39 protein-coding genes and 2 pseudogenes are annotated in these 46367 nt (G+C 36.9%); 17 read left to right on the top strand and 24 right to left on the bottom strand.

The features are described 5' to 3' along the window. Window positions 1-129, bottom strand: a pseudogene (locus BC008_RS47275) (ATP-binding protein); the annotation flags it as partial. Between the two features lie 374 nt (window positions 130-503). On the opposite strand from BC008_RS47275, the gene BC008_RS47950 reads away from it, so the two are divergent. Further along, window positions 504-1654 (top strand): IS630 family transposase gene (locus BC008_RS47950; protein ID WP_407657110.1). Its coding sequence is split into 2 segments (ribosomal slippage): window positions 504-918 and window positions 918-1654, totalling 1152 coding nucleotides; the frame shifts between segments, so codons are not numbered across the junction. Window positions 1655-1702: 48 nt separating this feature from the next. Beyond that, window positions 1703-1882, top strand: coding sequence for a hypothetical protein (locus BC008_RS50170; RefSeq protein ID WP_027844520.1), 180 nt, complete (start codon window positions 1703-1705; stop codon window positions 1880-1882). Here the strand turns inward: BC008_RS50170 and BC008_RS44805 are convergent. Continuing rightward, entirely contained in the window at window positions 1869-2870 is a 1002-nt protein-coding gene (locus BC008_RS44805) for a glycosyltransferase (RefSeq protein WP_027844519.1), read from the bottom strand. The two genes, BC008_RS50170 and BC008_RS44805, sit on opposite strands and share 14 nt — an antisense overlap. A gap of 534 nt (window positions 2871-3404) precedes the next feature. Here BC008_RS44805 and thrC point away from each other — a divergent pair. Then, entirely contained in the window at window positions 3405-4703 is a 1299-nt protein-coding gene (gene thrC / locus BC008_RS44800) for a threonine synthase (protein WP_027844518.1), read from the top strand. Window positions 4704-4954: 251 nt separating this feature from the next. Further along, complete coding sequence (locus BC008_RS44795) at window positions 4955-5230, top strand: MoaD/ThiS family protein (protein WP_058184864.1); 276 nt, start codon at window positions 4955-4957, stop codon at window positions 5228-5230. 896 nt (window positions 5231-6126) lie between these two features. Here the strand turns inward: BC008_RS44795 and BC008_RS44790 are convergent. Next, complete coding sequence (locus BC008_RS44790; protein WP_058184862.1) at window positions 6127-6660, bottom strand: response regulator; 534 nt, start codon at window positions 6658-6660, stop codon at window positions 6127-6129. Between the two features lie 413 nt (window positions 6661-7073). Then, the gene (locus tag BC008_RS44785; RefSeq protein WP_058184859.1) at window positions 7074-11978 is read right to left on the bottom strand and encodes a chemotaxis protein CheB; all 4905 of its coding nucleotides are present in this window, start codon (window positions 11976-11978) and stop codon (window positions 7074-7076) included. Window positions 11979-12602: 624 nt separating this feature from the next. Between BC008_RS44785 and BC008_RS44780 the strand changes: the two genes are divergently transcribed. The 4 genes from BC008_RS44780 to BC008_RS44765 all read left to right on the top strand — a co-directional run bounded on the left by BC008_RS44780 (window position 12603) and on the right by BC008_RS44765 (window position 16247). Next, on the top strand, window positions 12603-13049 hold the full coding sequence (locus tag BC008_RS44780; protein ID WP_027844517.1) for a response regulator: 447 nt from the start codon (window positions 12603-12605) through the stop codon (window positions 13047-13049). A 48-nt stretch (window positions 13050-13097) separates the two neighbouring features. Next, complete coding sequence (locus BC008_RS44775; RefSeq protein ID WP_027844516.1) at window positions 13098-15113, top strand: sensor histidine kinase; 2016 nt, start codon at window positions 13098-13100, stop codon at window positions 15111-15113. Window positions 15114-15186: 73 nt separating this feature from the next. Then, on the top strand, window positions 15187-15585 hold the full coding sequence (locus tag BC008_RS44770; RefSeq protein WP_027844515.1) for a DUF1499 domain-containing protein: 399 nt from the start codon (window positions 15187-15189) through the stop codon (window positions 15583-15585). A gap of 41 nt (window positions 15586-15626) precedes the next feature. Further along, window positions 15627-16247 (top strand): GNAT family N-acetyltransferase, encoded by a 621-nt coding sequence (locus BC008_RS44765; protein WP_027844514.1) that lies wholly within the window; start codon window positions 15627-15629, stop codon window positions 16245-16247. On the opposite strand, the gene BC008_RS44760 is transcribed toward BC008_RS44765, so the two are convergent. Continuing rightward, window positions 16227-16988: an SDR family oxidoreductase gene (locus BC008_RS44760; protein WP_036266417.1), complete on the bottom strand. Its 762-nt coding sequence runs from the start codon at window positions 16986-16988 to the stop codon at window positions 16227-16229. The two genes, BC008_RS44765 and BC008_RS44760, sit on opposite strands and share 21 nt — an antisense overlap. 154 nt (window positions 16989-17142) lie before the next feature. Beyond that, window positions 17143-17955 (bottom strand): hypothetical protein, encoded by an 813-nt coding sequence (locus BC008_RS44755; RefSeq protein ID WP_027846851.1) that lies wholly within the window; start codon window positions 17953-17955, stop codon window positions 17143-17145. 738 nt (window positions 17956-18693) lie between these two features. Here BC008_RS44755 and murG point away from each other — a divergent pair. Then, window positions 18694-19767 carry an undecaprenyldiphospho-muramoylpentapeptide beta-N-acetylglucosaminyltransferase gene (murG, locus tag BC008_RS44750; protein ID WP_027846852.1) on the top strand — a complete coding sequence of 358 codons (1074 nt, stop codon included), beginning with the start codon at window positions 18694-18696 and terminating at the stop codon, window positions 19765-19767. A 160-nt stretch (window positions 19768-19927) separates the two neighbouring features. Beyond that, complete coding sequence (locus BC008_RS44745; protein WP_058184856.1) at window positions 19928-20200, top strand: DUF6737 family protein; 273 nt, start codon at window positions 19928-19930, stop codon at window positions 20198-20200. Window positions 20201-20331: 131 nt separating this feature from the next. Here BC008_RS44745 and BC008_RS44740 read toward each other — a convergent pair whose 3' ends face one another. The 8 genes from BC008_RS44740 to BC008_RS44705 all read right to left on the bottom strand — a co-directional run bounded on the left by BC008_RS44740 (window position 20332) and on the right by BC008_RS44705 (window position 31595). Beyond that, window positions 20332-21519, bottom strand: a complete 1188-nt coding sequence (locus BC008_RS44740) for a hypothetical protein (protein WP_153009766.1) — start codon at window positions 21517-21519, stop codon at window positions 20332-20334. Between the two features lie 1100 nt (window positions 21520-22619). Beyond that, complete coding sequence (gene urtE / locus BC008_RS44735) at window positions 22620-23318, bottom strand: urea ABC transporter ATP-binding subunit UrtE (RefSeq protein WP_027847013.1); 699 nt, start codon at window positions 23316-23318, stop codon at window positions 22620-22622. 35 nt (window positions 23319-23353) lie between these two features. After that, a complete protein-coding gene (urtD, locus tag BC008_RS44730; RefSeq protein ID WP_027847014.1) occupies window positions 23354-24103 on the bottom strand; it encodes an urea ABC transporter ATP-binding protein UrtD in 750 nt (249 codons plus the stop codon). Between the two features lie 186 nt (window positions 24104-24289). Further along, complete coding sequence (gene urtC / locus BC008_RS44725; RefSeq protein ID WP_027846801.1) at window positions 24290-25390, bottom strand: urea ABC transporter permease subunit UrtC; 1101 nt, start codon at window positions 25388-25390, stop codon at window positions 24290-24292. 218 nt (window positions 25391-25608) lie between these two features. Further along, window positions 25609-26826, bottom strand: a complete 1218-nt coding sequence (gene urtB / locus BC008_RS44720) for an urea ABC transporter permease subunit UrtB (RefSeq protein ID WP_027846800.1) — start codon at window positions 26824-26826, stop codon at window positions 25609-25611. 449 nt (window positions 26827-27275) lie between these two features. Next, window positions 27276-28595: an urea ABC transporter substrate-binding protein gene (urtA, locus tag BC008_RS44715; RefSeq protein WP_027846489.1), complete on the bottom strand. Its 1320-nt coding sequence runs from the start codon at window positions 28593-28595 to the stop codon at window positions 27276-27278. Between the two features lie 486 nt (window positions 28596-29081). Then, a complete protein-coding gene (locus tag BC008_RS44710) occupies window positions 29082-30140 on the bottom strand; it encodes a hemolysin family protein (protein ID WP_027846490.1) in 1059 nt (352 codons plus the stop codon). 861 nt (window positions 30141-31001) lie between these two features. Next, a complete protein-coding gene (locus BC008_RS44705; RefSeq protein WP_027846491.1) occupies window positions 31002-31595 on the bottom strand; it encodes a thioredoxin family protein in 594 nt (197 codons plus the stop codon). 148 nt (window positions 31596-31743) lie between these two features. On the opposite strand from BC008_RS44705, the gene BC008_RS44700 reads away from it, so the two are divergent. After that, window positions 31744-32148 (top strand): NIL domain-containing protein, encoded by a 405-nt coding sequence (locus tag BC008_RS44700; protein ID WP_027846492.1) that lies wholly within the window; start codon window positions 31744-31746, stop codon window positions 32146-32148. A gap of 164 nt (window positions 32149-32312) precedes the next feature. Here BC008_RS44700 and BC008_RS44695 read toward each other — a convergent pair whose 3' ends face one another. The 4 genes from BC008_RS44695 to BC008_RS44685 form a co-directional block, all read right to left on the bottom strand. Continuing rightward, complete coding sequence (locus BC008_RS44695) at window positions 32313-33386, bottom strand: DUF3616 domain-containing protein (RefSeq protein WP_027847077.1); 1074 nt, start codon at window positions 33384-33386, stop codon at window positions 32313-32315. Between the two features lie 173 nt (window positions 33387-33559). After that, on the bottom strand, window positions 33560-33688 hold the full coding sequence (locus BC008_RS52405) for a hypothetical protein (RefSeq protein WP_268768297.1): 129 nt from the start codon (window positions 33686-33688) through the stop codon (window positions 33560-33562). A 74-nt stretch (window positions 33689-33762) separates the two neighbouring features. After that, window positions 33763-34317, bottom strand: a complete 555-nt coding sequence (locus BC008_RS44690; protein WP_027846284.1) for an FKBP-type peptidyl-prolyl cis-trans isomerase — start codon at window positions 34315-34317, stop codon at window positions 33763-33765. A 242-nt stretch (window positions 34318-34559) separates the two neighbouring features. Continuing rightward, the gene (locus BC008_RS44685; protein ID WP_027846283.1) at window positions 34560-34883 is read right to left on the bottom strand and encodes a phasin family protein; all 324 of its coding nucleotides are present in this window, start codon (window positions 34881-34883) and stop codon (window positions 34560-34562) included. A 299-nt stretch (window positions 34884-35182) separates the two neighbouring features. Between BC008_RS44685 and BC008_RS44680 the strand changes: the two genes are divergently transcribed. Continuing rightward, window positions 35183-35491 (top strand): TIGR03792 family protein, encoded by a 309-nt coding sequence (locus BC008_RS44680; protein ID WP_027846282.1) that lies wholly within the window; start codon window positions 35183-35185, stop codon window positions 35489-35491. 58 nt (window positions 35492-35549) lie between these two features. On the opposite strand, the gene BC008_RS44675 is transcribed toward BC008_RS44680, so the two are convergent. The 3 genes from BC008_RS44675 to BC008_RS44665 all read right to left on the bottom strand — a co-directional run bounded on the left by BC008_RS44675 (window position 35550) and on the right by BC008_RS44665 (window position 37549). After that, complete coding sequence (locus BC008_RS44675) at window positions 35550-36035, bottom strand: hypothetical protein (protein ID WP_027846281.1); 486 nt, start codon at window positions 36033-36035, stop codon at window positions 35550-35552. A 338-nt stretch (window positions 36036-36373) separates the two neighbouring features. Continuing rightward, entirely contained in the window at window positions 36374-36586 is a 213-nt protein-coding gene (locus tag BC008_RS44670; protein ID WP_036268273.1) for a hypothetical protein, read from the bottom strand. A 363-nt stretch (window positions 36587-36949) separates the two neighbouring features. Then, entirely contained in the window at window positions 36950-37549 is a 600-nt protein-coding gene (locus BC008_RS44665; RefSeq protein WP_027846279.1) for a superoxide dismutase, read from the bottom strand. 438 nt (window positions 37550-37987) lie between these two features. Here BC008_RS44665 and BC008_RS44660 point away from each other — a divergent pair, with 438 nt between their 5' ends. After that, a complete protein-coding gene (locus BC008_RS44660; protein WP_027846278.1) occupies window positions 37988-39418 on the top strand; it encodes a flavin monoamine oxidase family protein in 1431 nt (476 codons plus the stop codon). 314 nt (window positions 39419-39732) lie between these two features. On the opposite strand, the gene BC008_RS44655 is transcribed toward BC008_RS44660, so the two are convergent. Together BC008_RS44655 and BC008_RS44650 are read right to left on the bottom strand one after the other, a co-directional pair. Further along, entirely contained in the window at window positions 39733-40560 is an 828-nt protein-coding gene (locus BC008_RS44655; RefSeq protein WP_058184854.1) for a tetratricopeptide repeat protein, read from the bottom strand. 609 nt (window positions 40561-41169) lie between these two features. After that, window positions 41170-41418 (bottom strand): annotated as a pseudogene (locus tag BC008_RS44650) (c-type cytochrome); the annotation flags it as partial. Between the two features lie 1113 nt (window positions 41419-42531). Between BC008_RS44650 and BC008_RS44645 the strand changes: the two are divergent. Beyond that, a complete protein-coding gene (locus BC008_RS44645; RefSeq protein WP_027846132.1) occupies window positions 42532-43326 on the top strand; it encodes a carbonic anhydrase in 795 nt (264 codons plus the stop codon). A 142-nt stretch (window positions 43327-43468) separates the two neighbouring features. On the opposite strand, the gene hisS is transcribed toward BC008_RS44645, so the two are convergent. Beyond that, window positions 43469-44857: a histidine--tRNA ligase gene (hisS, locus tag BC008_RS44640; RefSeq protein ID WP_027846131.1), complete on the bottom strand. Its 1389-nt coding sequence runs from the start codon at window positions 44855-44857 to the stop codon at window positions 43469-43471. A gap of 164 nt (window positions 44858-45021) precedes the next feature. Here hisS and BC008_RS49165 point away from each other — a divergent pair, with 164 nt between their 5' ends. The 3 genes from BC008_RS49165 to BC008_RS44625 form a co-directional block, all read left to right on the top strand. Beyond that, window positions 45022-45228, top strand: a complete 207-nt coding sequence (locus BC008_RS49165; protein WP_153009765.1) for a hypothetical protein — start codon at window positions 45022-45024, stop codon at window positions 45226-45228. A 231-nt stretch (window positions 45229-45459) separates the two neighbouring features. After that, complete coding sequence (locus BC008_RS44630; protein ID WP_027846130.1) at window positions 45460-45930, top strand: hypothetical protein; 471 nt, start codon at window positions 45460-45462, stop codon at window positions 45928-45930. 209 nt (window positions 45931-46139) lie between these two features. Beyond that, window positions 46140-46367 (top strand): DUF4277 domain-containing protein (locus tag BC008_RS44625; protein ID WP_153009509.1); only part of this gene is annotated, 228 nt, incomplete at its 3' end.

The raw sequence follows: 46367 nt of genomic DNA, 5'->3' as shown, positions 1-46367 counted from the left end.
TAAACCTAAACCAGTTCCACCATATCTTTTTGTAGTTGAAGCATCCCCTTGAGTAAATGGCTGAAATAACTGCTCCCGCTGTCTTGGCGACATCCCAATTCCAGTGTCTGTCACCACAAAAGTAATCATTTGAGAAGTAAGAAGTAAAAAGTAAAAAGTAAGGAGTAAGGAGTTGTTGATAATTGGTATTATTAATTACTCTTTTTCTCTTTGCTGTTAGGTTTGGACTTACCCCAGTCGCTAATCCCCATATAACGCTATAGACACTAGTAGTCCTTTTCATTAGTTTTGATGGGTTTTATCCTATACTAATTAATTAAGCGATGTGGACTTTTAAGTCCACAAGCGGACTGCGATAGGCGTAGCCACCTGCTTGCAGATCGCCCCACAGGTCTGCGATAAGCCTGCGGGCATGAGCCTAAGACGCGGCAAGCCGAACGCGTCAGCGCGTGCTCAGCGATCGCATGGCTACGCCGAACGGGATAAAGATGGGTGTATTAGCGATGAAGTATAAAGTTTATCTTACAGGAGAACAAAGGCAGCAACTACTTGATATTGTAAGAAAAGGTTCTTCAAGTGCTAGAGCAATTCGTAGAGCACACACTCTATTAATGGCTTCTGAGGGTAAGACTGATAAAACAATATCTTCTACTTTACATATATCAATTCCAACTATTGAAAGAACTCGTAAACAATTCTGCACCGAAAGTTTAGAAACAACACTTAAAGAGCGTCCACGCAGTGGCAAACCACCGAAGTTAACAAGTACAGCAGAGGCATATTTAATCGCAACAACTTGCAGCAATCCGCCAAGTGGTTATGGTCGTTGGACTTTAAAAATGTTAGCGGATAGATTAGTGAGTTTAGAAGTAGTTGATGCTGTGAGTGAGAGTACAGTTTTTCGCACATTAAAAAAAATGAATTAAAGCCTTGGTTGAAGCAACAATGGTGCATTCCTAAAGTTAGCTCGGAATTTGTCTCTAAAATGGAAGATGTCCTTGATTTATACGCTCAACCAATAGATCTGGGACATCCATTGATATGCTTTGATGAAAAATTATGTCCATTAATTGAGGATGTGCATCACTCCATACCACCTGCCCCTAAAACCCAAGATAAGCCAGGTAAAAAAGAAAAAATTGATTATGAATATGAGCGTAATGGAACTTGTAATTTGTTCGCATTTTTTGCTCCATATTTAGGATGGAGACATATTAAAGTTACTCAAAGAAGAACTAAGGTTGACTTTGCTTATTGTATGAAAGAATTAGTTGATATTCATTTCTCTAATTCTGAAGTAATTCGATTGGTAATGGATAATTTAAATACTCATACTATCGCTGCTTTATATGAAGTATTTGAGCCAGTTGAAGCCAGAAGAATTGCGAAAAAATTAGAGATTCACCATACACCTAAACATGGTAGCTGGCTAAATATGGTTGAATCTGAGTTATCTGTACTTGTACGACAATGTTTAAGTCGACGAATTCCAGATGTTGAAACTTTAGAAAAAGAAGTTTCCACCTGGGAGTGCGATAGCGAAGCGCTGCTGCAAGCAGATCGCAATCTTAAAAAGATTTGTATAGATTGGCGTTTTCGTACAGAAGACGCTAGGAATAAGCTTTCTAAGATTTATCCAACCCATCAAAACTAATGAAAAAGACTACTAGAAGCAAGTTCAAATCCTTTTGCTACAGTTGTGATGGCTCATATCAAGGCGAAAGAAACACGCCAAGACAATGAGGTACGAAAATACTGGAAACTTTATCTGACGAAACGCCTATACGAAAGAGCTTATCAAAAAGAAGATATCATTAAACTATTTCGGTTTATTGACTGGGTAAGTAATATAGTTTTCCAAACACCCCCTAAGAACGAGTAAAATACTTTTTCTTAATTTTCTTGTAAGCGCTTTGAGCAAATAATTTAGCAAATCGAATTTTAGTCAGACTTTCAATATCAGGTTTATATTGCTGTTTATGTGTAAAAAAGTCATTTAAGTCATTTAAAATCACCTGTAAACGCTGAATTATACTTTCACGGCGATATTCAGTGAAAAAATGAGCGGGTAGTTCTGGTGGTGTCCAATTACAGACATTTTTTAATATACGTTGTACGTCATACTCCTGGGAATATGCAGCAATCTTATAACTATTAAATCCAGGATCTAAATAATCTGATAAACCACTATTAATACTAGAGAAAACCTGACATCCACAAGCTAAAGCTTCCATCGGTTGCAAACCAAAACCTTCAGTTACTCCCTGTAAAGCCCAATATTCAGCGGAATCATAAAGGTAAACTTTGGCTTGGTTAAATAAACCCGGTAAATCTTCTACATAAGAATTAACTACCTCCACCTTGCATTGCTTTTGCAAAGCAGGAATTAATTTTTCCATTAAATATTCGGAAGATTTGCGCGCTTGTACTAAAACATCGATGTCCCGTGACAAATTTAAATTTTGAAATTCATCGCTTATTTGATTGGGTAAATAGTAAATCAGTGAATTAGGTGAATTTTTACCCCAATATCCCATGGTGTGGCGACTAACAGTAACGATCGGGATGCTTGCAGGTAAACTGAAACCATAGTCTGTACTATGGGCATGGTAAACCACATTATATTGTTTTAACTTCGTTGCAAGTTTCGCAACATCAAATCCCCAACTAACAATAAAGATTACATCATCTAAGTTTGACTGCTTCAGTACATCATCTAAAAACGGCTTGTCCTTTTCTCGTTGACGGTAAGTAACAACATTGGCGCTACATACCTGTTTTACAAGGTTAAAGGTTTTTAACTCCGCCCACAAACCACCACAAGCAAACTTACCATCGGTTCCTGGAAGCAAGAAGTACAACTTTCTCATCGTATCAGTCTCTTCAACTGCAATTAGTAGATTAGCTTATCTAACAATTGTTAGCAGTAGTTTTCAAGGAGCCTAAAATACACCGCTCATTTAAAAACTGTGTACTTGGAATTTACCGTTCTATAGCAATCCTAAATTATTTGTGTTAGCCGCATCAAAGATGTTTGCACGTCTCTTGCTGTTAGCGGTAGCGTGACTTTAGTCATACACGTAGTGCCTCCAAACGCGTAAGCGTACCGTAGGTAAGAATAAATATTGTAGAGACGTTGCATGCAACGTCTCTACAGAAATCTATTTGTTTGATTATTTTTCCAAATTGGTAGAACCTTTTATTTTCGTAATCTTTAGAATTGATAAATCCTTGGCTGCAAACCATTGAAATTTTTCTAAAATTATGTACCTCTTGACACAATTACACCTACTTTACTCATGATTTTATTAATCCCGACAAAAATAGTCGGGATTGTTTGACTGCCATTTTTTCGCCGTGATATCATCATTTCGCAATAGACAAGAACTCAGGGGGATAGCTCTATGCAAGCGACGACCGGTACTCAAGCAGCTACTGCATCCTTTAAAAACCTAAAATGTAAAGAATGTGGTGCAGAATACGAACTGCAAGCCAGTCATGTTTGTGAGTTTTGTTTTGGTCCTTTGGAAGTTACCTATGACTACAGCAATCTACGCAACACGGTAACTCGTCAAACTATCCAAGCTGGACCAAACTCAATTTGGCGCTATCGCAAGTTTTTACCTGTCGCTAGCGAAAACCCAATTGATGTGGGAACCGGAATGACCCCCCTAGTACGTTCTCATCGCTTGGCTCGTCGCCTTGGCTTGAAAAAGCTTTATATTAAAAATGATGCTGTTAACATGCCTACCCTCAGTTTCAAGGATAGGGTAGTTTCAGTAGCACTAACTAGAGCAAAAGAGTTAGGTTTTAGTACAGTTTCTTGTGCTAGTACTGGTAACCTAGCAAATTCCACAGCTGCGATCGCAGCCCATGCAGGTTTAGATTGCTGTGTATTCATTCCTGCCGATTTGGAAGCTGGTAAAATTTTAGGAAGTTTAATTTACAGCCCTACCCTAATGGCGGTTAAAGGTAATTACGATCAGGTTAACCGTCTATGTTCGGAAGTTGCAAATACTCACGGTTGGGGATTTGTAAACATTAATCTACGTCCCTATTACTCAGAAGGTTCTAAAACTTTAGGGTTTGAAGTTGCAGAACAATTAGGTTGGGAATTACCTGACCACATAGTTGCACCTTTAGCTAGTGGTTCTTTGTTTACTAAAATCTACAAAGGATTTAACGAGTTTACTGAAGTTGGTTTAGTGGAGGGTAAGAAAGTCCGCTTCAGTGGAGCGCAAGCTGAAGGATGTTCCCCCATATATAAAGCATTTAAAGAAGATAGAGATTTCATTGAACCAGTAAAGCCAAACACAATTGCTAAATCCATTGCAATTGGGAATCCTGCAGATGGTATATATGCAGTCGAAATCGCTAAAAAGACTGGTGGTAATATTGAAGCTGTCAATGACACAGAAATCATTGAAGGAATGAAATTACTTGCAGAAACTGAAGGCATCTTTACAGAAACAGCTGGCGGTACAACAATAGCTGTATTAAAGAAACTGGTAGAAGCAGGTAAAATCGATCCAGAAGAAACTACCGTAGCGTACATTACTGGTAATGGTCTCAAAACCCAAGAAGCCGTACAAGGTTATATTGGCGAACCTTTGACAATCGAGGCTAAACTCGATAGTTTTGAAACAGCCCTCGAACGTTCCCGTACACTCGAACGTTTAGAATGGCAACAAGTACTTGTTTAGTAATGAGTAATGTTAGCGTAGCGGGGCGCGTTATAGACAGCAAAGCTGTTCATCCGCTAGGATGCGGGCAAACACAAAGTGTTAGCGTAGCGGGGCGTAAGCACAGACAATGAGGGTGTCTACAGCGCACAGTAAGTAAGTAATGAGTAAGAAGTAAGAAGTAAGAAATTACCAATTACTCATTACCCATTACCCATTACCCATTACCCATTAATGACAAACTCCCTTTAAACTTTTCGCTTTGTTTTGATATGACAATAAAAGTTTTAGTTCCAACTGCTCTTCAGAAATTTACAAGTAACCAAGCGACTTTAGAATGTAGTGGTAACTCAATTTCGGAGTTAATCGACTCTTTAGAACAAGCTTGTCCTGGAATTAAGTCACGTCTTTGTGACGAACAAGGAAAACCACGACGTTTTTTAAATTTGTACGTTAATAGTGAAGATATTCGTTTTTTGGAAGGTACCAGCACACCTTTAAAAGATGGGGATGAAGTAAGTATTGTCCCTGCTGTTGCTGGTGGTTAGTTCATATTTTTAGCAATTTTTATTAGATATCTTTGGTAAATGTCGTAGAGATGTGGCACGACGAGTACACATCTCTACCTATGTTTTTATAACTCTTTTTGTCGAATAACCTTCTTATTCTAAGTTGTGTGATTCTTTTTTAGACTTCTATCAATAGATGAAATTAAGATTTCTTAAGCTCCAGTTAATGGAATTACCCACTTGCACGCGTGCTTTGCACTAATGTCTAAACGACGCAGGTCACGTCCTGATGGGTGAAGGGGTGCAGAGCGTATAGAGCGGGAAAATATCAGTAAAAATTTGTGTTTTTTAATTGATGTGTTACTGCAAAATCTACCCAATATTAACAGGTCGATAATTTAGGATTAAACAGACGAGACGTTAAGCAGTAAAAGTAAGAGTATACCCCATACAGCAACAAGTTCATGTGCTTGCACAACAATCAATTTTAGTTGTGCTTGTTGGTGGTGGAATTATGGACTGAATAAGTGCATTGAGACTTACAAGGAAACTTGCAAAGGACCGTCTCAGTCTGTGCTAAATTTTATATTGCCACAACTCAAAAAAGAGGAAGAAACTATTTGGCTGGGTAAGTGTTATTCACAGATTTTGCAGTCTATGAGCTTCAATCTTAGCCGCGCTTATCAAAACCTTTTTTGAGGGTAAGCAAAGTGTCCTAAGTTCAAATCAAGACATCATCGTTAATCAATTCAGTATCCGCAGAAAATAAAACAAGTCGGTGAGAGCCTTAACGGTGTCGGCGTAGCATCTGATTTGAAGTTTCCCGGTAGATTTGGGACTGTCAAAGCTAAGATTCACCACAAGTTAGATGAAACAATCAAAATAGTTACCGTTGGTAAGTGTCCTCCAACTTCTGCGTAGCAAGTTGGGGTGGTTCATCCTCTAGATTCCAATAAAGCTTTGGAGTCTTTCAATTCTTCTTCTATTTTCTCGCGCAGATATATTTCTGTTTGTAAGCGATATTTTTGTTTTTCAAGTTCCTGATTGGTTTCCCTTAGCTTAATTTCTAATTGACGAATTGTTAATTGATGGTTGATTCTAGCCAGAATCTCTTCTAAATGAAAAGGCTTACTAATAAAGTCCACCGCACCAACTTCAAATCCTTTTCCCTTATCATGCTCTTGACTCAAAGCACTTAAGAAAATTACTGGTATATCTTTTGTCTCTGGATTTGATTTTAATTGTTGACATAATTCATATCCGTCAACTTTTGGCATGATGACATCTAGCAGAATCAATTCTGGTAGTTTAAGCTTGATGGTTTTCAGAGCAATTTCAGCACTTACAGCTTGCCTTACTTGGTAGCCATAACATTCAAGACTGGTAGATAAAACGTCTAAGTTATTTGGTTCGTCATCAATTATGAGGATATCACCTTTGAAATCCAACATTTCTAACATGTCATCCATAATTCTCTACCTTTACCTCATTCGTATTTTTTAATACTAGGAAATAATTATTTAGTAGTTGTTTTCAATGATATTAATAATTTTAAAATACAGCAACAACAGTAATATTACTTATTGTAATGGAATGCATATCAGATGAGTTGGGGTAGTCAAAACAGACCGCGTCCTATGAGCATTAACGGCTAGCAGACCCGCAGCGTAGGTAGCATTTCCGTAGAGTGCAGCTAGAGGCTGAGCGCACCTGCGTGCGGTATTTGTACGCGGCGTAGCCTTTCACCTGCCCCCTAACATCCGCGCTTAATGCTTTCAAACGCCCACACTACAGGCTAAGCGCGTGTCCGTAGGACAGGACAGCACTCATCAAGGTCTTAACTACCTAACTGCATAGTGCTGTATCTGCTATTCTTTGTACTTTAATTACTTTCTTCCAAAGGTGTGGTCAAATCGACAATTACATCAAATAAGAATTTATTTGCTAAATTTATTAAATACTGTTTGACTTGAATATTGCTATTGTTGTCTTCAGGAATATCTGCTAATACCTTGAGAATATCTTTTTTATTGCAGGTGCTAGCAACTTGATGAAGTTGGAAGCGCCACTGATCTGACATAAATGCTAATGATTCTGGAGTGATTTGAACTTGCGGATTTTTTCGCTGCTCTAAATCCTGCGGTTCGTCGTTGCTGTAGATATATTTAACTCCTAAATGATGGGCTATTTTTTCTAGAAGGATTTGTTCTTGAAACGGTTTACTAATAAAATCATCGCAACCAAGGGACATAATTAATTTCTTATCTTCGTTAAAAGCATTGGATGTTTGGGCGATAATAATTGTTGTATCTTTACCTTCAGAAGTGGATCTAATTTCACGGGTAGCTTCATAGCCGTTCATTACTGGCATTTGCATGTCCATTAAAACAAGATCGGGTTTGTATTTCTGCCATTTTTCCACTGCTTCCTGTCCGTTGTGGGCTTGAATTGTTTCAAAACCTACTCCTGAGATAATTTCGAGCAATAATTGATGATTATCTGAATTATCTTCAGCAATCAAAATCAACGATTTAGGTTGTTCTGGATCTAACCCTATAATTCGACCCTTTGGCAAATGCTCTACAAATTCTTCCTTAGGTATGATGGTGACAGGGATATCAAATTCTACAGTGGTTCCTTTCCCTAAATTGCTTTGAATTTGCATCTCACCTCCCATCAAATCAATGTAATTCTTAGAAATTGCTAAGCCCAAACCCGTACCATCACAGTATTCCTGATTGTTACCTGCTTGTACAAAAGCATCAAATATATTGCTTAAATCTCTCTCAGCTATTCCTTTACCCGTATCTTTAATGCGGAAAGTCAAGTAACAGGAATTTATCCCATCATTTAGATGAGAATGACTCGATTCCGTAATTGTACCTCTGATGATTTGTAATAAAATATTACCAGTATCTGTAAATTTAATTGCGTTACCTAACAAATTAATTAAAACTTGGCGTAATCTTGCTTCATCGGTTCTGATGTATTGAGGAATATCTTCACTAAATTCAACATTTAATTGCAAACCTTTGCTTTTACTTTTGATTTGCAACATTTGCTCGAGAGAGTCAATAATATTGTATAAATCAAACTCTGTTGTATTAAGTTCAATTGCTCCAGCTTCAATCTTAGAAATATCTAAAATATCGTTAATTAAATTCAGCAAGTGATTACCGCAACGGAGAACAGTATCAAGATATTTGCGCTGTTGATCTTGGAGATTAGATTGACGGTATAAAATTTGCGTAAAACCGAGAATCGAATTGAGAGGAGTTCGCAATTCGTGGGTCATTTTAGCCAGGAATTCACTTTTTGCGTGATTTGCAGCTTCAGCACTTTCTTTAGCTAGAGCTAATTGATGATTCACATTACGTAAATCTTCCTCTACCCTTTTCAAAGGTGTGATGTCGCTTATTGAACCGGACATCCGTACTGGTTTTCCAGATTGATCCCAAGTAGCTTGTCCCCGATTGCGTATCCATACATATTCATTTTGTTTGTTTCGCATCCGACATTCAATATCAAAAGGAACATGAAGCTCAAAGTGTTGTTTAATAGCTTCCTCTGCTTGTTTTCTGTCTTCTGGATGTAGGTATGAGAAAAAAGTATCAGCACTATTTGCAAGTTCATCATCTTTGTAACCCAAAATTTCTTTCCATCTTGGGGAAATATATGACTCTCCGGTTTCGACATTCCAATCCCAAATACCGTCTTTCGACCCCCTAACCGCTAATTCATAACGTTCTGTAATTTCTGTAAGAGCTTGAGAAGCATTTTGTAGTTTAGCTTCTGCTTGTTTGCGATCGCTGATATCTTCTATAACGACAATAAAGTATCCCGGACTATCGGCTGTCTCTCTAACGATACTTGGTGCTATATTTACCCATACTAACGTATCATCCTGGCGAACATAACGTTTTTCTAGAAAATATGAACTAATTTCGCCAGCTAGCAATTGTTTGATTTGTTCTAAGTCTGCTTCTATGTCGTCGGTATAGGTAATATCTTGAAACTTTAATTCCGACAATTTTTCTTCTGAATAACCTGTAATTTCGCAAACTTTTTGGTTGACCTTCAACCACTTACCATCTGTATCAAGTAGAGCAATACCGACAGCAGCTTGTTCAAAAATGGCTCTGAAGCGCTCTTCGCTTTTACGAAGACTATGTTCTGATTCTCTAAGTGCTTCGTTAACTCTAAACACTTGCTCTTGTACCGTTTTGAGTTCATCAACATCAACAAAGGTAATCACAACACCGTCAATATCCCCATCTTCTTGACGATAGGGATTGATTCGCATCAATAAATGAGTGTCATTTTTTACTTGTTTAATTTCTTTTTCTATTGGCAATTCAGTTTCTATGACTTGTAAAATTAGTTCTCTTAAGTCAAAACAATTAGTATTATGGGTTATGTCTTCTAGTGAGCGACCAACATCACCTTCTTTGAAGTTGATTGCAGTAGTTGCAGCAGCAGTAAATTTACGTATTTGAAGTTCTCTATCAAGAAAGACGACACCAAAATTAGTACTGCGAAGTAAGTTGTTAACATCATTATTTAACTCGACAAGTTCCTGAATTTTCGATTGATATTCGGTGTTAACGGTGTGTAATTCTTCATTCACGGAATGTAATTCTTCGTTGGTACTTTGTAATTCCTCATTAGAAGCAATTAATTCTTCGTTGGTTGCTTGTTGCTCTTCGTTAGTAGTTTCTAACTCTTCAATCGTTGCTTGGAGGTTTTCTCGGGTTTCCTGAAGCTCGTATTCTAACTCCATGATTCGAGCATGTGCTGCTCGATCTAATTCAAAGCTATCACCAGTTAGCGATTTATCAGTTATTAATTGGGAATGTACTGGGTCACTTTCGGATATTGTTACACTGATAAAATCCCCTGCGATCTTGTTTCCTTTGTGATAGCTTACTTTCAAATTAATGCTAATCTTATTTTCATTATCGTTTTCATTCCTTAAGTCAATTCCACCAAAAAAAACCGCACGTTTTTCTCGTTTAGCTCGATGCAATGCAGTATTGAGAGGTAACTGAAGGGCTAGAGGTACTAACCTAGTCACTTCCATTGTGGGATTACCCAAAGGTAACTTCAGAACCGATAATAAATCTTGGAAAAAATGTATTACCTGATTGTCTTTATTTACCAACAAACAAGTAGTTCTATGCTCCTGTAAAAAACTACTGAATGCTATTTCTAGCATTTGTTCTTTACTCGAACGACTTTTTGGCGAATTATTAGACTGGGTGATTAAATTTCTCGAAATTTTTTCAATCCCTCGGATTGGTAGCGGTAGTCTAATATCCCTCCGCTTTTGAAAAATTTTCCACTTTTTATCTAGAGGTATAAATTCTTCTTCATATTCACTAACTGTTTCCGCTTCTCCCAAAAAAAGAATACCATTGGGAACTAAAGAAAAATGCAGATTGCGTAAAACTTGCTGTTGCAGCTTGGGCTGCATATAAATTAAGACATTACGACAGCTAACAAGGTGCATCCGCGTGAAGCCAGCATCTTTGGTTAAGTCATGGGGAGCAAAAATTAACATTTCACGCAATTTTCGCGAGACCTGAAAAGATTGATCTTTGTATGTAAAGTAATTTTTTAGTCTTTCTGGAGAAATATCATTAGCAATAGTTTCTGGATAAATACCATTAGTAGCTTTTTCCAATGCGATTCTATCGAGATCTGTGGCAAAAATCTTAATTCTGACATTTTTTCCTGACCTATTGATTGCTTCATCTAATAAAATTGCTAAAGAGTAAGCTTCTTGTCCTGTCGCGCAAGCAGTTACCCAAAAGCGTAATTCTTCTCCTGGTTTTGCTTCTCTCAAAAGCGAAGGGATAATTTTTGTTTCCAAATGTTCCCAAGCAGGAGTGTCTCGAAAAAAAGCTGTAACACTAATCAGTAAGTCATTACGTAAAAAATCTCGTTCTTGAGGGAGAATTTTTAAACGGTTGATATAATCATCAAAATTTTCACAGCCGAGGATTAGACAACGACGATTAATACGACGCGATAAGGTAGAAGACTTGTAGTGAGAAAAATCAATTTGTTCGTGATGGGCTAAAACATTTATTATTTGTTGGATTTTAAAAGAATCTGAACCTGTATCAGCATCTAAATTAGAAAAGCCGCCTTGAATTGTATTACAAGAAGTCAAACACTGATATATTAGTTTTGATATCTCGACTGGCGGTAAGATATAGTCAACAACTGCCGTATCAATGGCACTGACCAACATACCATCAAATTGAGCAGTTTTAGGGTCTTGAACGATTGATAAACCACCTGCTTCGTGGATTAGTCTTAGTCCATGAGAACCATCACTTCCCGTACCCGAAAGCACCACAGCAATTGCTTTTTCACCACAATCAGTAGCGAGGGACTTAAAAAACAGGTCTATAGGAAAATTTGGTTTTTGAGTCTGGCGGTTTTGTTTATATAGTTGCAGAGATCTATTTTTTACTACTAAATTTTGACCGGGGGGAATCAGATAAATGGAGTTTGGCTGTAACTTCATCCCATCTTCTACACGGTAAATTTCCATGTGGGTTTTCCGTCCCAGTAATTCCTTCATTAGACTCTTAAAGTCTGGTGACAAATGTTGAACAACAACAAAAGCAGCCCCACTATCGGTAGGAGTATGCTCAAAAAATTCTTCTAATGGACGCAACCCACCAGCCGATGCACCAATACCCACAACGAAAAAATCCCTTGCTTGTTGAGAGTCCATAAGATTTGTTTGTTGGTTTTTGCTTTCAAAATCACTCATTTCAGTTAATTCTGGTATTACTAATATTTCAATTTAAACCCCATAAAAACCTTGTTTAAATTTAGTTTATTGGGATTGAGATTTATCTAGTTGATATTAATGAAAATATAATTGTGTATTTTTTAGACACAGGAAAATATATAACTGTGTAGTATAAAGTAAATTATCTGTAATGATGTTTTTGTTTGTTCAGAAATCTCTACCGGTTAATTTCCTTGTAGATTGGTAATCATCTCAGACCGCCGAAAATGTAATATTTTTAAAGCTTAATTATGAAATACTCATATAAAGGGAACCTATTAAGTAAGTTTAATTAAAGCAGCAGATAATTATACAATTAAGGTCTGAGGATTTTTGAAAACTAGTACTCAAATACATCATTTTTAAAAATGATACAAATTTAAGATTAAAACTTAAGTGTTATCACTGAAATTAACAAAGGCTCAGCACTAGGCTATAACCTTTTTATATAGATACAATAAGGATTGAAGAATAAACTAATCATTTATGACTTGCTCACCTCGATAGTTGTGTATTTTTACCTGTCATAATGCGTAAATATTTTGTCAAGTATAATATAATATCCTGATAATAAATTGATATAAGAATGATATTGATTGAAATATGAGAAAAAAATCAAAAGTTATATTAGTAGAGGACGACTTAATTCTAGCCAAGGGTACAGCAAAATTACTGGAACGTCTTGGAGGATATCAAGTCGAAATTACCTTCAAATGTGAAAAAATTTTTAGTTTGTCACAGGCAGGTGAAGTTGACATCATTCTTATGGACATTAATCTTCCCGGTGCAGTTTGGAATGGAGATGAAGTAAGCGGTTCCGATTTGTCGCGAATTCTTAAAAGCCAGCAGCCAACAAAAAATATTCCGATTATTTTGCTAACAGCTTATGCAATAAAATCCGAGAGAGATATTCTTTTACAACAGTCCTTAGCTGATGAATTTTTTCTCAAGCCCATAACTAATTATTCAGCCTTGATAGCTTTGATGGAAGATTTGATTAGTAATCAATATATAGCTTCAATGGAGGGAGAATCCTCAGCAAATACTTGATTTTAAGAAATACTTGATGTTGAAAGTATAAAAGCTTGAAATATAGATATGAGCGTTCGTCGAAAAGCAACAAACTCAGTCAAAGAATTGAGTCATTTAACCACACTTAATCGGATTGTCAGTCGTATTCGTCAATCCTTGAATTTACAAACTGTTCTAGACTCTACAACCACTGAGGTTCGTCGTTTGCTAAAAACAGATCGTGTCAAGATATATAAATTTGACGAACAAGGTAATGGACAAGTTGTTGCTGAGTCTATTAATCGCGATCGCCTTCCATCTTTGAAAGGTTTATATTTTCCTGCAGGTGATATTCCACCCCAAGCCCGTGAGTTATTTGTTAAAGCCAAAGTGCGTTCTATTGTAAACTTAGAAGAGCAAAAAATTCGTTTGTTAGAACCGAGTCATTTTCTTTCCACATCAGCAGAAGAACTCACAGTAGAACAAGTACGTAAAGAACCTTTAAAAAAACTTTTACAACGCCCCGTAGATCCTTGTCATGTAGAGTACTTAAACCTCATGGGGGTAAAATCAACTTTAGTTGTACCTATATTAAAAGATAAAAAACTTTGGGGACTCTTGATAGCTCATCATGGTAAATCGAAACGGTTTTCCCAGCTTGATTTGCAAATTATCCAGATGATTACTGAACAGCTGGAACTAGCAATTTCCCAAGCCAATTTAATGGAAGATGTCGAAGCAAATGCTAGGCGAGAAAAATTAATTAGTGATATTTCTTTTCGTATTTACTTATCAGTAGAAACAGAAAAAATTTTGCAAAAAGTTCTTAGAGAAGTAGTTCGAGAAATTCAAGCATCTGGAGGAATTGTATTACTAACTCAAACCTTAAAAGATAAGGAGTTCTTAATTACTGGTTCTCAAGTACAGCTATCGTTTCAACAATGGCTAGAATTGTTTAAAAGCGCTGAAATTACTAATAGGTCAAAAGTAATTACGGACATATATCAAGAACAAAAATTAAATAAATTCATATCTGCTTTCACAAATACCCATATTCGTAGTATCTTGGTAGTACCTCTTCGGTATAGCCAAGAGGTTTTAGGCTACCTTGCTGTTTTCCGTGATGAAATCAATGTTGAAAGAGTTTGGGCGGGTTATAACGATCCAGATAAACGTCAACAGCGTCCTCGACAATCTTTTGAACAATGGAAAGAGATGAAAACAGCACAGGTCCCCGAATGGAGTGAAGGCGATCAAAAATTGCTAGAATCCCTGGGGAATCATTTCACCATGGCTATACTGCAACATACTTTGTACCAAAGAGAGAAACAGCAAAGATTTTTGGTTGAAGAACATAATCGCAAGCTTCAAGTGGCTCGTACTGTCGCAGAAACCGCCAGTCGTTTAAAATCTGAATTTCTCTCTACTACCAATCATGAGCTACGGACTCCAATAGCATCAACATTAAATTATTTGACACTGCTCAGAGAAAGATTGTACGACAATGAAGAAGAACTAGAAGAATACATTGAAGCCGCTTATACTTCTGCGGAAAATCTCGTCAATATTATTAATAACGTTTTAGATATTTCCAAAATAGAAGCAGGTCGAATGCAGGTTGATTTAAAATTTATAAAATTACAGCCATTACTAGATAAACAACGTAGTTTATTTAAAGCACAAACAATTGGTTGCAACTTAAATTTTGTTATGAAGTCTGAAGTTGATGCGATCTGGGCTGATGAAAATAAACTTCAGCAAATATTAATAAATCTCATTTCTAATGCTTTTAAGTTTACAAGAGAAGGAGAAATAAAACTGGAAGTCTTACGCTGTATAACTTCCGAAAAGCCGGAGATTCAATTTTCTGTATCTGATACCGGAATTGGAATCGAACCTAACAAACAAAATATTTTGTTTGAAGCTTTTGTCCAAGCAGATGGTTCTATTAGACGGCGTTATGGTGGTACGGGTTTGGGATTAACAATTTGCAAAAATTTTGTAGAGTTGATGGGAGGAAAAATCTGGCTCGAAAGTCCTGGTCTTAACCAAGGTACTACCGTCACTTTTACTTTACCTGTGAATGAGCCGCTAACATCGTAGATGCTTCTAGCGCTATATCTGCCATTAAAGCTGTAAAATTTTCATAGTTCTTAACATTCCACAGAATAAAACTATGATTTTTGCAGGTAAACGACCAGATAACTTAGGTGTAAATGGCGGTAAATTAGCAAGCTGTCCCAAATCACCCAATTGTGTTTCCAGTCAAACCGAGCCTGCAGACACAATTCATTTCATTGAACCACTTACTTATACTTCTACTCCCAAAGAAGCCTTAGCGAAACTCAAGACAATAATTCAGTCTTTACCCAGAACGACAATCATCAATGAAACAGATAATTATCTGTATGTAGAATTCAAGAGTGCATTAATGGGATATGTTGATGATGTAGAGTTTTACATCGAGCCCGATACTCAAAATATTCATGTTCGCTCCGCTTCTCGTCTGGGTCAAAGTGACTTGGGTGTGAATCGCAAACGAATCGAAACAATCAGAGAAAAGTTCGGTCAATAATTGGATTATCCAAATACTCAGTTGCAAGAACTCGATCTGAAATGGCTAAACAAAGCGAGAATGTCTTTTATTCGCCGATGTTACTGGCTCGTCATAATTTAAAGGACGTTGCGTATCTGATTTATGAGTCAGCACCCGAACTGTTCAATTTAATGTTTGGATCGTCGAAGATTAGATATCTGACTCATTTAGTCCAGTGTTCGAATAATCGCTTTAGCCATCAATACATTCGAGTAGCGGAACGAAACAAACAGGTTGTAGGAATTGCAATTATTATTCCTGCAACCAAACTCAATAACAACACTGATTATTACGATATCCTCAATTTCAGCCAAAAGCTCTGGTTAAAACTGGTACAAAGCATTATTCTCAAGCATGTTTTGCAACACAAATTCCCAGAAGGAACGTTTTATATTAGTAACATTGCAGTAGCAACTGAACATCGCAACCAAGGTATCGGTCGTCAGTTACTTTTAGAATGTATTGCAGAAGTGAGCACCGCTTCGGGCTCCACAAATACTATTTTTATCAGTGTTGACGTAAGTAATATGAGAGCCCAAAAACTCTATGAATCTCTAGGATTTAAAGTGGTTGAAACGAAGACGATTAATTTATTTGTGGGAACTATTGGTTCCCGCGTCTTATCCTTGACGGTGGACTAAAGTTGCACTCGCTTGTTCTGTCGGCATTAGAATTACATCATTAATATTGACATGAATCGGTCTTGTGGCGCAAAAGAACACGACATCAGCCACATCATCTGGAGTTAGGGGAGTCATTCCTTGATAAACTTTTTTGGCGCGATCGCGATCTCCATGAAATCGAACTTCACTAAATTCAGTTTCTACCAAACCAGGATCCACAGAAGTAACTCGTACAGGAGAACCTAAAAGGTCTTGTTTTAAACCTTCAGAAATTGATTTCACCGCAGCTTTAGTACCGCAGTAAACGTTACCTCCGGGATAGGTTTGATGTCCAGCAATGGAACCTATATTAATTACATGACCTGTACCACGACTGACCATACCAGGGACAATATAACGAGTCATATAAAGTAAACCCTTGATATTGGTATCAATCATTTCCTCCCAATCTTGGAAATCAGCCTGATAAAGTTTATCTAAACCGCGACTGAGTCCAGCATTATTGATAAGAACATCAATTGCAGACCATTCAGAAGGTAAAGAAGAAATTGCAGATTCTACTGTCTTGCGATCGCGGACATCAAGTTCTAGCAAATAAAATTCTGAGGGTTTTAAGTTTAATTTTTCTACTAGTTCTTGCAAACGTTCGTTCCGTCGTGCAGCCAAAATTAATTTAGCACCTGCATCTGCAAATACTTTTGCACAAGCAGCACCTATTCCACTGCTCGCACCTGTTATAAAAACTATTTTATTGTTCATAGGGAATTGGTAATGGGTAATTGGTAATGGGTAATTGGTAATTGGTAATGGGTAATTGGTAATGGGTAATTGGTAATTAAATAACCCGCCTTCGAACAAAAAGACGGGTTTGTTTATTTGTACTTTAAAACAAAATTTAAGTAAAACAGAGAATTTATTTCCCTACTACTGGAATCCGTTGGGTAATCATTGTCATACCATTACCACGTACCAAGACTGCAGAAATCCATTTGTTACCAGGAGTGGCTGGTGCTTCTCCGGTCTTAAACAAACCACCAGCAGAAAGTAATTCTAAATTTACTGATGTTGGTTGGAGATATTTGTTTGGTTTAACGGATTCCTCTAATGCTGCTCCCAGAAGATAATCGTCACCTAAAGGTTCTTGAACTATGGCATCAAAGTTATATTTTTCACCAACTTTTAACTTATCTGGTAAATTAATGTCAACTTGTGGAGGGTTAGCACCAGATGTGATTTGAGTACGTTCTGATAAAATTTCTTGACTAACTATTTTAGAACCTACTATACGTTGACGAGATGTAATTTTCGCATTCACCTTTAGACTGTGCTTATCTTTAAAGGAAGCCGCAGTGATATTGGTCACAGTTTCAGCTACAATTCCATTTCCTTCAGCTTTCCACGACTTGACTTCGGTAGAATATCTTAAGTTAGGATATTTTTCCCAAAATGACTTGAGCGCTTTTTGTAAGCTACTGCGGTTTAACCCGTCGTTATGGGTAAAGTTATTTGCATAAAATTTCATTACCTCATTGACATTACGTCGAGATGCTGCAGTATCAATTTGGGTTAACAAGCTTTTTAATTCTACTGGTGTGGCTTTGGAATCTTTGGCTTGAGCAGATTTTATGCTTCCTGCCAAACTAAGCGCAAATAAACAAAAAACTAACCCTCTGCAAATTTTAAGCATGGATTGGCGTTTAAGTAGTAAATTAATTAATTTTGGCATTAGTGTGGGGTAATTGGTAGTTGATTCTAATTTGGTAGTTGATTCTAATAAAGATATTCACAGTTTTTCAGCAAAAACCTTACAGTCAGATACTGGAAACATAAATTTATGGCGGGTTTATATAAGATAACTAATTTACCTGCTTAAGGTGGAGGTTACCCAACAAAATATGAATTATCCACCAGAAGCTGACAATCCACTACTTTGCCACATAAGTTATGAGCAGTTTTTAGTTGGGCTTTAACCCTTCAAAAGTCTTGATATTAGAGCCCTGAAGCGCTATGGCGAACGTTACTTTACCCAGTAAAATTAATGTGGTGGAGTGCCAATAGTCTTGTTCATTTATTATGAATACTTCGTTTTCCCAGGAGATCCTGTAAAGATGGGAAGTTTTAGATTTTTACACATAATATTTCGTTAAGCCTCATAGCACAGCTAACAGACATCAGCTAGAATGCAATTTGCTGCTAAAAATTCATCCAGATAAGTTACTAAAGTAAATATTAAAAATAAATGTTAAAAATAATTAAACTTATAATTTCTTCTAAAATTACCCCGTTAGCCACAAGAACGCAACGTAAATTACAATTAATCAAGCAATGATGATGATTTTGGTAATCGGCTTGATTTACTATTGCTATTATGTGAGCTAAATTACCCTCGTTTAGTTTTGAATTCACATAATATGTAATTTAGTTTTATCTTAGTTAAGCTAAGTGCTGACACGGTAGAAATTTGATGACAAAGGCTCCGATCAAACTACTAATGGCTGCTAGCGGTACTGGAGGACATTTGTTTCCGGCGATCGCACTGGCACAACAACTACCAGACTATCAAATTGAATGGTTGGGCGTTCCCAATCGTTTGGAAACGCGACTTGTGCCCAAAGAGTATAAATTACACACTATTTCCGTTGAGGGATTTCAAAAAGGTTTTGGTTTTTCGTCACTGTTTACTTTGGGTAAACTTGCTGGGAGTGTTCTCGATGTCAGAAAACTTTTAAAAGCAGGTAATTTTCAAGGAGTCATAACAACGGGGGGATATATCGCTGGACCATCTACGATCGCGGCGCGGTCTTTAGGTTTACCTGTTATTCTTCACGAGTCAAATGCTTTCCCGGGTAAGGTAACTCGTGTTTTTGCTCCTTGGTGTACTTCTGTAGCCCTTGGATTTAATGTCGCTGCTCAGTATTTACCCAAGGCCAAAACTGTATACTTAGGTACGCCAGTACGTCCGGAATTCAGGCAACCAGAGATTGGAGCATCTTTGGATTTACCAGTTCCAGAGGGTGCACCATTAATTGTAGTTTTTGGTGGTTCCCAAGGGGCTGTTGCAATTAATAAATTGGTCAGACAATCCGCCCCAGCTTGGTTTGACGCTGGAGCCTATATCGTGCATTTAACTGGAGATAACGATCCAGAGGCTGAAAGTCTGCAGCACGAAAAGTATATTTCACTGCCTTTTTACGACAATATGGCAGCTTTACTACAACGTGCTAATTTAGCAATTAGCCGTTCTGGTGCTGGTAGTTTAACGGAATTGGCTGTGTGTGGTACTCCAGCAATTTTAATTCCCTATCCCTATGCTGCAGAAGACCATCAAACCTATAATGCTCAAGTGTTTACCTCTGTAGATGCAGGGCTAATGTTTAAGCAATCGGACTTAACGGCAGAAAGCTTGCAAAATGAAGTTTTAAAACTTTTATGTTCTCCCCTAGAATTAAAGACTATGGGAGAAAAGGCTTCATCGATCGCAATTCCCGATAGTGCGGAAAAAATGGCAAAGTTGGTAAGAAGCTTGGTGGGGAAGTAATGAGTAATGAGTAATGTTAGCGCAGCGGGGCGCGACAGCGCACAGTAATGAGTTGTAGAGACGCGACATGTCGCGTCTATATAAGAATAATGAGTAACGTTCGAGAAACTATTCTTATCTTTCTGGATACCTAATTGCTAATCCCCAATCCCCAATCTCCATGAACAAACAAAAACCTGTCAGTGTCTGGAATTACAAACCTTGGTGGTGTCAACCTTGGTCAATTTTGCTTGTGGGGATAACTATAATTGGGGGTTCTTGGTTAATATCTAAACTAATATTTGGAATGGTTTGGCTGACACTTTTGGTTGCTATACCCGTTCTGACCTGGATGGGCTTTTTTTTGTTGCTTTATCCCCAATTAGTTGTTCGTAGTGGATTGTTAGATTCGTATCAAGCAGAAATAGACAATTCATCAAGAGAAATATCTTAAAGACGCGACAGAGCCCGTGGCGTTGGTGTTAGCTTTGTCACGTCTTTAGAAAATGGTAAATGAGCACCTGATTATCACAAAAGATCTTAAACTTTGATTATCTCGCTTGGTTGGCGTAAATCCGACCAATACTATTCAATACTTGCAATCAAAGCATCCATTTTGCGTAGTTCAGCTTGGCTTTCTTTGAGGTAGCGACGCACGCCTAAGGCAATTGCTTCCTGAGCCATTGGTCCAAAGACTTCTTCACCTTTGACCTGTTCCTGATTTTGCAGTTCATTGACTAGATTTGCCGTTGCCATTGTCAATGCTCCTAATGCGGCTAAACCAGCATCGCGGGCAGATATCTTGCCAAATTCTTGCCTAAACTCGCTTAGTTTGAGGGTTGCATCTGGACCTAAAGCCTGCTCTAGTGCGTCTTTAAGTAACTCTTTAACATGAAATTGTGGCTCTCGTTTGACAAGTGCTTCTTCAACCAGCAAACCTATTTCTCGCAGATGTTTACTTTCAATTTGGTCAAACGGCATCGGCTTCAATTCCTCATAGAGCGGGAAACGCACCATATGTCTAATAATCCATGGGTATCGAGAGCACATTCGCACATTCTTAGGCATCAGCCAAGTTACGATATTACGGTAATACTGTTTAATATCGTCTAGGTTACGTCCGGTTAGTCCTTGCCGTCCGGGAGGCAGATTTGGCAGATCTCCAAGAATATTTACATTGACGAAATGATGCCAGGTAGCATCAGTAACGACTCTACCAACATTAGCTAGTTGACCATCGTAGGCACAGATACTGATAAAAGATCGTGGTGTTACGGCTTGTTTAGTCGTAATATTATTATTGTTCACAAAAGCATTGCCATGAGACATGCTTAAAGCTACAGCCTCTGGCGAAATGCGTATTCCTCCAGCAGTACTAATAGGCCATTCGTCAGTTGCTCCATCCGGCATTTTGGTATTGAGATTTGAGGGCACAACACACTCACCTTCATGAGGATGATCGGGAAAGACCTCGATCGCACGAACGGGATTATTCCCCGGTACCTGCAGTAGAGGATGAGCGCTGCCAATACCACCTGCTTCAGTGCGGTAGTTAACGTAGAGCCGCTGTGGAAATTCGTCAGACTGATCCTCAAAATCATAACTATCATTACTTCCCGGTCGATTGGTGGTAAGGCGATCCTGACCACTAGCACTAGGTGTATCCGCAAACCTCCAATAGCGCATAGCTCTTACCCGGGGAATATCCATGCACATACCTGCACCAAGATCGGCATGATCCCCCGTCGCAAAGATACCGCCGCCCGCTTGCATAAATTGAATCACCGCATTTAGTGCGCCTGCTTCATCCGTCAGCTTTCTCGTAGAAAATTCTCCGTCAACTGAGAGCATCAGCACAACGTCGTAGCGTGATTTGATCAAACCATGTGCTTGATCCGTAAACTTAAAGTTGGTGATGTGCTGAGTGGCTGAATTGTAGGATAAGGTGCCATTGGGGTTAAATGTGGCGGTAATTACAATGGGCGTCATGCCATGAACAGTTGAACCACGTAACGTATTGACAAACTCGGTCAGTCCAAAGTCACTCGTCGGCGAATAGTTTAACCCGTCGGTTACAACTAATATTTTAGGCGTACATTCTTGAAACCAACTTGCGACTAGCTCCTCAAAACTATATTCGCTCTGTGTATCAATATTTATATCTATAAGTGGCATAGTTTTCTCCAAAATAGAAATACTGGAATTTTGAAAACATATCGTCCAGGTGCCAAGCTAAAAAATGCTTGTCATAGATGCATTAAGATTATGTACCGAGAAAAGTTAGTAACTTAAATAACTCTTTGAGGCTAGTATTTATCTCGTTGCTCCCCTTATTAAGCTTCATCTACCCAGTATTAATCGGTTGCTAATCATATACTAGGATCTGACAATAAGTATTAAAATACACTTTAATGAAATGATTAAAAATATAGCGCTACGCACAAGCAAAAAGTAAAAATGGACCACACAGGAAGACGACGAAAGGTTTACCAATGATAGATTTGAGCGTTGATCAATTTCCTAACCTAGTTGCGTAGTGCTATATTTCCTGCGAACGCGTGATATTACGTCCGGCTAAACAGTTATCATATCTGTAGGGGCGAAGTAATAAGTAATAAGTAATAAGTAATAAGTAATAAGTAATAAGTAATAAGTAATAAGTAATAAGTAATGAGTAAAATGGTTATTAGGTAATGACCGCCGTCTTTTCAATAGGGCTATATAGTAACTAATTAAGCGGACTTGATATGATAGCGTAAGATATATTTTTTATTTTTACCGCTCTTCCATCACTCTCGCGAGATAATAATCTTAGATCAAACTTGAAACCAAGACACTGATGAGATTTAGATTTTAATTTCTCACATCAAACTTTAAACGGCTAAAAATCTTTGAATCACATCTTGACTGAGTTCGCTCGTTAAACCAGAAGCAACAATACCACCTTTCTGCATCGCGTAGTAATAATCAGCTTGACGCACAAAATGTAAATGTTGTTCTACTAATAAAACAGAAATTCCAGTGGTTTCGACAATGTTACGAACAGCAGCTTCAATTTCTAAAATAATTGATGGTTGAATACCCTCAGTAGGCTCATCTAATACAAGTAATTGGGGTTTTCCCATTAAAGTACGAGCAATAGCTAATTGTTGCTGTTGTCCTCCACTTAAATCGCCACCCATGCGCGATAACATAGTTTTTAAAACGGGAAATAATCTAAAAATACTTTCAGGTATATCTGGATTTCTTACTCGATTTTTTCTTGCTTCCAAACCTAATAATAAGTTTTCTTTCACTGTTAACCGAGGAATAATTTCTCTCCCTTGAGGAACATAACCAATTCCCATTTTTGCTCTTTGGTCGGGAGATTTAGAGTTGATAATAGTCTCGGAAAAGTTAATGGTACCGCTGCGAGGTTTAAGTAAACCCATAATTGTTTTCATTAGGGTTGTTTTCCCTACCCCATTACGTCCAATTAAACACACCATTTGACCTTCAGGGACGCTCAAATCTACGTCCCGTAGAATATGACTTTCGCCGTAATAAACATTTAAATTAGATATTTGTAACATTAATTCTGACTAGATTTTATATATATTATTTGAGATTAATTATTATTTTGTTGTCCTAAATAGACTTCGATAACGCGAGGGTCATTTTGTACTTCTTCAATGTTACCTTCACATAAAACCGAACCCTCATGAAGAACTGTTACCTTTCTCGCAATTTCTCGGACAAATTCCATATCATGCTCAATTACAAGAATTGAGTGGCTTTCTGCAAGCATTAAAAGTAGCTGTGCAACATTATAAGTTTCTTCATCCGTTAAACCTGCAACAGGTTCATCTACCAACAATAAATCTGGAGATTGGGCGACTAACATTCCAATTTCTAAACGTTGTTTTTCCCCATGGGAAAGAAAAGCTGATTTGATATTTGCTTTGGAAGTCAAACCAATAGTTTCGAGCAATCCTTGTATTTTATATTTGTCTGTTTTCTTGGAAGTTACAAATAAGGTAGAAAAAATATTTTTATTACGATTTGCACTCAGTTCTAGATTTTCACTAGCTGTTAGATTGAGATATATTCGAGGTGTTTGAAATTTCCGACCAATACCCATACGGATGATTTCATGTTCTTGAAAAGAACGAATATTTTTACCTTTAAAAATAACTTTTCCTTCCGTAGGCTTTACCTTACCAGTAATTACATCAATAAAAGTTGTTTTACCAGCACCATTGGGACCAATTACAACGCGTAATTCTCCTACATCCATGCTGAAATTAAGATTATTTAATGCTTTAAAACCGTCAAAACTGACAGTGACATTTTGGGTTTGTAAGATTTTAGGGTTCATGGTGGAAGCCACTTGTGGGAAGTGTGGGAAGTGTGGGAGGTGTGGGAAGTGTGGGAGGTGTGGGAAGTGTGGGAAATTCTGAAAATAGTGTAATATTGGGAATCTAGGTATTTGGAAGAACATATTAAGGAATAATTCTTAAATCCTAAATTCTGATTTCTGACTTCTGACTTCTGACTTCTCCTATCAATCTCCCTGTACTTCAGATTCTTCTAGCGCAGGATAAGTTGAAACTTTTCTCTTTTTTTTAATTAATTCTATCCCTTCACTACGTAACCATCCAATAACACCATCAGGGAGTACCGTCACAACTATTAAAAACAGCGCACCTTGAAAAAATAACCAGAATTCTGCAAATTGTTCGCTGAAAAAGGTACGAGCATAATTTACTAATAACGTACCTAATATTGCTCCGACTAATGTTCCGCGTCCTCCAACAGCAACCCAAATTACCATTTCAATCGAAAAAGCAATCTCCATTGTTTTAGGTGAAACCGAACCACTTTGGAGAGTGTAAAATGCTCCTGCAATTCCTGCGATCGCACCAGAAACAGCGAATACCAATACTTTAAAATCTGTGGGGTTATAACCGGAAAAGCGCACTCGACTTTCATCATCACGAATTGCGATTAGTACCCTTCCAAAACGTCCACTTGTTAACCACCGACAAAGAAAATATGTTAAAACCAGGAAAACTATTGTGAGATTATAAAAAATATATTGGGTACTGTATTCACTAACTTTTAACTTAAATAAAGTTGTAAAATCTATTAATCCATTAGTTCCATTAAATAGCTTTTGTTGTCCGTTAAAGAAGTTAAAGAAAACGATTGTTGCAGCTTGTGTCAAAATTGAAAAATACACACCTCGAATGCGGTTTCTGAATACGAGATATCCTAATAATCCTGCAAATACAGTGGGAATAAGAAAAGTCGCGATCGCAGCAAAGCGAAACGAATGAAAAGGTTCCCAAAATTCAGGGAGTTCTGTCACCCCATAAAGACCCATAAAATCTGGTAATTCACCTTCTGGAACTTGTAATTTAAGGTGCATAGCGATCGCATATCCACCCAAACCAAAAAAAATACCATGTCCCAAACTTAGTAAACCGGTATAACCCCAAATTAAATCTATACCTAAAGCTACAATCGCCAGTGATAGAAATCTTCCTAATAAATTCAAGCGAAAATCTGAAAGTATAACTGGCATAATAAAAATCAAGACGAGTGCGATCGCGATTACCAATCCCACCTCAATTAATATTGATTTTCCCCCTTTAAGTTTCATGTTTTTCAGCTTTAATTTTTTTAAAAATCATAATCTTCTGAATTTATCGAATCTCAATTTATTTAATATTTTGATATTTATTGATTACCCACAAACTTGAATTAAACAAATTATAAAATTCGTAGGGTGTGTTAAGCGCAAGCCGTAACGCACCGCAATTAAAATAAATTAAGAGGTCAATTACCTATGACCAATTACCAATTACCCATTCCCTAAAACTACAACTCGACATTTCTACCTTTCTGAGCGAAAATTCCAGTAGGTTTCCATTGTAAAAATGTAATAATTAATCCAAAAACCATCACTTTTGCCATACTAGTGGTAGAAAAAAACTTAAAAAAATCAACTAAAGGTGGGATAGGAGCAAACAGAAAAGTCAAAGTACCAGAAGCAATTAAAAAGTTAGCCGTACCAATCCCCAATGCTGCGATGATAGAGCCCAAAAAATTTCCTACACCTCCAACCACAACAACCATAAAAGTATCAATAATATAATTTTGTCCGGTATTTGGTCCCACAGATCCAAGCAAACTAATTGCAGCTCCAGCAATTCCAGCTAATCCCGAACCAAGTGCAAAGGTAATTCCATCAACTGTTTCTGTAGGGATACCCAAACAAGCACTCATATCTCGATTTTGGGTTACAGCACGAATTCTTAATCCCCATCTTGAACGTTGTAAGAATAGATAAATTCCTGTAACACAAACAATAGTTAAAAATATGATAAATATTCGAGTATAGGGGAAATATAAAGTTCCTAAACCCCAATCTTCTTTTAACCACACAGGAATATTTAACTCACTAAAATTTAATCCTTCTTGCAACCAAGTAGGAGCAGTAACGTCTACATTTTGAGCCCCAAACCAAGGTTGATTAACTGATAGTTTATAGGTCTGACTGAAGAAATTAGCTGTTGTGAACGATACTGCTAAAGAGAGGGAAAATAATAATCCTATAACCCAACTACGAAACCGAATAAAATTAAAATGAGAATTAAAACGAGAATTCAAAATCCATAAACCACCAAAAAATAATAAACAAAATAAACTGATTCCAATAAATAATACCCAATTTACACTGCGGACAAATTGCTTGAGTATTAAACTTACACCCCAAGTTGCAAGTAAAGTTTCTAGAGGTCTACCATAAAGATATCTGATAATCCCTTTTTCTAGAATTAAACCAAAGACAGCAGTTAATAAAAAAGCAGTGACAATCGCAAAAAATATATAACTCTCAAACCAGATTCCACCTAATTCTTTGCATACGTTCTGTACAATGAAAGTTGTGTATGCTCCCAACATCATTAACTCACCATGGGCCATATTAATTACACCCATCAAGCCAAATATAATAGCAAGTCCTAAAGCCGCAATTAATAATACAGAGCCAGTACTAATACCATTAAATAAAACATCTAAAAAACTTGCTAACACTTATTTTAATTTCCCCCGAAAATTTCAAATTAGGATATAGTATTTTTCTTTCTCTTAGGATTTTTCTCTGGAAATTTATTTTTATCAGAGTGCGTTTATAGAATGAATATTAATCGTATATAGCGGTGCGTTACGACACGATGAGAAAGATGACCTAAAAAAGATATTATTTCGCACGCCTAATACACCCTACAAGTTTTTATATTTTATTTATAAACACACTCTTGGAATCTTTTGTTCTTGAAACCTCTTTTTTAGATATTTGATAATAGATAAACCAATTACCAATTACCCATTACTTACTCATTACTCATTACTTATTACTCATTACTTATTACTTATTACTTATTACTCATTACTCATTACTTGTTACTCATTACTCATTACTTATTACTCATTACTCATTACTCATTACTCATTACTCATTACTTATTACTCATTCATCACCCCTAAGTCGTCTTATATTTACCACCCTTCGTCGGATCCGACCAATCACAAGCAAAACCCTTAGTAGAAGTGACAAACTGATTCCAAGGTACTGGATCGACAGCAGTGGGAGTCTCATTGATGATTTCAAACAAACCATCATCTCTGACTTCACCAATACGAACAACTTTAGACAGGTGATGATTGGAATTCATTATCACCTTTCCTTCCGGTGCTTCTAAAGTTTGACCGTAAGCAGCAGCACGAACTTTCTCTAAATCAGTTGTTTCAGCTTTTTCTACCGCTTGCTTCCACAAGTAAACTCCAATGTATGCTGCTTCCATTGGGTCGTTAGTTACGCGATCACTTCCATACTCTTTCTTGAAAGCTTCAACAAATTTTTTGTTTGCAGGAGTATCTACTGTTTGGAAATAATTCCAGGCTGCATAGTGACCTTTGAGATACTTTACACCAATCGCCTTCACTTCTTCTTCAGCGATACTAACGGACATGGTGGGATATTTATCTGGTGTTATACCTGCACCTTTCAATTGTTTGAAGAAAGCTACATTACTATCTCCATTCAAAGTATTAAAAATTACTCCACCGTTGGGTAAGGCTTGCTTAATTTTGCTAATAATAGGTGTAACTTCGATGTTACCCAATGGTAAGTAATCTTCTCCGACTGTTTTACCACCATTTGCTTCTAGTTGTGCTTTGATGATTTGGTTGGCTGTTTTGGGAAAAACATAATCGGAACCAACTAGAAAGAATTCTTTACCTTTATTTTTTAATAACCAATCAACCGCAGGTTCAATTTGCTGGTTTGGTGCTGCACCGGTATAGAAAATATTTTGCGAGCACTCTTGACCTTCGTATTGGACCGGATACCACAACATGTGGTCTTTATTTTCAAACACAGGTTTAACGTTTTTGCGGCTAGCAGAAGTCCAGCAACCAAAAACAACAGCAACTTTATCTTGGTCGATAAGTTTATTAGCTTTCTCTCTAAAAGTATCCCAATTAGAAGCCCCATCTTCAAGAATAGCTTCAATTTGTTTGCCTAAAACTCCACCATTAGCATTAATTTCTTTGATGGCTAATTTTTCTGCATCTACAACACTTCTTTCACTAATAGCCATTGTACCGCTGAGGGAATGTAGAATTCCTACTTTAATAGTCTGACCATTGCTGGTCTCTGTGGTGGATGAGTCTGTCGTAGATTCTGATGGGTTTTCTGTAGAAGCAGGTGAATCATTAGCACAAGCCTTTAAGAAAACACTCGTACCAAATGCACCTATACCATAAATTAAGAAAATTCTTCTATTAAATCTGTTTTTCATGTTCTTTTACTTACCCAAAAGATATAATTTCCTTAATTAAAGTTAATTAAGCATATACACTACGAAGTTGACATTATTCTGTAACCATAAAAGTGCAAAATGTTATACATTACTGATATTAATTTGATACTTTCTCATTAAAGTGTATCTTCATATACCTTTTTTACAAGAAATTTTACAAAAAGTTGTTTTTATTAACTAATTCGACCAATAAAGCAAATTAAAAATAGGATAAAAATCAAGATTATTTATCTCTAAAAACTTATTTTTGTAATTAAATAGATATTTTCAGTGACAAAAATATCTATTATTTTTTAACGAAAAAACATCATATTACCTTGGTATATCTGTTAGTAACTGCATATTTTTTCGTCTCTTATTTATTTAGGTTATTGTTTTTTGAGAGAAAATAAAGTATCAGCTATTTTTTAATATTTCGTTTTGTCTTATTTCTCTATTGAAATCATTAAAACACCATAATGTAGGCTAGTTTTTATCTAAAGCTCGATAATCCAGACTCATGGACTGTAACATTTTTTCTCGCTTTTTCCGAGCTATAGCTTGTAAATCAATAGTTTTATCTGTTTCATCGACAATTTCGCCAGTAATGACTTCTAGAACATCTTCCAGAGTCACAACACCGGAAACATTACCATATTCATCTACTACCACCGTTAAATGTTCGTGAGCATCAAGAAAACTTTTGAGGAGTTTATCTGCTCGAATTGTTTCTGGGACAAATCTGACTTTACGCGTTAGGGTCGCAATTTTTTGATTGTATCTACCTTCAACCATTGCTGTTAGTAGGTTTTGTTTTAAAGCAACTCCAATTACTCTGTCAATTGATTCATTAATGATAATAATCCGGGTATGTTGTGAGGAAATAATATCTGTTTTTGCTTCATTCAAAGTTAATTCACCACGTAAATAAGTCAACATAATTCGTGGTGTCATTAAATCAGACGCAGTTAGATCGCTCAACTGAAATACCCTTTGAATCATTTCTGCTTCGTCGCGTTCGATTATTCCTTCTTGATGTCCAATATCTGCTAATAATTTAATTTCTGCTTTATTAGTAGTTGGTTGTTTCTTTCCTTTAGTAATTGGTGCGGTGACAAATTCTATTACCCACACTAAAGGAGTAAATATAAGAGCTAACCCGGCAACAGGAATAGCTGCTAACATGGAAACTTGTTCCGCGTAACGCTCACCAATAGTTTTTGGTACTATTTCTGCAAAAATAATAATTAGAAAAGTTAATATTCCCGAAAAAACTCCCAGCCACCGGTCTCCCAATACCGATGTGGCGACACTACCTGTAACAATACTACCGATAATATTGAATATATTATTAATAATAACAATAGTTGCAATTGGTCGATTCATATGTTCGCGAATCGCCAGAAGTGCTAGAGCAGAAGGATTTTTTGATTGTGCTAATTGTTTAACTCTGAGGGGGGAAACTGAAAATAATGCGACTTCGATCCCAGAACACAAAGCCGAACCTGTGATAACCGTTAATACAACAAAAATAAGTTGAAACATTTTTAGTTCCCAATTGTGGGAAGAAATAGTAAAGATTAATGAACTGCCAAAAAAGTTTATACTATCGGGTAGATAAAGGTACACCCTCTATCCATCGAATTTCTCTCTTCCTTACCACTTCATAAGTAGTATTTTTGCTGAGAGTATTTTGGGAGATAAATCTTATTAACCTAATTTTTTCCTATTGCAATTAATAAACTATTTGTAATTGTAAAATCAATTAGTTAATCCAGGAAAAATTAAGTTAAAGAAAAAAGCAATTAAGTGTGCTGGAAAAATATCCTATTTTAATTGATAACTTCCCAAATGTCCTCCCATTGCTATTACTAAAGAATAATGGTTGGTATCTAAGGGTTCATATATAGTTTCAGGTATTTGAATTGGGTGTTTCGTTTGACTGCGGTTGATAAAATAGCAGCCTGTCGTAAATAAACGGCTTCAGAAGAAAAATAATTGCAATTTTTCGCCAATAAATCCCAGAAATACTTATTTCCGGAATATCAATCTAATGGGAAAATACTTTTTATTCGTTCTTTTCTGTAATGAGTTGAGAAAGAAACACTTCAGTTTTATGATGGCATTGGTTAGATATGTTAGATAAGTTAAATAAGCTCAGATAAAATTTGAAACTCACGCAAATCTAATAACAACATCGAGAGGGTCAGTAAATTTGTAACCCGCTACGTACAATGGGGTATAGCTATTACAAAATTATTATTTTCTAAGCCTCTGTATGTACTAAAAGATTTGCGTAAGTCACTAGTAGTGCAAATTATCAACAAAATTTTGTAACTTAGAAATCTATATAAATGATATAGAAACTAGGTTGAGTAAATGCACTGGTTTAATTAACTACCCGATCTAATTAACTACCTGACTACCATGACTGCGCGGATCGCTTTGACTGCTAACAGGTGCAACCCGAGTAGAAAATTCAGATACTTGACCGCTCACTTGAGCATAAGGCAAATCGGAATTATTCGCCAAGGCATCTAGATTACTTGTCATAATTTGGCGGGGTTGATCGCCAATAGCTTCGGCTATTGTGACTCCACCATTATCCAGATACACAAAATGAGGAATACCATCAACTTGGTATTTGACCATTTCTGGCAACCACTTGGTATTATCGACGTTTAGCATTACAAAATTAATTTGATCGCTATAGTCTTGCTTTAATTGAGCAATATCTGGTGCCATTTTTTGACAAACTGTACACCAATTAGCATAAAACTCTACTAATGAGGGTTTTCCATTTGTCATTGCTACTTCTAGGGGAGTAGACTTGCTGTCCAATTCTGCGAGAGAAGTTGTTGTTGTTTGACTTCGTACTCCCAGAAGTAAAGTCACACCAAGGATAATTGCAACAATTGCGATTAGGAAGTTTCGCAGTCGTTTTCCAGTTGTGGTGGATTCAGTTTGGATTGGAGAATTTGCAGATGAATCCGTAGACATTGCCTATTTATCAAAAATTATTAAGTGCTGGTATCTTACTTCAGTTTAACCCTGTCTTTCTCTATCCGAACTGGTTTAAATTTTGGAGAATGGTAATTATATTTGCTTGACAAATACGTTACAACTAAAAAAAACCGATTATAAACCTGTGAAAAAGCGAGTTACTCTTACCTTCCCCAAACGTGCGATCCAAATACCGATTGCATATCGCTTAGCAAAAGACTTTAACGTTGCAGCTAACATTATCCGTGCTCAGGTTGCACCGAATCAAGTTGGTAAATTAGTAGTGGAACTTTCGGGGGACATTGACCGATTAGATGAAGCTGTTGAATGGATGCGATCCAACAGCATTACGGTTTCTAAAACTTTAGGTGAGATCTTAATCGATGAGGATAAATGCGTTCACTGTGGCTTGTGTACGGGTGTTTGTCCTACTCAGGCTTTAACTCTCAGTCCGGAAACCTACAAATTAACCTTTACTCAAAAACGTTGTATTGTCTGCGAACAATGTATTCCGACTTGTCCAGTAGAGGCGATTTCGACTAACCTTTAGTAGAAGTAAGAAGTAATGAGTAATAAGTAAGGAGTCAGAATTCAGAACAGACCGCGTCTTTTCCAAATACCTAGATTTTCAATATTATACTATTTTCAAAACTTCCCACACTTCCCACACTTCTTAGACTTCCCACACTTTCCCCAATCCCCAATCCCTAATCCCTAATCCCCAAACTTAAACACATCGGCGATAACACTACTTTTACCTACTAATCTTTTGGTTTGTGAAGGTGAATCGTAAACTACCAAGAGCCGAGTTTCTCCACAAGTATCTTGAAACAAGGTAATTCCTTCGGCGTGATCGTCGCGATTGCCATGGGGAATTTGCATTACAATTTCTGGTGTGGTGAATGTATTTTCTTTGAGATTAACTACATTTTCTAGAGAATAAATACATATAGGACCATCTAAATTCATTGTTGGACCAGCTAAAATCAATAAATCTTCGCCGTCCAAATATAAATCTCTAATTCCCAAACCGTTTAAGTTAATAAAATGCTTTCGATATAATTCGCGATCGCAGCCAATTTCCTTTAACTTTAATAATCCTGGAGCAGATTCTTCCAATTCAATTTCTAACATTACTGCCCATCCCCGCAATACGGGACCGCGCAAACCAAGAAAAATTCGGTTTTGGACAACAGCTATTCCTTCAATATCAAACCCATTATCTTTACCAGGAATTGCGGCTTTAATAAAAGCTCCGAGATGGGGGTCTTCAGCTAAAGCCTCCATAAGTGTATTTCCTTGTTCGGTTATTTCTAATTTTGCTGCGGTTAACTCAAGTTTTGGGTTATCCGGATTGGGAGAAGATGATAATAATTCACCATCAATCAGAGGAATACGACCGAGAACATAACGGTTAGGTTCTGTTACGATTTTTGCAAGTCTTTTGAGATTTTTCTGATCCGATTTTTCTGGTTTGACTCGTTTCCGTTTATAACTGTGGGAGCCAACAAACCATAAATAATTATCGTGATAACTAATTCCTTCAATATCTATTTCTTCGTCTTCTGGGGCTGGTAAATCAATAAATTCTGCAACCCTAAATTTTTTGTGATCGGCAAATTTTTCTGCATCTACCTTAGATAATCTTTCTATTGTTGAGGTTTCATCGGAACCCAACCATAAATAGTTATCAGGGCTTAAATATACCGCTGAAAGGTCTTCCCGGTGTTCTGGATAATCTTTTCCAAACACAAGTAATACTTGTTTGATTAAAGCTGAATTTGGCATCTTTGACTAATATATAAAAGTGTTTTGCGTAAATTTGAAGATTTATTATATACGTAAAAATTGGTGATTGGTAATTGGTAATTGATAATTGCTCAGTCACTAGTCATGACTCCTGACTTCTGACTCCTGCTCACGTCGCTAGCGTAGCGTACCGGATCCGCAAGGTAGCGCAGCTATAGGTATTGCGCGGTCTGTTCTGACTTCTGACTCCTGACTTCTGACTCCTGACTCCTGACTTCTAACTCCTTAGTTTTGACCTGCATCCATAACTCATAAAATAAATAGAAACGCGAGCGTATCACGTTTCTAAATTCACTTCATCCTTTATCTGTGAAAAATTTGACAATTAAAAATTTGACAATTAAAAATTTGATAATTACTTGATTTTCAACAATTCCACATCGAAAATTAAAGTTGCATTGGGAGGAATGACGCCACCAGCACCACGAGAACCATATCCCAATTCAGAAGGAATAATTAGCTTTCTACGTTCGCCCACTTTCATTGTACTGAGTCCTTCGTCCCAGCCCTTAATTACTTGTCCAACACCGATTTTAAAATCAAAAGGACGATTGCGATCGCGCGAACTATCAAATTTACTTCCGTCTTCTAGAGTGCCGGTATAGTGTACAGTTACAATTTGTCCCTTTTCAGGAGTTGCTCCACTTCCTTCTTGAAGGACAACATATTTTAGTCCTGAAGGGGTAGTAACAACGTTCTCTTCTCCTGAGGGGGTAGCAGCGACGTTTGGATCGGACATATCTTTGCTTGCGATTAAAGTATTATTTTCGTTTACGTTATCTGATGTTGCAACGGTAGTGTTAATAGGGTTAGCAACAGCGGACTGTGGTTTTTCACCACTAATTTGTGCGAATACCAAGACCACAGTACAAATAACAACGAAAGTCGCGCTGAGAAGAATTGCTTTCAAAATCACTCCTTCCTAATTAAAGGTGTCTGGGAATTGGGATTACTAGTAAAACAAATCTTAGTTTATCAGTTTATGGCAAATGTACCAGTTGGAACTTAAGCAATTCTTATGATGAGGATTTTGATACATTTAAATGCAGGTATTATTACTACAGTATCAATAAACCCTCCCATGATTGTGAGGAAGAAATCAGCGGGAGGGGTGCAAGATATATTTATTTTTTACTACCAAATTACATATCTTCAACGCCACATCTTATTTTCTAAATCGCGGACTTGACGTTCTAAGCGATCAATTCTTCCTCTCAGTTCGTCCACTTCTGACTGACGAGCAACTCCCAAATCTTGCATCATATTGCGCATTTGTCGTTCCATATTGGTTCCCCAGTTATCTTGCTCAGATTTGAGTTGTTCTACCATATCATCCATAACTTCTTTGGCTTGTTCTGGATCGAGTTTGCCATCCTTTACCATTTTTTCACTGGCTTCTCGCAGTTTTTCCGCCATAACTGATGTCGTACCAATACCGAGCATTAGTAACTGTTGCATCCAGTTGTTGTTATCCATGTTTTCTCCTCTCTAAAATTTCTTATCCTTGAATTTTTATTCTTAAAATTTATCCTTAAAACTTACTTGACCCCAAATTTGCACTGTATTTTGGATATCCATCAATTAAAGTCCTTAAAATCAAGTCCTTAATCAAATGCATTTTAATCAAGTACATTTTAGAATCACTATTTTATACCTATAACTTTATTTATTACTTGGTATTAAATGAGAATATACAGTTGTGCTGCTAGGGTCAATATGTTTTCCTCACCTCTACAGCTCTATTCTGACAAATTCAAGCTAGGAATGAAAGAAAGGTGGTTATTGAGTTACTCAAGTTTAAAATGGATCCTGCGGTACGGGAAAAATTTATTCAAAAGGATGAAGATATTTGGACTAACGCTTTAAGAAAATATTCTGGGTTTTTAGGAAAGGAAGTTTGGATTAATCCCAATGATAAAGGTGAAGTGACAATAATAGTGCAGTGGGAAACACGAGAACAGTGGAAGAGCATACCACAGAAAGATTTGGATCTTATCGAAGCTAAATTTGATTCGTCACTGGATTTTAATTATGAAATGACAGAGTCATCGGAGTATCAAGTCCGAAAATTTCCTCGCAGGTAAATGCATAAATCCATAGAAGTTCAACCATAGAAGTTCAGCTATAGAAATCCAACTAAATTTAACGTTTTGGAGATTTTCTTGGTTTTTCCACTTGACGCATAGCTTCTCTACCCAAGATAAACATTCCTGTCACACCCAAACAAACAAACCAAACGTATTCTCGCCAATATAGACCAATTTGTTGAGTGGGATTGAGTTCTGGGTGCAGTGTAGTTAAATATAGTAGTAACACAAGAATTGTTAAGGCAGAAAAACCGACGAAGCTTAAACCAATCTTGATTCGGGCTGGTCGCAGTTCCCAATCGCTAATTTGGTCGAAATCAATTTCTGCTAATTCACTTAAAGTGTCTTCTGCAATAAATGAAGCTTCTTCTATACGTTTACTTAGTTCGGGCGATACAATTGGCACAATTGCACCAACTGTTGGACGACGCAAGAAGGCTTCCGTGTCGCGTAAGATTTCTAACGGCTTACGTTTCTGCGGTTCAGCGAATTCCAGATCTTCTGGAGTTTCTTCGGCGTTGTCTTTGGGTTCAAAATCCATAATCTGATTTTTAGAGTAGGTTTTGATAATTCGCCGGATCAAAGAGACTGGGATAGGGAGAATATGTTATCTCCCGTCCCTTATTATCAGTAATATTTTAACTGTTGAGCTATATTTCCATTGTAGAGCGGGAAGCAATAAATCATTCTTGTTTGAGGTGTCGCTTTTATCTTTGTATCAAAAGTTTTGAAAACTCTAATAACTCAAAACTGTAAATGTAACAGTGAATGCGTTGAACAGTAAGGACGATGGCTCCAGCATATTGTGAAGAACTTGAACCCACTGTTTTTTAGCCAGCAGTAACAGAAAACATATCGTTCCTTCCTGTTCCCTTGTTGTTAAAACCCAAATCTTTTATCGACCCACTTTTTAGCTTTTCTTATCGCTTCTATCTTTGAACGAGCGTAAGGTACAGCCATGGCACAACCGGTATCATAATCTACCCAAACCGCATAAGTAGATTCTCCATCCAACTCACCTCGATCAACGTCAATCCTAACTCCGCGATAGATGAAGGAAAGAACAATATGGGGATAATCGGGATTTATCATTAGTATTGGTTTTGCCCTTGCTTAATTATTAGGGTAGTACAAAAACTCTTTAGTAGCTCTAATTAACAGCCTTTTGAAGTTAGATTTAATATTTGTGTAAACATAATTTATCAATCTAAATAAAAGGTAAAAGGATAGAAATTAAGTTAGCTGTAATGCCAAAAACTTACGTCAGCCCTCATAAGCAAAGAAAATTTGAGAGCAAGAAAAATCTTGTCGCACCTGTACTTATACCTGATGATAGTGTGACGTTATTCATACACCATCAACCTTCCCTTCCTCCTTCAATCAAGTATAAATTCCGACTGCGCTATCCTTTTACCAATATTTAAAATGGGTGGGAATAAATATGAAAAATCAGTGCTAAGCAGCAGTCAGATTTTCTGCGACAAAATCCCAGTTAACAAGTTTACTGAGAAAAGTATCAATATATTCCGGACGTTTGTTTTGGTAATCTAAATAGTAAGCATGTTCCCAAACATCCATAGTTAGTAGTGGAATTTGATTGCTAGTGAGAGGATTATCTGCATTTAAAGTTTTGCTGACTTTCAAAGTTCCGCTATCAAGTACTAACCAAGCCCATCCACTACCAAATTGAGTTGCACCAGCATTTTTGAAAGCTTCAACAAATTTCTCAAAGCTACCAAAATCAGCATCAATTTTTTTTGCTAGTTCTCCTGTAGGAGTTCCAGCAGCATTGGGTTTCATGCAGTTCCAGTAGAAGCTATGATTCCAAGCTTGGGCTGCATTATTAAAAATGCCAACTTTGTTCGCATCATTTGCAACTGCTTTAATGACTTGTTCAATAGATTTACTATCTAGTTCCGTTCCTTTAACAGCATCATTAAATTTTTTAACATAGGCTGCATGGTGTTTATCATGATGGAACTCAAGAGTTTTTCTGGAAATATAAGGCTCTAAAGCTGTGTAATCATAGGGTAAATCTGGTAGTGCGTATGCCATAGTGTTCTGCCTCTTTTAGTGATCGCTAGGTAACATTTACTGCTTCTATTTGGTGTAACAAAATCAAAAATTTGTTATCCACAAAAAAGAAACTAAGGTAACCCATTTGCGGTTTGATAATAACTTAATAACTGGATTCATATAATCCTCATCCCTCGGAGGGGGATAGTTAATCGATAAGAAAACTACTATTTATCCTATTAGGAATAATGAGTCACAAGTAAATAATATTCAGTTAATAAATAAGCGTAAAGATATAGAATATTAAATCTCTGCAGATCTAAATCGTGTTAAAAATATTCTATTTTTAAATCAGTGAGATAGATGCTGTATATCGTAATTGTTTGTAATACAACAAAAACATAACTCCTGAGAAGATATTTCTAGAAGATATTTCTAGAAAAACTATAAATAAACAATTACAAACAAATACAGGATATGTCTAATAAGGGTTGGAATCGCCGAGAATTTTTGTGGGGAGTCAGCCAATCAGCCCTCACATTAGCAGTTTTGGGACGCACGTCACAACAGGTAATAGCGTCTACCAAAAAACCTACATCAGTTTTAGTTTTAGGTGCGGGATTATCTGGTTTATATACAGCTTTGCTGTTAGAAGCTAAAGGTGTTTCGGTGACAGTCTTGGAAGCACGCGATCGCATTGGTGGTCGAGTTCATACTTTAGATGATTTACCCGGAAAGCCAGAAGCAGGAGCAATCAGCTTCGGAAAAAAATACCAACGATTGTTGGACTTAACCGAACGCTTGAAATTATCTTTGGAAGAAGCACAACCTTTTGAAAAAGAACTGCTTCTTCATATCAGGGGAGAATCTATTACAGCACAAAACTGGGCTCAATCTACAGCTAATAAACTTACAGAAAATGAACGAAATATAATTCCACCACGCTTGCTGGTGCATTATTTGCAGAAGAATAATCCTCTGAAAAATTCTACAGCTTGGACCGATCCGAAGCATAGCGATTTGGACATTTCTTTTGAGAAATATCTTCGTAGTAAAGGTGCTTCAGATGAAGCTATTCGTTTGATGGAACCGACTTACATAACCAATGGTCTGGATACTACCTCTGCATTGTGGTCTTTGGGACATGCTCGAAAATTTCAGGATTATTTTGGAAAACCCATACATATTAAAGGTGGTAACAGCCGTTTAGTAGAAAAAATGGCAGCAGCGTTAAAATCTCCAGTAAAGACTAATAAGGTGGTAGCTTCGATCAAATCTAGCAAAACTGGTGTGGAAGTGAATTGTAAAGATGACTCAAGATTCAAGGCTAATTACGCTGTAGTTACTTTACCATTTTCTGTATTGCGCGAAGTGGAGATTGCACCAGCTTTACCGGAGAAACAGGCTGAAGCGGTACAAGAATTATCCTATACAGCAGTCACAAAGATTTATTTAAAAGTTCTTCAGCCTTTCTGGGAAAAAGATGATTATCCACCCATGACCTGGACAGATTCTCCATTACAAAGAATTATTCCAATTCGGGACAATGCAGAAAAAGTCACAAATTTAATTTGTTGGGTAAATGGAAAAAACGCTCAAATGCTAGACACCATGTCCACAAAAGAGCTATCACAATTTTTTAATTTTGAAATCAAGAAAATTCGCCCTGCGATGGTAAACAATGTGGACATCATAAAATTAGTCTCTTGGGGTAAGGATCCTTATGCAAAAGGAGCTTATTCTTACTTTGCACCCGGACAAATCAGTCGTTTTCGAGATGCTATGGCTCAACCTTGGGGACGAATTCACTTTGCTGGAGAACATACTGCGATCGCATCTCCTGGAATGGAGTCAGCTTTAGAATCTGCAGAACGAGTTGCAAAGGAAATATTTACTGCTATTGGATGAAGTTTTACCGCAGGAGTCAGAAGTCAGGAGTCAGGAGTCAGAATTATGCGCAATACTTACAGTACGCTTACGCTAGTAGTCCTTTTCATTAGTTTTGATAGGTTGTAGAGACGTTGCATGCAACGTCTCTACGGGGGTTTTGACAACAAACCAATCCGTCATAATTAATGAAAAGACTACTAGGTCGCGCATGTGCTAACGCTCCGCTACCGCGAACGCTGCGCTAACAGAAGTCAGAATTCAAGATTAGAATAACCTGCGAGTAGCAAACTTATGTCCTACAGACACGCGACGCTAATGACTTGCGCATAGCGCTAAGTTTCCAGAGCATCGCTCAACTGCTCGCGGTCACGTAAAATCTCAATAAAGTAAAGAATTTGATGAGATTTATTTGTGTCTCCCTGAGTATAAAAGTAAGCTGCAGCTTGAAATAAGTCATCCCATCCACTATCTTGCTTATCTACCTGGTAAAGAGTAAAACCACGTCCGAGATAAGCTGCACCTTGTTTGGGATTAATTTCTATTGACTTACTAAAATCTGCGATCGCATTTTGATATTGTTTTTGTTTGCGCCATACAGAAGCCCGATTGCAGTAAAAACTAGCATCGTTTTGGTCTAACGCGATTGCATGGGAAAAATCAGAAATAGCACTTCCTAAACTTTCTTGTTTGAGGTATGCTACACCTCGGTTGTTGTAAACTTCTGCTAGCTTACGAGTATCAGTTTGAGGCATTAATTGAAGTGCATTATTATAATCTGCGATCGATTGCTTGTACTTCTTTTGGTCAAAACGCGCTAATGCTCGGTTGTAGTAAAGTCGATAATCTTGGGGATGTAGATTAAGTAAATGGTTAAAATCCGTAATTGCAGCTTCTAGCAATCCCAAACGGTAATAAACCAAACCTCGATTCAGATAAGCCTCAAAATTGCTGCTGTTTTGCTCCAGCGCTAGATTACAATCAGCTAAAGCTTGCTGATAATCTGAAGTTTCAAGGTAAGCCGAACAACGATGATAATAAGCCTGAGCTAAATCAGGATCGATCTCAATTGCTTGGGTTAAACTTTCTATCGCTTCTGTATATTTACCTTTTTGTATTTGATTAACACCTGATTCTAGAACTGCTCGTGCATTTACGCTCATATCGTTTATTGCCCAAGCTTCAGTCCGAATAGGTAGGAATAATACCGAAAATACTATACTCAGGCAAATGAAGATGCGATAAATACAATTCATGTTTATAAATTGAGTAACTAACGTTCGCTTCGCGGAACGCCTTTTAGGCGTTTATCGGGCTTAGTTAACCTTTTAGCACCACACTTGCAAAAAAATTGTGTATATTGTTTCTAATACTATTGTTACAGCGATCGCTTAAATATTTACAAATATATAGTTTTTGATATATTACTTCTTCTATAAGCTTAGTGATAGTTATATGGAGATGCAATAAATATATTAGACCTCTGTGGAAAATTAAATCTGTATAGCTGTAGAGACGTTGCATGCAACGTCTCTACATTCTTTTGCGGAGATATCTGTTATATCATGTACGCTTAATTACCTACAAAAAAATATGTTGGTTTGTAGTTGCGCTTTAGGGCTACAGGCAAATCTTAGCGCTAAAGCGCAACTACGAAACTTCTCACAAGTTTTTTACCGGGCATAATATTACGTCTCTAGCTGAGGATTTGCTTGTAAGGCAAAGGTAAATTGTGAGTTTATTTATTCTAAAATAGCGCTAGCTAATTAGGTTTAAGACCAACCATTATCGGCTTGCTGCAATACATAATCTGCAACTGTCTGGATTTCTTCAGGAGATAGACGTCCTTTAAAAGGTGGCATCGCATTTTTACCGTTAGTCACTTGGTAAATAATTGCCTCTTGAGAATACATATCATATTTTACGAGGTCGTCTTTCATCAAAGACTTATTCGCCATAATACGATTTACTCCACCGGCGTGACAAGCAGCACAATTTGCTTTGAAAATTTCTCCCCCATTATGCTCTGGAGACATAGCCACTTCTGTAACTTCTTTTACTGCTGTTTCTGTTTGTGTATCTGTAACTTCTTGAGCTTCTTCTGTAGATTTATCCGTAATTACTTTAACTTTTTCTGTAGTTTTTTCAGTTTCGATTACAGAGGTAATTTCTGTTGTTGGTTTATTGCTGACACTTGGAGCAACTACTGCTTCACTTTTGTCACAACCGTAGGTAAAAAATAATAAAGGAAGTACCAAAAATACAATAGATAGTAACTTCTTCATAGGTATGAATGTAGCAAAATTATACAAGGAGAACTATGTTTGGATATATTAAGTTTGTGTAATGGGTGGTGTCAAAGCTTTAAAAAACATTTGCAAAAATCTCTTTCTTGGGGATGATTGTATCTGTTGCAAATGTATATAATCTTATTAATAATCCTTCAAAAAAATAAACATTTGCTGAACGTCACTATTTTTAGGTCGGCAATTAGTGTTCCCTAAATAAATTTGAGGATTGACAGAAAAATAGCTGTGAATAATGCTTTCTTTATTTTTCTTGGCAAGAAAGTGTTATTCACAGATAGCCACTGTTTTATTGATGTGGTTATATTAGTGGATTTTTACAGAGATAAAATCAGACATGAAATTAAATAATTAATAAACTGTATCTAAATTTGATTTATTTTTTTTGGGGAGTGTTTTCGTGTTACCTATGATTTTTATTTTTTATTGACATATAAAACGCCTAAGTTCTAGGAGCTTGGTTATTTAATTAATTGTGATTAGTTTAGGTTAGACAATCAATGTTATAAGTTATCCCTATTTTAATTAATTGTAAATCTGTGATGGTTTAATTTTATTTGTTGCACAGCATAGTGCTCATTACGAATTAATTATAGATATTCCCAACAAATAAAGTTAATAGCAGTAAATATTAAATAGATTAATTGCTAGTGAAAAGGATTATATTTTCGTATTAATCCTCAGCATTTATCTGTCGATGGATAATTAATCTATTAGTACTGCACATATAGATATTCGCGTATCAGTACTGAATCAGCAGATACCAAATTTTACATAGATACATCAAATATTATTGATTTTAGATTCTTGTTGTAAAAGAGAAGACATATGCGTAGAAGAAAATTATTAAGAAATTTGACCTGGTCTGGGATTGGATTCGCAGCTACCACAGCAAGTTTGAGTTTCCGAGCTTCAGTGTTAGCCTCAAATAAAACTAGTAAAGTTCATTGGGGTTATATCGGTGAAGAGGGACCAGGTAACTGGGCTAAGTTATCACCTGAATTTTCCAGTTGTAAATCGGGAAGAAGTCAGTCACCAATTAATATAGATTCATCTGCAATTGGAGCGGATCTTCCTGAGTTAGAAGTTAACTATGGAAATTCTCCCCTGAAAGTTATCAATAATGGTCATACTATTCAAGTGAATTACGAACCAGGAAGTTTCTTAACTGTAGATGGGGAGTCTTACGAGTTAGTGCAATTCCATTTCCATCATCCCAGCGAGCACAAGATTGATAATGAAAGTTTTCCCATGGAGTTACATCTAGTCCATCAAAATCATCAGGGAGCTTTTGCTGTATTGGGTGTACTTCTCAAACAAGGTGAGGAGAATAAAACTTTAGAGAGTATTTGGAAAGCAATACCAAACACACAAAGAGGTAAAGAAATCAGTTCAGATGTAACCATTAATGCTACTAACTTATTACCAACAGACCTAAATTCTTATCGCTATCATGGTTCTCTAACAACTCCTCCTTGTTCGGAAAACGTTCATTGGATTGTTTTACAAAAACCAGTTGAGGTATCCAATCTACAGGTACAGACATTTGCTGAGTTATTTCCGATGAATGCAAGACCGGTACAAAGTTTGAACCGGAGATTTTTATTGCGATCGCAATCTTGATGTTATAGGGAGGGAGTGGGGAAAAGGGAACGGGAAGGGGAACTAGGAAAACATCATGATATTAGCGATAGTAACTAGGATATTTGCAGAGACGTTGCATGCAACGTCTCTACAGATTAGTACGTTTTGCCGAAAATAATTGTTAACTAAGCCTTTTTTGAATTTGCGCGGCTAGTTCTTCCTGAGTAACTTCAATTTGCTCGCGATTTCTCAAGTCTTTGAGTGCTGCTTTGTTGGTTTTTGCTTCTTCAGTACCAATGATTACACACAATGAAATACCTTGTTTTTCTGCTAGTTGAAATTGTTTACCCAAGGAACGTTGGTCGAAACTAGTAATAACATTAATTCCTGCTTGACGAAGTTGTTGGGAAACTTGTAAATAAGTAGGCATTAATTCGTTTTGCATGTTTACCACCATCACTTGAGCAGGAGTAGAAGGTAAGACATCAAGAATACCAGCTTTAAGTAAACGACTAATTAGGCGAGTTAAACCAATTGATATACCCACACCGGGCATTTTTTCACCTAAAAACATCCCTACTAATTCTTCATATCGACCCCCAGAACAGATGCTACCTAGGGCTTCATGTCCAATTAATGTAGTTTCATAAACTGTACCGGTATAATAATTAAGACCGCGAGCAATAGATAAATCAATACAAAAATTATTTTCTGATACTCCCAAATTTCTGACTCCAGAAATTACTGTAGCTAATTCAGTTACTCCCAACTTAAATTGCTCGGCTTCTGGCATTTTTTCGGTTAAGTTTTTAAGTTCGTTTAAAATTTGTTCGACCGTACCATCAATTTTAATAAAATCAATAATCTGTTGGGTTTGTTCTGCAGAAATCCCAATTTTGTCTAATTCTTGCTTAACTTTGGTTTCGCCGATTTTTTCCAGGTTATCGATAATATTGACGCAGGATCTAATTTTATCTTCCGCTACACCGACCGACTGAAAGAAACCGGTGAGAATTTTACGGTTGTTGATCCGAATTACAAAATCGCCAATCTTAATTGCTGTAAATATCTCAGAAATGATTGCTGGCATTTGAGCATCATATAGCAAACTGAGTTCGCGACGAGCAATTACATCGATGTCACACTGACGGAACTGACGGAAACGTCCATCTTTTGCTCTTTCTCCCCGAAATACTGGATCCATTTGGTAGCGAGCAAAGGGAAAAGTTAAATTATTCAAGTTACGAGCAATATAAGCTGCGAGGGGAACGGTTTGATCGAATTTTAAAGCTCTGGCTTCGGAACCGCTTTCACCAGCTTTGTCTTTTTCTGCTTGTCGATTGGGGGGTAAAATTGGATCGATACCATAAATGATGTTATCGCCTTGATTGCCCTTGGCTTGCAAAACTTCTAAGCGTTCTACTGCTGGAGTTTCGATGGGGGTAAATCCGTAGCTTTCAAATACCCCGCGAATTGTATCAAGTAAGTATACCTCAAGGCGCTTTTCCCCAGGTAAAAATTCTGGGAACCCGCTGGGAGTCGTAAAATTTATTTTATCTGCCTTTGCCATTTCTTCAGTTACTGCTTTCGTTTGATGAATTCACATTCATCAGTTTAGCGGTACTGGGGGAAAGCTTAATTTTTTTGTATGATCTGGTTCCTAGGCTCAGCCTGGGAATCCATCGCAAGAGGCTCCGCCTCGTGTATTGTACCGGAGGCAGAGCCTCCAGTAATGTGTTCCTTGCCAGAGACAAGGAACAAGTTGTCTCACCGAAAGTTACTAACTTCCACCTAACTCCAACCTCACCGAAAGTTACTAACCCCCACCTAACTTTCCCAACCTCACCGAAAGTTACTAACCCCCACCTAACTTTCTCAACTTCACCGAAAGTTACTAACCCCCACCTAACCTCCCCCAAGGGAGGAATGGATCTTCTCTAAAAGGTGTTAGCTAAATTGATTTAATATGGAATTGTTTGCTTGAGAAGAAACAGCAACTAAATTTCAAAGCGCTTCTCACAAATTATCTATAATAGGGTTTTGAGTGCTTAGGAAGTTTTTCTTAAGCATGCTTTATTGCAAAATATTAATTTTTTGTTACAGCTTTTTATTACAGCCACTTAAAGCAAGTAGCAGATTCAAAAATTCAAAAACTTTGTCGAGAGCTAGTTTATGGGAAACGATGCTAGAGGAGGTGAAAATAGAACTATCGGACGCAAATACGCCAAAGGAAAAAAAGCCCAAGAACGTGCGTTAGCTCTTGTTAAAGCCTTACTGCTACTGGAGCACATAAACTCATTTGGAGAAAATTCTGAGAAAATTCAAGTTAAATGGGCTGATGGTGATGAAGCCTTACTGAAATTGGAGCGCATTAACTTAATTAGAAAACACTCTGAACAAGTTCAAGTTAAATGGGATGGTGACATTCTAGAAGTCTCTACGACATTAGTAGCTTTACTAAAACTAATAAAAGAAGTTCACCCCGATAAACTTGAATTTGGTACCACTGGCGAAAACCAAAAGAAACTAGTAAGGGATTCTCATAAATTTGTTGGAGATACGATTACCTTTTTAAAAAAAGATATTAACTCTACACTTTTAACCCATCTTCCGCACCCTAACTGTCACACACCAAGGGGATGAGATTTTTTAGTACATATTTATTAAACAAGACTTAGATATTCATGAGACTAATGGGAAGTTATCTCATTAAATTTGGGATCTATCAAAAAGTATTTTGAGTTGAAGTCTTTGATGAGGCTAAAAAGATTCTTAAAAAAGTAAGAAAATATTTTTGCTCGAAATAATAATGTGAGAATTTAAACAGAATTGTGTTGTAAAATTCTGTTTTTATGTTTGATATAAAAGATGTTGAAATACAAAATATAGACCATTTAGGGATAGTAGCAGGAATCGTAGATTCCATTGGATTAGTAGAAATAATTAATGATTTATTAGGGTCAAAACCAGGAGAAAAAGTCAGTGCAGGACATGTTGTCAAAGCAATGATTTTAAACGGATTAGGATTTGTGTCTAAACCGTTATATATGTTCCCGAAGTTTTTTGAGCAAATAGCTTGT

The sequence above is a fragment of the Mastigocoleus testarum BC008 genome, assembly GCF_001456025.1.
Taxonomy (GTDB): Bacteria; Cyanobacteriota; Cyanobacteriia; order Cyanobacteriales; family Nostocaceae; genus Mastigocoleus; species Mastigocoleus testarum.
Note: the sequence above shows the minus strand (reverse complement) of the source record. Positions and strands in the feature narration are given on the sequence as shown.

Excerpts from the sequence above, each read along its gene's own strand:
- murG (WP_027846852.1), top strand. The coding sequence starts at position 18,694 with ATGACAAAGGCTCCGATCAAACTACTAATGGCTGCTAGCGGTACTGGA.
- BC008_RS44805 (WP_027844519.1), bottom strand. The coding sequence starts at position 2,870 with ATGAGAAAGTTGTACTTCTTGCTTCCAGGAACCGATGGTAAGTTTGCT.
- BC008_RS44710 (WP_027846490.1), bottom strand. The coding sequence starts at position 30,140 with ATGTTTCAACTTATTTTTGTTGTATTAACGGTTATCACAGGTTCGGCT.
- BC008_RS44670 (WP_036268273.1), bottom strand. The coding sequence starts at position 36,586 with ATGATAAATCCCGATTATCCCCATATTGTTCTTTCCTTCATCTATCGC.
- BC008_RS44745 (WP_058184856.1), top strand. The coding sequence starts at position 19,928 with ATGAACAAACAAAAACCTGTCAGTGTCTGGAATTACAAACCTTGGTGG.
- BC008_RS44675 (WP_027846281.1), bottom strand. The coding sequence starts at position 36,035 with ATGGATTTTGAACCCAAAGACAACGCCGAAGAAACTCCAGAAGATCTG.
- BC008_RS44790 (WP_058184862.1), bottom strand. The coding sequence starts at position 6,660 with ATGGATGACATGTTAGAAATGTTGGATTTCAAAGGTGATATCCTCATA.
- BC008_RS44785 (WP_058184859.1), bottom strand. The coding sequence starts at position 11,978 with ATGAGTGATTTTGAAAGCAAAAACCAACAAACAAATCTTATGGACTCT.
- BC008_RS44755 (WP_027846851.1), bottom strand. The coding sequence starts at position 17,955 with ATGCCAAAATTAATTAATTTACTACTTAAACGCCAATCCATGCTTAAA.
- BC008_RS44695 (WP_027847077.1), bottom strand. The coding sequence starts at position 33,386 with ATGCCAAATTCAGCTTTAATCAAACAAGTATTACTTGTGTTTGGAAAA.
- BC008_RS44760 (WP_036266417.1), bottom strand. The coding sequence starts at position 16,988 with ATGAACAATAAAATAGTTTTTATAACAGGTGCGAGCAGTGGAATAGGT.
- BC008_RS44775 (WP_027844516.1), top strand. The coding sequence starts at position 13,098 with ATGAGCGTTCGTCGAAAAGCAACAAACTCAGTCAAAGAATTGAGTCAT.
- BC008_RS44770 (WP_027844515.1), top strand. The coding sequence starts at position 15,187 with ATGATTTTTGCAGGTAAACGACCAGATAACTTAGGTGTAAATGGCGGT.
- BC008_RS50170 (WP_027844520.1), top strand. The coding sequence starts at position 1,703 with ATGGCTCATATCAAGGCGAAAGAAACACGCCAAGACAATGAGGTACGA.
- BC008_RS44765 (WP_027844514.1), top strand. The coding sequence starts at position 15,627 with ATGGCTAAACAAAGCGAGAATGTCTTTTATTCGCCGATGTTACTGGCT.
- urtE (WP_027847013.1), bottom strand. The coding sequence starts at position 23,318 with ATGTTACAAATATCTAATTTAAATGTTTATTACGGCGAAAGTCATATT.
- BC008_RS44740 (WP_153009766.1), bottom strand. The coding sequence starts at position 21,519 with ATGCAAGCGGGCGGCGGTATCTTTGCGACGGGGGATCATGCCGATCTT.
- BC008_RS44780 (WP_027844517.1), top strand. The coding sequence starts at position 12,603 with ATGAGAAAAAAATCAAAAGTTATATTAGTAGAGGACGACTTAATTCTA.
- BC008_RS44630 (WP_027846130.1), top strand. The coding sequence starts at position 45,460 with ATGGGAAACGATGCTAGAGGAGGTGAAAATAGAACTATCGGACGCAAA.
- BC008_RS44685 (WP_027846283.1), bottom strand. The coding sequence starts at position 34,883 with ATGGATAACAACAACTGGATGCAACAGTTACTAATGCTCGGTATTGGT.
- urtA (WP_027846489.1), bottom strand. The coding sequence starts at position 28,595 with ATGAAAAACAGATTTAATAGAAGAATTTTCTTAATTTATGGTATAGGT.
- urtC (WP_027846801.1), bottom strand. The coding sequence starts at position 25,390 with ATGAAACTTAAAGGGGGAAAATCAATATTAATTGAGGTGGGATTGGTA.
- urtD (WP_027847014.1), bottom strand. The coding sequence starts at position 24,103 with ATGAACCCTAAAATCTTACAAACCCAAAATGTCACTGTCAGTTTTGAC.
- BC008_RS44655 (WP_058184854.1), bottom strand. The coding sequence starts at position 40,560 with ATGAGCGTAAATGCACGAGCAGTTCTAGAATCAGGTGTTAATCAAATA.
- BC008_RS44705 (WP_027846491.1), bottom strand. The coding sequence starts at position 31,595 with ATGTCTACGGATTCATCTGCAAATTCTCCAATCCAAACTGAATCCACC.
- BC008_RS44645 (WP_027846132.1), top strand. The coding sequence starts at position 42,532 with ATGCGTAGAAGAAAATTATTAAGAAATTTGACCTGGTCTGGGATTGGA.
- hisS (WP_027846131.1), bottom strand. The coding sequence starts at position 44,857 with ATGGCAAAGGCAGATAAAATAAATTTTACGACTCCCAGCGGGTTCCCA.
- BC008_RS44795 (WP_058184864.1), top strand. The coding sequence starts at position 4,955 with ATGACAATAAAAGTTTTAGTTCCAACTGCTCTTCAGAAATTTACAAGT.
- BC008_RS44665 (WP_027846279.1), bottom strand. The coding sequence starts at position 37,549 with ATGGCATACGCACTACCAGATTTACCCTATGATTACACAGCTTTAGAG.
- thrC (WP_027844518.1), top strand. The coding sequence starts at position 3,405 with ATGCAAGCGACGACCGGTACTCAAGCAGCTACTGCATCCTTTAAAAAC.
- BC008_RS44660 (WP_027846278.1), top strand. The coding sequence starts at position 37,988 with ATGTCTAATAAGGGTTGGAATCGCCGAGAATTTTTGTGGGGAGTCAGC.